This is a genomic window from Pseudoalteromonas sp. OF5H-5 (assembly GCF_021530695.1).
Lineage (GTDB): Bacteria > Pseudomonadota > Gammaproteobacteria > Enterobacterales > Alteromonadaceae > Pseudoalteromonas.
Genome location: NZ_JAKGBF010000003.1, coordinates 57,672 through 115,342, shown reverse-complemented (window position 1 = coordinate 115,342; position 57,671 = coordinate 57,672). Strand labels below are relative to the sequence as shown.

Genomic DNA, 57,671 nt, shown 5'->3' with positions numbered 1-57,671 from the left:
TACTTTTTCTGATATTTTTCTCGTTACGATTGTTTTTTTGGGCGCTTCTTCTAATGGTAATTTTTTATGTCCAGAACGAACAAAGCGTCCCCATAAATCGTAATGATTAAAGGTGTTAGAATAAGCTCTTAACCCATGGGCTGCATTTTCTAAAGATACTCGAACATCTTTATTGTCCGTAAACAACGCCAAACTTTCGTTATCGATTGCACTTTCTACACCATGGATCTGTCCACGAAGTGAATCGGGCAAATTGTCAACAGAGATGTTCACCTTCCGGCTCATTGTTTTACTTCCAAATTTTCATGACGTCTAATAACAACATATTCGACAGAAAAAGTTAATGATTAAAGTTAGTAAAAAAGTGATCCGAAGTAACTTTTTTTGTTGGGATCATTGTTTTACTAAGTATGGCTCATTTTCAGATCAAGTTTTTACTAACAAAGGTAAAATGAACGCTGAAAAACCTTTGTTTAAGGCATATTTAGCGGATTTACAACGGCAAATCCGACGCCCTTGTGGAAAACTAGGTCCTTAATTAGTAAAGATCTGATCTATGCTAGGTAGAGATCAGATCTATACATACCTTAAAGCACTTGATCTTATATCACCTGTGCATAACTGTTTGATCTTACTTGGTAAAAAATCGATCCCAACCACCACAACTGTGAGTAATTCTGTGTATAAGCTGTTTATATATAACTTTTTGAAATAGTAGTTAGTAAAATTTCGATCTGGGAGTTATAAGAGATCAGATCTTAACCTAGTAAAAAGTAGATCTATGAAAATTAAAAAAAGTCATGTAAAACAGTTGGATAGAATATAATTTCTTTGCCTTAGCCTTTAATACCTATATATCTAACCATATCTAAACTTTCTTATTTATACTTAGATGTAAATCAAAATTACAAATGTCTTTGTTTTTTTGTGTTTACAGCAAAATATATGGACATTATAATAATCGTTATCAAATAAAGGATAATGTGTATGTCTATAAATAACAATGCGCTATCAACGTACCGGCTGTTGAAAGCTACAGCAGAAGTAGCAGAACAATCACTTGCTGGTCGTATTCAACATTATAGAGCTCATCTTAAAACTGAAGAAAAAGAGCTTAGAACTTACACTCAAAAAGCTGCTGCAGATCTACTTGGTGTGAATAATAGAACACTCAAAAGACGTCATGACCAAGGTGACTTTGATACCATCAATATAAAGAAAGGCGCAAACGGTCATTATGCATACACATTAGCAAATATCTTTGCGATGGCAGATGTTCTGGGTGTAAATGCTGATCAACGAAAGCCTAGCGATAAATTACAAGTCATTGTGATTAATAGTTTGAAAGGCGGTTGTGGTAAAACAACAAGTTTGGTGAATATCGCAGCAGCTCTAGCTACAACTAATATTAAGCGCTATCGCATCGGGATCATTGATCTTGATCCGCAAGGATCATCATCAAGCTTTTTTCCATCTAATGATCATGAACCGATCACAGTTGGTGATCTGATGAGAGATTGCATCGAATTAGATGAAGGTGAAACATGGAAAGATCTTGTCTCTAATTCATTCCAAGAAACCCACATTCCAAATATTCGCGTATTACCTTCTGGTATGGATGACTTTTACTTTGAACACGAAACAGCAACAGAGTTAAAAGAAAGTTCCAGCTACGAAAAGACACGTCATTACCATAAGCTTAAAGAGAAGGTTATAGAGCCCGTACAAGACGAGTTTGATATTATCCTAGTAGATACCGCGCCTTCACTTAATTTTATGTTCTATAACGCATTGATGGCGTCTACGGCTATGTTAATACCTGTACATCCAGAGGCCGTAGACTTCGACGCTAATAATAAATATCTGAAACGTCTTGGTGAGATATACCATACCGTTGCTGCTCTTGGTCACGAAGGCTGGGACTTTATGCAATTTTTAGTCACTAACTATGTTAAAGGCAATCATTCTCAGCGCGATATCGTTAAAGATGTACGTAGTGCTTTTGGCCGTCAAGTAATGAGTTATCCAATCAATCACAGCTCTGCAATTACGGCGAGCTCTTCATCGTTTAACACTATTTTTGATCAAAAGACTTCTGATAGTTTAGCAAGTCGCGAAGCATTGCTAAAAGCGCAAGAAAATATCAAAGACGTGGTTGATGAATTAGAAATGCTGATCCGTTCAAATTGGCCTTCAACACAGTCTTCGCTAGCAGAATAAAAGGGTATTAATAATGGCTAGAAAACGTAAAAATGACACTCGAATAGATCCTTTTGCTACTGCGGTTGAAGGCAGTAGCCTCGACGATCTTTTAGATCAGGCGAAAGTAGGTGATGTGGTTACTATGCCTGCGCCAAGCGATCCGACAAAAACCATAGTACTGACCTGTGAAGTGGTACCGTTTAGCGAAATTGAGAGTAAAACCACAGTTTATGGGCAGAATCGCCGTGAGCAATCCCTATTAAGCGAAAAAGCGGTCGCAGATATATTACCTGCCATTAAAAAAGATAAACGTAATCTCCACCCTGCCCTATGTTGGCAGCACAATGGCAAACTTCACGTTTTATCGGGTTCTAGACGCCGTAAAGCCTGTATGCTGGCCGAAGCGGATTATGTGGTGTTGAGCTCGAAAGACTTTAGTGATGAAGATGCAAAAACATTAGCGGTATCTTCCGATCAATACATCGCCCCGAGCCTTTGGGAATTGGGTAAAGCCTATTTTGATACTAAGCATAACTTGATCAAACAAGGCCAAAAAGGATCGTATCGAGAAATCGCTGCCGTGGAAGGTGTTTCTCACACAGCTATCGCAGACGCGTTGAAAGCTTATGAAAGTATTCCGGTCGAAGTATTGCAGTTGTATCCAACGGCAAATCATTTAGGCCGTGAAGCAGCTAAAAAGCTCATCACAGCAAAACAAGAACAGCCTGAGCAGTTTTCAGAGCAAATTGCCGCACTAAAAGCGCAAGACTTTATGACAGAAGAGATGTCGGACGAGAAACGTGCTGTTCAGATCACTAAATTCTTGACCACATTCGGAAGTAGCGATTCACGTGTCGAATCCATGCTAGAGAACGACTACATTCGAGTACAGAGAAATCTAAAGAGTGGTGATGTTACCGTGAAAATAGATAATCGAGTATTGACTGATAAGCGTCTGGAACAATTGCAAAAGCTGCTAAGTAGTTATAATTAAGGTTCGTTCAAAAATTGCCGCGTTGGTTGAATTATCAAGCAACTCGGCGCTTTTTCTAGTCAGTTGACCTCCAACCAGTCCTTTTTTAGCGAATTTCTTACATTTCTCTCTTTAGCTCAAATCACTAATTTCATATACTGGCTTTTTATTTTAATTTTGACGTGCACTTAATGTCTTCGCAGTTATCTAAAGAGCAACTTTTCGCCTTATTTGAAGAAATCAAACAGGAGCAGGCTAATCAATTTCCTTTGTCTGAACGTTTTCTTCGTCAATACTTCAATTCAGCTTTACTTGCGAAAGCTAAGGAGTATTTGAAAGACGAGCAAGTCTGTTACCTTCAACACAGCGAAAACTTCGCGCAAATTGATGCACAGGTATTGGGAAATTACGGCAATACCTTCACCCAGCACATCAAAATAAACCAAACGCAAAGTAGCGTTTCGGTCGAAGCAAACTGCTCGTGTTCAAATAATCCTAAATGTCGGCACATTGCTGCGGTATTACTCAAACTTAAAATTGAACATTCTGGCGGCTTTGGTGAGGCTTATTTAGTTAATGACTGGTTTAACGAACTAGGGCAGTTGCAGCAAGTTGATAAAGCAGACGCAGAAAACGTCTTACTCTTCGTGTTAGAGCCTCGAGCAAACGAAATCCTTGTAAGTCCAAAGGTCTCGCCAAATAGGCCCGACGGTGTTTACCCCTTAGGCCGAGTGTTAACTGAGCAACAGCTCAATAGTCAAGTCGCTCCAGCTGGTCTATTAGAAAACGATTTTCGCTTATTTAGCTGGATCCGCTCGCAAAATACACCGGGTCATTTTGAGTTATTTGGCGTCTGGGGCTTTAATGCACTCACACAACTTGTGCATACCCATCGCTGTTTTTATCGTAACCAGCGCCAACCTTTGGAGCTAGGGCATAAGCAAACGCTTGATTTTTACTGGCATCAAGAAGGCAATGAATACCAACTTAAAAGCCGTCTAGCGAATGTTGAACACTGGCGCTTGATTAAAACCGAACCTCCGGTGTATCTAGATACTGAAAACTTGGTCGTTGGCAGAATTGAGTCAGAGCTTACCGCGCAGGAAATCGCCCATCTTCATACTATGCCTACCATCACGGCTGAAAAGCTAGAGCAGGTGATGGCGCGTTTCCAAGATATCTTTACGGATGATATCATTGCGCCTCCTGCTGGGTTTTCGCAGTTAGCGAGTAAGCAATCTAATGTTGCTAAGCTTATAAAACTAGATAGGCCAAATAAAATTCGCTTTGCAATTGAGCCGCTTGGAAAAGGCGCGACGAAAAAGCAATTAGCAAGGCTGGAGCAGGTACTCACTGGTCTCGGCTTTATCCATGAGGGCGACGAATTTTTATTACCAACTGAGGATGGCGTTGAAGTCCATTGGTTTAACAGGGAGATCAGGCCGCTTTTGCAGGGTAAACGTTGGATTGTTGACGAGCTGCCAAGCAATGGCCTCGTTGTTACACCAAAAGTGCTGTTAAGCCTTAAGAGAGATAAGCAACATCATGTGCTTGGAAAGGTGATGTTAGATGACAAGCCCGTTACGCTCAACTGGGATAAGCATCCGGTTCATGAGCTTAACAACCTCGCCCATGAATATCGCTACGTCGAAATTGGCGAGCAGTTCTATGCCATTAGCAAATCCATATTTGATGAATTGCTGGAGCTGAAATCTCGTTTTAGTTATTACCTTTCGAGCTCACAATTTAAATTTCCGTTGTCGTATGCCAAAAAGCTGTTTGAACTGACGCATATTCATGCTGACTCAGACGATCAAAAGCTACTTGAGTATCTCGCTGAGCTAGATAAACCGATAGAAAATCTTGACGTGATCCCTGCCAGCGAGGGACAGAGCTTCACCCTACGAGATTATCAAGCGCAAGGTGTTAACTGGCTTAAGTTCCTTAATCGTCACCAGTTAGGTGGCATTCTTGCCGATGATATGGGCCTTGGAAAAACGCTTCAGGTTATTGCTTACTTTATTTCTCAGCACAATACGCTAGTGACACAACCAAGTTTAATTGTCTGTCCGACGAGTTTAGTGGGGAACTGGCGTGACGAATTTAAACGTTTCGCACCGCATCTACCTCTCACTATTATTCATGGTTCCAATAGAGATGAAGCACTCACTAACTTGTCAGGTGCACGATTTATTCTAACGACGTATCCGCTACTTAAGCGCGATGTGGCGTATTATAAAGGACTAGATTTTGATTCCATCGTGTTGGATGAGGCGCAATATATTAAAAACGAAAGCGCACAAATCTCTAAATGCGTAAAGAGTCTATCCGCGCGTTTCAAACTTTGTTTAAGTGGCACACCAGTAGAGAATAATTTACTCGAACTTAAATCGCTGCTCGATTTTGTCATGCCTGATGTGTTGGGCACTAAGCAGCAGTTTAAGCAACACTTCCAGATCCCAATTGAAAAAGAACAAGATCGCCCTAGAGCTCGAGAACTCAGATCGCTGATCGCACCTTTTATTCTTCGTCGTACCAAAGCTGAGGTAGTGAAAGAGCTACCCAATAAGACAGAACTCATCAAAGAATTAGAGTTCTCTGATGAACAACATAAGCTATATCAAGGTGTTCAGCACCAAGTAGAAAGCAAATTGCTCAATCTATTTCAGGAGCAAGGCGTTGAAAGAAGCAAGCTGGCATTTCTCGATGCCTTGTTAAAGTTACGTCAGATCTGCTGTCACCCACAATTGGTTGATAAATCACTGACCGACCAACATGGCGCTAAATTTGAGTGGCTTGCACAACACCTGCCTGTGCTACTCAGTGAGGGCCGTAAGATAATTATCTTCAGCCAGTTTACCAGCGTGTTAGATCTCATTGCTGAGCAGTGTCAACAGCAACAGTTGAAATACACTATGCTGACAGGGCAGACCAGACAACGGGATAAAGCCATTGAGGCGTTTACTCAAGGCAAGTGCAATGTCTTTTTGATAAGCCTAAAAGCAGGGGGAACTGGTTTGAATTTGACTCAAGCAGATACGGTTATCCATTTCGACCCTTGGTGGAATCCTGCGGTAGAAAATCAAGCAACAGATCGCGCCTATCGTATCGGACAAGATAAGCCGGTGTTCGTGTACAAGTTGATTATGGCGAATTCTATCGAAGAGAAAGTGTTTAAGATGCAGCGCGATAAGCAAGCCCTTGTTGACGCCCTATTTGCAGACTCTGGAGTCAATCTTGGTCAGTTTGATGAGTCGCAAATGCTAGCGCTGATAAAAAATTAAAAATAATTTGGAACTAATCAACAAAGGTGAAGGTCTATGATAGTGCTTGTTGTGACATTGTTGAAACAGTAGGCATATGTTGATTTTCCCCCTTTGTTACTGATTGTAATAAGCCAGCTTAATTAAGTTGGCTTTTCTTTTTTCTGGCTCTAGGGCCTGTTTATCTTTCAAGTTTGTTTTTGCAGCAGTTTGACTGGTATTTATACAAGGCAGAGCCTGCGTAGCATAGTCATTCTATGTAAGTCTGGCGATAACATAGTAGAAATGCCAATCAAGCGCTGCCCTTTGGGTTCACCTGAGTGCGCTTTGTTCATTGTTGCTCAACTTTTGCCTAGATTACTAGGCGGCAAGTCGAGCGTCGCGATCAAAACACACTCAGAAGAACAAAAATCAAACAGCAAAGGTCAACAGGCCCTAAAACATCTTTCACTCCATTTTTATTCCATAATCTCGCGCTTTAATAACTACAACGGAGAAACGCCATAGACCAATTAGGATAACGTTATGCTTTGCTACGACGCGACAATTTCACACTTAAACTTTATTGAGACGCAATCAGAATCTGACTATGATCTACTTAATGAAGTTGCGAGTTCAGAAGACTTGTCTAGTATACTTACCATGTTACTGTTCGATGACACGCTTTCAGATAAGTTAAAGCGCCAAGTTAGACAACAATTGAAGAAGTTAAAAGCAAAGAGTAAATAAATCCTATGTCTACCTCATCAAGAATTTTGCTTGTCGAAGACGACCAAGATATTGCAGAGCAGGTGCTGTTGTTTTTTAGAGCATCCGGTTTTGAAATGTTTCATATTGCAGACGGTGCCGAAGTTGTACCTTGGGTAAAGTTAAATCAACCAGATGCAATCTTGATGGATATAATGTTGCCGAACCAAGATGGCGTAGAGTGTATGCGTCAAATTCGAGCATTTTCTGAAGTACCAATTGTGATGCTGACTGCCAAAGTGGCAGAAGCGGATCGTTTACAGGGCTTAGAAGTCGGCGCAGATGATTATGTATGTAAACCTTTTAGCGCCGCTGAGTTAGTGATGCGCATGAAAGCGATCTTACGTCGTTGTGTGAACACCAATGCGTATCAAAAGCCTATCGAAGTAAATCGGGAAGAATTAACGGTTAAACTGAATGGCAGTACATTAGGCTTAACCAAAGTTGAGTTTGACGTCTTTGCGCTTTTATATGACGCACCAAACCGTGTCTTTTCAAGACAGCAAATTCTTGATTATATTCAGCCTGATAACTTTGATATTTCGGATCGCGTAATCGACAGCCACATTAAAAATATCAGAAAGAAAATCAAAGGATTAGATTTATCTCCGAAAATTGTAGAGTCGGTATATGGCGCCGGATATCGCTACAATGGTCAACAGATCACTGAATGACTAAGTGATTGAAATTTATATCTAAGGTATTATCAAAGCAGAAGAACCGATGAGATCTCAATATGCTTTGGTCAATGCTCTCCAATACGCCTGCATGGTATAGTCTTGCGCTATTTGCAGGCGGTGCGGCTACCCTACTCCCCGTCGTTTGGGTTATGCGCAGCACTTTCAAGAATCAACTCAATAATCAACTCGCCTCCGAGCAAGCACTTAGGTCGCAACTAAGCCAAGCTGAGCAACTCGCTGAGCAATTAAGAGCGCAGCAACTACAAAGTCATGGCCAACAGCAGCAACTGCAAGCGAGATTAGCTGAGCGTCAACGGCAAGCCGCTGAATATCAGCAGCTGTGGCAGCGAGAGCTCGATGCCAAGGAAGAAATTCAAGTGCATGCTCATGGGCTAGAAGTTGAAATGGCCAATCTGCAAACCTTGCTGGAGCAAAAGCAACTGAGCTTTGAGCAGCAGCTCGCGCAGCTTGAGCAAGCGAAGGGCCAGCTGAAAGAAGAGTTTCACAATCTCGCGAATCAAATATTTGATGAGAAAAGCGAGCGCTTTAGTCATCAAAGCAAAGAAAAAATCCAGCAGTTGCTGCAGCCAGTACAGGGTGAATTAAAGGGCTTTAGAGATAAAATGGAAGCCATTCATAGTGAAGAGCTGAAGCAACGGGCGTCATTAAAAACCGAATTGCTGCACTTACAAGCCAACAATAAAGCCATGACCGAGCAAGCAGATCGTTTGACCACGGCGTTACAAGGGCAAAAGAAAGCACAAGGCAACTGGGGCGAACTCATGCTCGAAAATGTGCTAGATAGCGCTGGGCTACGTCCGGGTTACGACTATCAGCGAGAAGTCAACTTTAATACCGACGAAGGCAAGTTTCGCCCTGACGTCGTGGTTTACTTACCGCAATCTCGTCACCTGGTAATTGACGCTAAAACCTCATTGAATGCCTATACAAGGTATATTAATGCCACAACCGATAGTGAAGCGAATCAAGCCATTGTGGCACACACCGAAGCCATCACTGCACGGATCAAAGAGTTGGGTAGTAAATCTTATGAGCGCTTACCAGGTCTTAACTCCCCAGAGGTGGTCATCATGTTTATCCCTGTGGAATCTGCATTTGTTGAGGCGGTTAAGCATAAGCCAACGCTTTATCAGGACGCTTTACAAAACAATGTATTGGTGGCAACGCCAACAACGCTTTTAACCAGTCTTAATATCGTTAAACAGTTATGGCGTTTTGAAGAGCAAAGCAAGCATACCAGAGAGCTGGCGCTTCGAGCTGAGAAGTTTTATAACAAGCTCAATAGCTTCTTACATAGTATGGAAGGGGTGGGTAAGCAGCTTGATAAAGCAAAAGAGAGCTACGAGCGAGCATTTTCTCAGTTATATATGGGTAAAGGCAACTTAATTAAGCAAGCTTCTGAATTTAAAGAACTAGGCGTTGCCGTAGTCAAGGAGCTACCCGAAGAACTCGAAGAAAAAGCTAAACTTGAGCTCGAGCCGGTAAGTCAGCTTGGCAACCACGATAGCTCGAAATAACGCTTGAAATCCAAAAAAACAAAAAAGGCCCATTGGGCCTTTGAACGAAAGATAAAAGAATTTAACCTGAAATGATTAAGGTGTCTTGCACTTGGCATAGTCACTGTGGCGTGGCGTATCCGAATACAAGTGCATATAAAGCGCAAACTGGCTGACATCACGCCAAACATTGCTATTGGCCGGTGGGCATAGTGACTGCTCGATATAACCCTTCAGTGCCTGTCCCGTTAATGCTAATTTAGTCGGGATACGGATAAACACATTGATGTCATCTTTACTGGTTTTTAAATGTGAGAACTGCCAGCTTCCAACCATATACTGTTTGGTAAAGTAGCGGTTGATACGCATTTGGGATTCTTTACTAAGCTGCTGAGTGGGTGCCTCAGGCGTTTCGGTAACAAATGCCCATGCACTTATCAGTGAAATAATAGTGGCTAGTACAAAAGTCCAAATCACAGCTGGTGATAGTTTATTTTTTGGCTTTATTTGAAGTTGCTGCTGGTTCGCTCTAGATTCAACAATTTTCAACCATTCAGCATGTTTTAGCGTCCGTTGTGTCATTGGTACTCTCCGTTTCTGCATATTGGTATTTAAGCGCTTCAATGTGGAGTAAAGATGGAGTGAGTAAACATCAGACCAGTGCCCTTATGAGGTATAAGTTAGATCTAAAAATTCTTTATTGTCGATGAAAGAATAATTCTAAAATTCGCATCTTTTCTGATGAGAGTTGCTTAATCTTAGGGTGGTATTGAATTAGTAAGTACCAACATTTTAGTCTTAAGTCTAATGGGGGTCGTACCGAATTTGTGTTATTTACTTGGGTACCTATTCAGTCTTGATTTATCTTCATATCGACTAAATTAAGTAATAATCGGTCTTTTACAGACTCTGCGTTCAACATATTCACGGGACAAACTATGCAATTTATTAATAACAAGCTGGAAAACGCTGTTCGCAAGCCAATCTCGTTGGCTGTCGGTGCTGCGCTTCTTTCAACTATTTCAATTCATGCGCAAGCAGAAAGTAACAACACTGAAGCCAAAGAAAGTGTTGAAGTCATCGAAATCACTGGTACGCGAAGAAGTCTTCGTAGTATTGCCGAGAGCACGGTGCCGGTAGATGTGATTTCTTTAGAAGATATGCAAAGTACCGGTCAGCTGGAGCTGAGCCAAGTACTCACTACGCTCGTGCCAAGTTTTAACTTCCCAAATTCAACGCTGGCGGATGGTACGGATCACGCCCGTCCGGCAGTGCTTAGAGGTTTAGCACCGGATCACACCTTAGTGCTGGTTAATGGTAAGCGTCGTCATGCTGGCGCATTATTGAATTTAAATGGTACCGTTGGTCGTGGTTCAACGGCGGTTGATTTAAATACTATCCCAGCTGCCGCGATTAAGCGTATAGAAGTACTGCGTGATGGCGCTGCTGCTCAATACGGCTCAGATGCCATTGCTGGCGTTATTAATATTGTGCTTAAAGATGCCGAAGAAGGCGGCAGTATTAGTGTGACCTATGGTGAGCACGATACGCAGATGGCAGGTGTCCCTGACTTATTACAAACCCGTGCAAACGCTGCGGGCGATTTAGACTTTGTGCTTGGAGATGACCGCAAGCGTAATGATGGCAGTACTACAACAATTGGTGCCAACGTTGGTTTTGCTTTAGGTAATGAAGGTTTTATTAATCTGTCTGCCGAATATAGAGATAAAAAACCGACTAATCGTTCAGGCTTTGATCCAAGAGAGCAATATGCTCGTGATGAAAATGGTCAACTTGACTCAAGAGAGTTTTCATTTGATCGCTACAACCACCGTTTTGGTAAAGCTGAAGTGGAAGACTTTGCACTATTTTATAATGCGGGTTACAACCTAGATGCGGAAACCGAACTTTATTCATTTGGTAGCTACTCAACACGTGAAGGTAACTCCGGTGGTTTCTATCGTCGCGCAAATGACAGCCGCAACTTAACTGCGGTATACCCAGATGGTTTCTTGCCTCAAATCGTCAGCGATGTAGATGATTACTCTTTTGCGGTTGGTGTAAAAGGCACTCAAGGTGAGTGGGATTACGATATCAGTACAAACTATGGTGTGAATGACTTCGCTTTGGGTGTCGTAAATAGTTTGAATACTTCGATGGGGGTAACAAGTCCGACTGAGTTTAATAACGGCGCTTTAGTTTATTCGCAGTGGCTTGTGAATGCTGATGCTAAAACGGCATTGGATTTGGGCTTACCGGATGACGTATTTTTCACGATTGGTGCAGAATATCGCCGCGAAACCTATGAAATTGAAGTCGGTGAAGAAGCGTCTTACCTCACCGTGCTTGATGCAGAAGGCAATCCCGTTGCAGCTGGTGGTGCGCAGGTGCTCGCTGGTTTCTCACCAGCAAGTGCTGTCGATGAATCTCGTCATAACATCGCTTTATTCGCAGAGTTTGATACCTACTTAACGCAGGACTGGAATGTCGTCTTGGCGGGTCGTTTTGAAGATTACAGTGATTTTGGCAGCACTTTCACCAGTAAACTGGCATCGCGCTATGTGGTGTCGAATAACTTTTCACTACGTGGTGCAGTAAGCACAGGTTTTAGAGCGCCTTCATTGGCTCAAACGTCCTATAAATCAATTGCTACGGTATTTGAAAATGGCGTACCGAGTGAAGTTGGCCACTTCCCTGTTGATACGCCAGCTGCAAAAGCGCTGGGTGCTCGAGAGCTTGAACCTGAAGAGTCGGTCAATATGACGGCGGGCTTTGTCTACACACTAGACGCGTTCTCATTTACTGTGGATGCCTATCGAATTGACATCGACGATCGCATCGTCCTTTCTGAGAACTTGGGCGGTCCTGAGGTCATTAATATTTTGCAGCAAGCGGGTGAGCTTAATACGCAAAGTGTAAGGTACTTCACTAATGCTATCGACTCGCGCACTCAAGGTGTGGATATCGTAGCAACGTACAGTTTTGATCTTGCCGACTACGGTAATCTGCGTTTAAGTGCCGCGGTAAACATCAATGACACTGAAGTGACGCATGTAAAAGCAAACCCTGCTGAGCTTGAAGCCCTTGGTGACAGCTATGAGTACTTTGCTCGTCGTGAAATTGCACGATTTGAAGATGGAACACCAAAAGATAAGTGGAACTTAGCTGCAATTTGGCAATTTGGCGATTGGCAGACGACATTACGTGCCACACGCTATGGTGAAACGGTGGACTCTTCTAGCGCAGTAGAAGGCGATGAAGTATTAGACGCTAAATGGATCACTGATTTAGAAGTGGCTTATAACCTAGGTGACAACTGGAAGTTTGCTGTAGGCGCTAACAATTTATTTGATCAATATCCTCAAGATACTGTTAGTAATATTGGTTATACAACGTTTAACCAGATCTTCCCTTACTCTGCGTTCTCGGCATATAACACCGATGGTCGTTTTGTGTATGGCAATATCAGCTACCGTTTCTAAGCAAGCTCAGAAAGACAAAAGGCCAAGCATCTGCTTAGCCTTTTGTACTTTATGCTGGTACATCTACCGCGTGAGGTAAGTTTATCTGAATACACAAACCGCCATACTTCCCTGACTTCACTGTGATTTTTCCATTCATCGCTTCAATTAAGCTCTTACAAATAGATAAGCCAAGACCTGAGCCTCCTGTTGCACGACTTCTCGATGCCTCGACACGGTACAAGCGTTCAAACAGTTTGTTCTGCTCGGCCTCAGATACGCCTGGTGAGCTATCATCTACTTGTAGGAATAGTTCTTGTTTATTGACCACAGCTTTAAACCTTACCTTGCCGGGTTTATCTGTGTATAAACATGCATTCTTAGCAAGATTATCGATAACCCTATCTAGCTTTGGTTTATCAATGTAAATACTCATATCATCGACGTGAATGTCGGCGATAAATTGCAGCTGATTACTTGTTACTAATCTTTCAATATCGTACACATAGCTTTGGATAACCGTTTTCGCGCCATGCTGCTGGGGATGGATCACTAGCGCGTCATGATCTGCTTGAGACAATTGATATACGTTCGAGATCAATTCATTTAGCTGATTTATCTTGTTGTTGATCTTGGCATACGCAAGTGTGCTGTCATCAATAAGATTGTGTTCCATCGCTTCTATATGGAGTTTTAAGACACTGAGTGGCGTGCGTAACTCGTGGGAAATATCGGCCAGCATTTTATCTTTATGCTCAATATTCAATTGATACATTTTTGCTTTTAGCGCCGCATTTCTATGTTTGACAACAAAAAATCCGACTAGAAATAATCCAGCTAAAAAGGTCGAGATTGCAGTGATCACCCACATTTGTGTGGATAGCTTGGCGTTTTGTAAGTTAACCTCGGTTATGGCTTGTGCAGAGCGTGCTTGCTCCAGTTGTTGAGATTGAATAAGCGCGTCAATACTGGCTTTATAGGTACTTACTTGTTTTTCTAGTAATGTTTCATGAAGTTGAGTCTGTAGCTTTGAAGTCGACTTCATAAATTGAAAAGCTTGGGCGTATTCATGATGTGCAGCAAGCGTTATCGCTTTAAGGCGATGATATTTTTCGAGCAGCACCTCTGCCGTTTCTATTTCGGTTAGGGCGTCCAGCTTGGTGAGTAGTGTTTTTGCTTTGGCTAATTCTTTACGTTTTAGCCTAACTTCTAACTCCGTCAGGTAGGCGTAAAATTGTTGCAGTGTTGAACTGGTTTGAGTGGCATATTCAATGCCTGCAAGTGCATCCGACAGGGCATTGTCTAAGTCTGCCTTGGCTATATGGATCAATGCGGAGTTTCGATATGCCCTAGCGAGTGAAACCCTAGCATTGAGTTCTTTTAGAAATTCAATGGCCTCTTTTGTTTGCGCTAATGCTTCGTCCGTTTTACCGTTCTTAAACTTCAGCTCTCCCAAGCGAAGGGCCGTGCCTGCGACGTTGCGTAATTCTTTTGAAGCTTTATCTGCAACGAGAGCTTGTTGAAAGAAATACTCTGCATTTTCCTCATCCCCCATACGCACAGAAATATCACCGAGATTATAAAAGTTAGCCCCTTGTTTTTCGTACTGATCAGTTCCTTTTAGTAATTCATAGGCTTTTAAGTGATATTGCATAGATTGCGCAAGCAGATTTCTATGGTCGGCAACAACACCTAGATTATTATAGGTTTGCGCCACTAAATTTGATTTATCCATTGCCTCGGCTGAAGCGAGCGCTTTTAAGTAAAAAGACTCGGCCTGCTCAAGCTGGCTTAAGTTACGATAGTTAATGCCTATCTCTCTGTATAAATCATACTTGCGCGCTTCGGTAAGGAAAAACTGCTTTTCGATATAGCTAAGGGTAGATATTGATTTCTCATATAAGTCTTGCTTTCGATAAATCATGGCCTGCAAATAAATCGCTTGATATCGCGTTTCTTCTTCTTCACTGACGCTGGCCGTTTCAATTTTAACTAAGGCTTCGGTGTATTTGCCCGCCTTTTCTAAATCTTCTATTTCCTTGATAACTGTATTCCCGGCCTGGCAATGCATCGCTGTAAGCAGTGCTACTGCTTTTATTAAGTTCTTAATGGGGGTCATGTATCAACTTTAATGTACTGTAATCAGTTTTATAGTTTTACATGGAAAAGTGGGGTAAATATGGAAAGTGTAAAGGGGGTTTACAGCAGAATGAAGTGCTTATAAATCTGAGGTTAGTCATATTTTGATTTTTAGTCAAAATAAACTCAGAACAAAATTTTACTAAGTAAGTTAGTAAAAATGTGACCTGTCGCTGGTTTAGTTAGTAAAATTTTGGTTTGTGAAAGTGAAAAAAGTCACAAATGCGCTCTTTTTTGTCCGGATCTTAGATCTTTACTGTAAAGATCGGGATCGTTAGGTGTTGAGTTAATAAAATTCTGATCTCAAATAGGTCTAGGTTAGTAAAAATATGATCTGAATAACTGACGTTGGTAAACACGTGATCTCAGTGACCAGTAGCTAGTAAAAATCTGATCCACATAGATAAAAGGGCCTGACGGCCCTTGCTGATTAAGGAACTATATAAGTCGTTATCTAAATCCAATGTTTAGAACTGGTTCATGGTGTTGGCTTCACCGCCTGCTTTGAGTGCGTTCTCACCAGAGAAATACTCTTTGTGCGTGTCACCGATATTAGAGCCCGCCAAGTCTTGGTGTTTAACTGATGCTTGCTCGCGACGGATTTCTTGTCGTTGCACATCGCGTACATAGGCAAGCATACCCGCGTCACCAAAATAGCCTTCAGCCAGAATATCAGTGCTGAGCGCTGCTGTATGGTAAGTTGGCAGTGTAATAAGGTGATGGAAAATTCCCGCTTCTCTTGCCGAGTCACGCTGGAAGTTTTGCACCAGTAAATCGGCTTCGGTTGCCAACTCGGTTGCGTCTAACTCTGGCGCCATCAATACTTTTGCATCCGTGCTTGGATTTGGGTATGCCGATAAGTCTTTACCTTGCTCTTGCCATTGTTGGTATACCTGTTCACGGAATTTTAATGTCCAGTTGAACGATGGCGAGTTGTTGTACACAAGCTTAGCGTTAGGCACTTGTTCGCGAACTCGGTTAACTAGCTCGGCAATTTGCTCGATATTTGGCTTTTCGGTTTCAATCCACAATAGATCTGCGCCTGATTGAAGACTGGTTACACAGTCTAGTACCACACGATCTTTTTCTGTGCCTGCTCTGAACTGGTATAAACCGTTGTCTAAGCGAACTGGCTTTTGCAGTTCGCCACTCAATTTAATTGCCATCTCACCTTCTTGTAAGTCAGCGGCCGAGGTAACTGGCGTAGTGTCTAAATAGCTAGTGTATTGACTCGCAAGGTCGCCCTGCGCTTTTGATACTGGCACTTTTTGCGTCAAACTTGCACCCAATGAGTCAGTGCGTGCGACGATAACGCCATCTTCAACACCAAGCTCAAGGAAAGCATATCGTACAGCGTTAATCTTGGCTAAAAAGTCTTCATGAGGAACCGTTACTTTACCTGCTTGGTGGCCACACTGTTTTGCGTCCGATACTTGGTTTTCGATTTGAATTGCACAAGCACCCGCTTCAATCATTTGTTTAGCTAATAGGTAGGTTGCTTCTTCGTTACCAAAACCGGCATCAATATCAGCAATGATAGGCACGACATGGGTTTCGAAGTTATCGATTTTGCTAAGGATCTCTGTTGTATCTTGGCCTTTTGCTCTCGTTGCATCAAGATCTTTGTAGAGATGATCTAGCTCTCGCGCATCGGCTTGCTTGAGGAAAGTGTAGATCTCTTCAATCAAAGCTGGAACCGCTGTTTTTTCATGCATACTTTGGTCTGGTAGTGGGCCAAACTCTGAGCGCAGCGCAGCAACCATCCAGCCACTTAGGTAGACGTAAGAGCGTTTTGTGGTTTTATTGTGACGCTTTACTGCCATCATCATTTGTTGCGCGGTAAAACCGTGCCAACAACCAAGCGATTGCGTGTATTGGCTGCTATCTGCGTCGTACGCTGCCATGTCTTCACGCATCACTTTTGCCGTGTATTTTGCAATGTCCAAACCGGTTTTAAAACGGTTTTGTAGGTGCATACGGCTGGCATACTCAGGACTGATAGACTGCCAAGTTTTTCCTTGGCTTTGGCATAGACTAGAGAAATGATCTAACTGAGTTTGATACTGAGACATAATTAGCTTCCTTTGAACGGGTACTATAAATCAAATTAAATTCTGGTTGTTTGTTACACGAAACCAACTGGTGTGAGAGTGGTTGGCTGCGGGCTTAATTAAACACTAGGCCGATAAATTAGATTTTTTAAATTTATAGTTATTATTACGAGTATATTTTTTGTGAATGGGAAAAGGGGTTCGTTTTTCCAAAAATTGTTTTATGTTTGACCTATCCCGTTCAAAAAATGTTAATCAAGGACTCTCCATGAGCAAGTATGTCACTCATTCAGGCTTCCAAATTGCGATTCCACTGGCGCACTTTGTTGAGCAATCTCTACTTCCCGGTACGGGGATCGCGGTCAATCAATTTTGGCAAGGCGTAGCGGATATTTTTTCGGAACTTGGGAAGCAAAACCAAGCGTTACTCAACAAACGCGATACCCTGCAACAGCAAATTGACGATTACCATCTCTCTCATCCTGATTGGCAGTCGGCAGAATATCGGACATTTCTTGAATCTATCGGTTATTTGCAGCCTGAGCCTGAAGATTTTGCCATCGAAACCGAGCATGTGGAGCCTGAAATTGCGAGCGCAGCCGGTCCTCAGTTAGTGGTGCCTGTCAGTAACGCAAGGTTTGCGCTCAATGCGGCGAATGCGCGCTGGGGCTCTTTGTATGATGCGCTCTATGGAACGGATGTTCTTGGCGAAGAGGATGGTGCTGAGCGTACTCAAGCCTATAATCCGAACCGTGGGTTTAAAGTAATGGCTTATGCTAGGCAGTTTCTCGATAAAGCACTGCCGTTGGCTGAAGGTTCTCACATAGAAAGTACGAACTACGCGATTCTAGACGGCAATTTGGTGATTACACTCAACGACAGCACCCAAGTTGCACTGCAAAAGCCTGATCAGCTAGTGGGTTATCAGGGGGAGGCACAAAATCCAAGCGCGGTATTGTTGCGCCACCATGATCTGCATATTGAGATCCAAATTGATCCACACCACCCGATCGGACAGGCAGACAAAGCCGGGATCAAAGATGTCGTCCTTGAGGCTGCACTTACGACAATCATGGATTGTGAAGACTCAGTTGCGGCGGTGGATGCACACGACAAAGTATTGGTATACCAAAATTGGTTAGGCTTGATGAAAGGGAGCTTGAGTGAGACCTTCGAAAAGTCAGGTCAATCGCTGACTCGGACGCTAAATGCCGACCGAAGTTACGTAGATACACAAGGCCAGCGTATGACACTAAAAGGTCGCTCTATGATGTTTGTGCGCAATGTTGGCCACCTAATGACAACGCCAGCGATACTGGATGCAGAAGGAAACGAGCAGTTCGAAGGGATCTTAGATGCCATCATGACAAGCACGGCTGCGCTGCATGATTTACAAGGCAATAGTCCGTTTAAAAACTCGACGGCAGCAAGTATCAATATCGTGAAGCCAAAGATGCACGGGCCTGAAGAAGTCGCTTTCACTGATACCCTATTTAGCCGAGTTGAAGCGCTGCTCTCGCTACCCAAAAATACCATTAAAATGGGGATTATGGATGAAGAGCGCCGTACTTCGGTAAACTTAAAAGCGTGTATTGCTGCTGCTAAGCAGCGTGTAGTATTTATCAATACTGGCTTTTTGGATAGAACAGGCGATGAAATTCATACCTCAATGCTGGCGGGCCCTGTATTGCCCAAAGTGGCAATTAAAGGACAGTCTTGGATAGCGGCCTATGAAGATCAAAACGTGGATATTGGCCTTAAAACCGGTTTTAGGAAAAAGGCACAAATAGGCAAAGGAATGTGGCCAATGCCAGATAAAATGGCGCTGATGATGGAGCAAAAGCAAGGCCATCCTGAGTCCGGTGCTAATACTGCATGGGTGCCCTCTCCTACCGCAGCAACGCTCCATGCGATGCACTATCACTATGTAGATGTGTTTGCACGCCAACTTGAGATAAAAACACGTCAGCAAGCATCGCTCGATAACTTACTCACGCCCCCGCTGATGTTAGAAAACGATTTGTCTGCGGAGGATATTCAAGCCGAATTAGACAATAATGCGCAGGGCATTTTGGGCTACGTGGTGCGCTGGATAGAACAAGGCGTAGGTTGCTCAAAAGTGCCTGATATCAATCACGTTGGATTAATGGAAGACAGAGCAACGCTTAGGATCTCAAGCCAGCATATCGCTAACTGGTTATATCATGGCATTTGTAGCGAAGAGCAAGTGGAAAAAACTTTTAGGCGCATGGCGGCTGTAGTAGATGGTCAAAACGAAGGTGACAGCCTCTACCAACCAATGCTCAATGACCATAAACCGCTTAGTGAAAACCTTGCCTATAAAGCGGCGTTATCTTTGGTATTTGAAGGCCGAGTTCAACCCAATGGTTACACCGAGCCGCTACTTCACGCCTATCGACAAGCCTACAAATCGCAGGCTAATTAGCACCTTTTCATTTCGATGTCATTCAAATCAAGGCTGGTTAATCCAGCCTTTTTGGTTTTTCTGCTTGTGTCGAGGTAAACCTCGACCTACGTTGGATTTGTAGGTCGTGATTTATCACGACGAGCTTTTTCATCTGGATTGTTAAGGTGCTTGTCGAGATATGTGTTGAGATATGTGTCGAGGCAAGCCTCGACCTACGTTGGGTTTGTAGGTCGTGATTTATCACGACGAGCTGCTATTTATATCTCGCAGTTATAGGCTATATTTGCGACACGGTAATCAAAGGTACTCGTGTTGAAACACCGTTGAGTGCAATTTTGTGGATCATTTCATCTATGGTAGTGCAACAATCACTGAGAATGTAGACATTGTACTGCTCCGCCGATTTCGATAGCGCGGTATGGGTTACACAGTTTTGTGTCATCATGCCGCAGATATATAAAGTGTCGATACCTTTAGATTGGAGCAAATCATTTAAGGAGGTTTGCTCAAAGCTGTCGGCATAGGACTTTACGATATGGTGGCCGTTTTCTTGCGCTTGGCGTAGGCCATTATGAAGCTCGACACCGCTTGTGTCGGCATTGAAAAATGGTGCTTTTCCTTGCTCTGGATTAGCTATGTGCTGGACATAAATGACTTCCATGTTTTGCTCTGCTGCTTTTTTGATAGCAGTATTGATGTTTGCTAGTGTATTTTCGCTATTCCATAACGGGAAAAACCCTCCAAGAAAGTAGTCATTTTGAATGTCGATCACCAATAGTCCGCTGTTGTTCATTTCTTTTACCTCGTTGGTTAATTTGCAGAGGTATTGTGCTGGAGTTGTAACTTTGACTGGAGTGTCTAAAATGACATTTTTGAGTTCAAATTCGACAATGTAGATGAAACCAATCAAAGTGGCGATTTGTCACTATCCTCACGCGATGAAGTCGGCTGTGTATGGTCTAGAAGAGCTGTTTTTTCTAGCTGATAGAATTTGTATCGAAGAGTCACAGGATACCCGCTTTACAACACATGTTGTCACCTTTAGTAGTGCTGTAAAGGGGGATTACAATATTGTGTTATTGCCGCCGAGTGTTAGTTCTGATTATTACCTCAAACCTGAACCTCAATTACTTGCTTGGTTAACCGAGCAGCACCAACAAGGTGCAGTTATCGCCTCTGCCTGTGCGGGGGCTTTTATACTTGCGGCCTCGGGGCTAAGTCATCAGCGCTTACTTACCACGCATTGGGGGTTAACTGAGGCATTTAAACGGCACTTTCCTAACCAGCCTATTGATACACGAAAAATTTTAATCGATCACAATGATATTATGTCGGCTGGCGGTATGATGTCATGGCTTGATCTTGGATTAGAGCTAGTCAAAAAATATAGTGGTCACTTGGTCATGCGCAAGTTAGGCAAAACGCTTGTCGTAGATACGGCTCAGCGGGAGCAGAGCTACTATCATCAATTTCAGCCAAACTTTCAACATGGTGACGATGCTGTGCTGCGCGCTCAGCAATATATTAACACCCGTTATGGTCACAATATTTCAATTACAGAACTAGCTGATATCGCTCTACTTACGCAAAGAACCTTACAGCGACGTTTTGCTAAGGTGCTCGGACTCAATCCAAATCAATATCTGCAACGGTTTCGGGTGCAGAAAATGTGTGATTTATTAGAAAGCACGAGCAAGCCATTTGATTGGATTGCGCACCAGGTAGGATACGAGGATACGACAGCCTGCCGTAAGGTGTTTAATAAATGTATGGGCTTAACACCAAGCGAATTTCGAAAGCGTTTCTAGTTAACCTGAACCCGGGATAACAACTTGTTCTCTAGCAGCTGTTACCCCTTACTACTGCGTTAAATTTGCTTGCAATAGGCCAGCTATTGACGCACAAATTTGCCTTGTATTAAGAAATAACTTCTGGCTAGAGTGATATTACACTTTTGAGCTTAGGGATTTTAGTTTAATAACTAACTTCTTATCCCGAGTTCAGGTTGGTTATTTAAACTTTACTTAAAGTAAAAAATATTTGACTTGTTGTTGAGCAAAGTTTACGCTTTCAATGTAAAAAATACTTAACCTTGAGTAAAGTGAGGGTAACATGGAAAGCAACAATAAGATTAAAGCGTTTTTAGACTCGTTGAGTTTCCGTGACTTAACGATTGCGATAGAGTTTTTGGTAACAGGTTATATCTTGTATTTTTATTTAGGCGAAATAACAGCGGCTACAGAGCAGTTACGTCAAGATCCGAGTTGGGTATCAGGATTGTTGCTTAAGGTGATTGTTATTTCTATCGTGACATCTATTGCAGGTCAGCTGCTACTGAGCTTTGTTAGCGATAAAGATATGGATAAGCCGTTAGATGAGCGTGAAAAATTGATTGCGCTATCTGGATGCAAACCTGCCTACTGGGTGCTTCAGGTTGGTGTGTGTATCTCTATTTTCCAGTATTCTGCTGAAGCGCAAAATTGGTCGCAAGCGCTTCCTTTTGAACTACCATTTTCACCACTTCATATTTTAGTGATTGCATTTTTGCTGGCTGAATTGGTCGGTTATGGAACTCAGCTCGTCAAAGCTCGTTTGGGAGCTGTGTATGGCTGATTTACCAATAAAAAACAAAATCAGAATGCTACGTTTTATGAGCGGTGAAATGACACAAAAAGAGCTTGCTGAGCGAGTGGGTGTTACGAGACAAACGATTATGGCGATCGAGGCTGCAAAATACTCCCCTTCGCTTGAGGTAGCATTTAAGATAGCGCATGTATTTAATGTCTCTATTGAAGAGGTATTCGAATATCAGCCATGAAGTGCCAAAACAAGCGTGATGTAAAGGGGGTTTACGTCACGCTTTTTTGTTTCTGTGAGCACAGATACGCTTTTTGACTTAAATAGTTTAATAATTAGGCATTGTAATCTAGGCTTTAGGTAAATATATTGTTACTACTAAAGATAGTGCCTATGCAATGAACAGAGCCGTCATGTTATAAGGCCGATTGTCATAGACTTGCTCACGAGGTGTCATGGTTAAGCAGTACATATCAGTGAATAACTTGATTGGCATGGCTATATTGGTGTGGGGCTTGGTAATCCCCCCTGCCAGTGCAAGCGAATGCAGTAAAACGGTGAATATCGGCGTTGTTGCCGATTGGCCGCCATTAACTGTATTTGATGAGCTTGGACCTTGGGGCCTAGACGTAGACATTGCCGAAATGGTGTTCCAGCATGTTGCCGTGTGTACCACCTATATTCGCCTCCCTTCCAGCGCTCGCACTTTTGAAGAAATGTCAAAAGGAGTGATAGATGTCGCAGTAATGGTTAGCTACACTAAAGATAGAGAAGCATACGGAGATTTCTCTCTGCCCTACCGTTTTGAACGTATGCGATTATTTTCGTTATCACCTCCCACAGCGCTTGCCGATTTAGCTTCATTACTAAAGCAATCGAAAACCATAGGGTTGAGCATCGGATCTTACTATGGAGAGGAACTTGATAAGCTTAAACAAGATCCCCGCTATAAAGATCAATTTGTGAGTATTGCCAGTGCGCAACGGCGGGTTGAAATGCTAATGAAAGCGCGCGTTGATTTTATTGTGGATGATGTGATCACGGGGAACTATTTTATCAAAGAGCGAGGGCTTGACGCTGCGCAGGCTTGGCCTTACGTGGTACATGATAACCAAGTACACTTTTTGCTGCGTAAAAATGTTTTTAGTGCGAGGCTGAAAAGTAAAATTGATGAGGCGATCTTAGCGCTTAAACCTAAGATTGAATTGTTAGTAGCGAGTTATCAGTCAAACGCGTCTTTTGGGGTTTCCACTGTCTCAAATAGGTTTCCTAGTTACCAACCGTTACTGCTTTCAAATCTTGACTAGCAAGGATGTTTAGTCGTACTCAGTTCCATCATTTGGTTCGGTTTTGGTTGTTTTATAGCCAAACCAAACTTAATCAAATTGTCACATCAAAACGGTAAATTATCGCAAATACCTGCAAAATCTCAGATTTTTTAAAATTTTTAAGATTTTTTGTAATCCTTTAAAACCCCTTAGCTATCATGGGATTAACCTAGGTACAAACGTCAAAAATTTGGCTTTTTACAAAAAGTCAACCTTGAAGTCTCATCTTTATCACCCTAAGCTTTATTTTAATTGAACGGTCAATTAATAAAAAGCTATGCCAAAAGTCGGAATGGAACCTGTTCGTCGTCAGCAGCTAATTGACGCCACTTTAGAGTCAGTTGCCGAGTTAGGATTACAAGCAACCACTATTAATAGTATCAGTAAAAGAGCGGGTCTCTCATCGGGGATCATCAGCCACTATTTTGGTGGTAAACAAGGCTTGATCGAAGCAACCGTGCGCTATCTATTAAACAACTTGAAATACAGTTTGTTGGACAAAACCTGCGGTGGTTGTAGTGCCGAGCAGCGACTCATGTATATCGTAGAAGCTAACTTTGCCATGGTACAGCAGCAGTCAAATACGACGCGTACCTGGTTGAGTTTTTGGGCGCAATCTATGCACGATGATGAACTTCACCGACTACAGCGCGTTAACAGTCGCCGTCTGCAGAGTAACCTAGCGACTTCGTTTGCTGCTTTTATGCCGCGAGCACAGGCAAAAGAAGCGGCTGAGCTTGCCGCCGGTATGATTGACGGACTTTGGTTAAGAGCGGTGCTAAGCAAAGCTGACCATCATGCGTTTCATCACAGTGAAACGCTCGCAAAACGCTACATTCAATCACTTATTAAGCAGTTTGGAGGATAATGTGACAGTCCCTGTATATCAAAATTTTATTCATGGCCAGTTCTTGGCAAACCACTCAGGCGAAAAGTTTGCAGTAAAAAATCCAGCAACGGATGAAGTGATCTACGAGGTAGAGGTTGCCGATAGTCATGTTCAGCAAGCTGCGATTGAAAGTGCCAAAGCGGGCTTTGCATTATGGTCAGCGATGGCGCCAATTGAGCGTAGTCGTGTTTTACATAAAGCGGTATCTCTGCTGCGCGAGCGCAACGATGAGCTTGCCAAGATTGAGGTGTTAGATACAGGTAAACCTTGGCAAGAGGCGGAATGTGTAGACATTCAAACTGGCGCTGATGTGATTGAATATTTTGCAGGGTTGGCTCCCGCTCAAGTTGGCACTCAGCAGCCTGTGGGAGGGGACTTTTTCTATACTCGTAAAGAGCCCTTGGGGATTTGTGCAGGCATTGGCGCGTGGAATTATCCACTGCAAATTGCGTGTTGGAAATCAGGCCCTGCACTTGCCGCTGGTAACGCCCTCATTTTCAAGCCATCGGAAGAAACACCACTAGGCGCGATTAAGCTGGCCGAAATATTTATTGAAGCCGGTGTCCCTGCGGGCGTATTCAATGTGGTACAAGGTGCCGCTGAGGTGGGCCAATGGCTAACTACCAGCCCTGATATTGAAAAAGTATCGTTCACCGGTGAAGTGGGTACTGGCAAAAAAGTAATGCAAAGTGCGGCAAGCAATTTAAAAGAAGTGACGATGGAGCTAGGCGGCAAATCACCGCTTATCGTTTTTGAAGATGCTGATATCTCTCAAGCGATAAGTGCCGCGATGTTGGGCAACTTTTACACCCAAGGTGAAGTGTGTACCAACTGCACACGCGTATTTGTACAGCGTAAGGTTTACGACGCCTTTTTAGCTGAGTTAAAGCAGCGTACCGAACAAAATATCATCGCGGGCGATCCGCTCGATCCAAACGTAAATCTTGGCGCCCTAATCTCAAAGCAGCATCACACACTGGTGATGGATTACATTGAAAAAGGCAAAGCTGAAGGTGCAACCGTACTGACCGGTGGTGAGGCACTTAGTCCTGAAACCGCGCCAAACGGCTACTTTGTCGCACCGACCGTATTTATCGACTGTCATGATGACATGACCATAGTGAAAGAAGAGATCTTTGGCCCAGTGATGTCGGTATTGGTATTCGATGACGAGGAAGAAGTCATTCAACGTGCAAACAACACCCACTTAGGTTTGGCCGCGGGTGTATTTAGTAGAGATATTCAACGTGTACACCGTGTCATCCACCAGCTAGAAGCTGGCATTTGTTGGATCAATAGTTATGGCAACTCACCCGCTGAAATGCCCGTTGGAGGCTATAAGCAGTCGGGCATTGGCCGCGAAAATGGCATCGAGACGCTAGATCAATATACCCAGACTAAGTCTGTGTATATTGGTATGAGCGATATTGAAAGTCCATTTTAATCGAGGAGTATGATGACTGATTTTGATTATATTATCGTAGGTGCAGGCTCTGCAGGCTGTGTGCTTGCAAACCGCCTATCGGAAAATCCAGCGCACAAAGTGCTACTACTCGAAACTGGCGGTAGTGATAAGAGTATTTTTATTCAGATGCCAACTGCGCTATCTATTCCAATGAATACCGATAAATATGCTTGGCAGTTCCATACTGAGCCAGAGCCGCACTTAGACAATCGCGTTATGCATTGTCCTCGCGGCAAGGTACTTGGTGGTTCATCGTCAATCAATGGCATGGTGTACGTTCGAGGTCATGCTAAAGACTTTGACGAGTGGCAAGACAGTGGTGCTCAAGGTTGGGATTATCAGTCTTGTTTACCTTACTTCAAGCGCGCTGAATCTTGGTATTTAGGTGGCGACGAGTACCGTGGTGAGCAAGGTCCGCTTGGCACCAATAATGGTAATGAAATGGCAAACCCGCTCTATCGCGCCTTTATTAGCGCCGGTGAGCAAGCGGGTTATGCGTTTACTAAAGACTATAACGGTGAGCAGCAAGAAGGCTTTGGGCCAATGCATATGACCGTAAAAGGTGGTAAGCGTTGTTCATCAAGTCGCGCCTATTTAGATCCAATTAAACATCGCAGTAACCTCACCATAGTCACGGGTGCCTTGGTACAAAAAGTACTGTTAGATGGCAAAACCGCTACAGGCGTTGAATACAGTGTGAAAGGAAACCTGAAAAAAGCGAATGCAGCGAAGGAAGTGATCCTAAGTGCAGGTTCAATCGGTTCACCGCACTTATTACAATTATCTGGAATTGGCGATAAAGAAGCGTTGACTACCGCAGGCGTTGAAGTAAAACACCATTTACCCGGAGTGGGCAAAAACCTTCAAGATCACTTGGAGTTTTATTTCCAATACAAGTGTAAGCAGCCCATCACCTTGAATGGCAAGTTGGGGTTAATTTCTAAAGGCTTGATCGGTGCAAGATGGTTACTTGATAAGTCAGGTCTTGGCGCGACCAACCACTTTGAGTCTTGTGCTTTTATTCGTTCGAAAGCGGGCGTTGAGTGGCCAGATCTTCAGTACCACTTTTTACCTGCGGCGATTCGCTACGATGGAAAGAGTGCCTTTGATGGTCATGGGTTCCAAGTTCATGTCGGCCACAATAAACCAAAGAGCCGTGGTGAAGTAACGATTAAGTCAGCAGATCCAACGGTGGCGCCTAAAATACAGTTTAATTACCTAGCTGAACAAGAAGACATCGAAGGGTTTAGAGCTTGTGTGCGACGCACGCGTGAAATCATTGAGCAGAGTGCGTTTGATGATTTTCGGGAGAGCGAGATCCAACCTGGTGAGCAAGTGCAAACCGATGAAGAAATCGATGCCTTTGTGCGTCAAGCGGTAGAAAGTGCTTATCATCCTTCTTGTTCATGCAAAATGGGTGAGGATGAAATGGCGGTTGTAGACTCGCAAACCCGTGTGCACGGTGTAAAGGGGCTACGCGTTGTGGATTCATCTATCTTCCCGACCATTCCAAACGGCAACCTCAATGCGCCGACTATTATGGTCGCGGAAAAAGCAGCGGATATGATTTTAGGCAATTCGCCACTTGTCGCTGAGGGAGCAAACGTTGCTATGACACAAAACTGGCAACAGGTTCAACGTAGTTCGGAGATCTAGTTTCGCCACTCGTATGGGAAAGTTCGTGCCCCATATGAGGCCTGCAGTGGCATGCAGTGCAAATCGTTTGCACTGCATTAATGCGGGAATAATGTAAATAAAAACAACGGAGAAAAAAATGAGTTACTTCTATCAATTTTGGGAGGGTGACAATGACAGTATGGCTTAGTGCAGGCATCATTTTCACCCTATTGGCAATTGCCTTTATTTTATTGAAGTGGGGGAATTTACAGTGCGTTGGTGTTACACCGGTTAAAACGTTCACTTTTATTGCAATCTTATTTACTTCTGGCCTAGATGTTGGCCTGATCATGTTTCCGCTTACGGAGTTTGCGGGTTACGCAGACATAAAAGCAAGCCCAGAGTATGCATTTACTAATCCGCTGGCCATAGAGTTTGGCTTTTGGGGATTTTTAATCTGGGGGTTCTACTTTCTTACGTGCTTTTATTTCTGCGTAATAGAGCCCAAAGTGAAATTCTTTGAAATTCCTTGGGTTAAATTCATTAATAACCTAGTTATTATCGGTACTTGTGCGTTTACCGCATTCTTATTGTTGTCTAATCTACCTTGGTATTTGCCAAGCTTAGGTGACGGTGAGTCGGTTATTCCTAGTTTCTATTTGATAGTGTTTGCGGCGATTGCTTTTGCGGTTTATTCAAGCACCAGCCTGAAGTACGTGCGCTTTTTAAGCATTACGACTACTTGGGTCTTTATCGGTTTAATCGCCTTTATGTGGGCGTCAGCGTTTGTCTTTGGTGACAGTGCAATGTCGAGTTATACCAACAACTTGGCGCTGATCGGTGGCTATTTTACTAATTTAGATCAGTTTGTGCTGCCACTGAATGACTATCACGAGTTCTATCTATTCTGGTGGTTTGCGTGGAGTATCATGATTGGGCAATTCACATCGCGTTTTGTCGGTGGTTTGAAAACCTATCAAGTGCTAGCGGCGATGTTGATTTTCCCGTCTATTCCAATCGCAGCATGGTTTAGTGTGCTTTATCACTACCATGAGGCTGGGATCCCAACTGCGGGTATTAAAAACTTTGCAATGGTCTTCGTTGGCGTGGTGTTTGTAATTAACTCACTCGACTCTTTGATCCGCCTATATACAGACAACCTAAACCTTACAGTTAGCCGTTTAGGAAAAAGAAACTATATTTTATTTAATATCGTGGCGTTATCACTGCTTACGCTGTTATTTAAACTAAACTTTTTACAGATCCAATGGGTTGGTGCGTTAGTTATAGGCTTGTTCTTCTCATGTTTTGGTTACATTGCTTATAGCAAATACAAAACTGTGAGCAAGATTGATAGCTCGCCAAAAGACAACCTTATCGACTTTAGAAAAATTGAATCAGTAAACTAGGGATACAACTACATGACAACCTTAAAGAAAACACTTTGTGCACTACCACTTTTACTCGCGTCTAACTATGCGGCGGCAGACTGGTCTGCAACCCTAACGGGTGTATCTGATTATACCTTTAACGGTGTGAGTCAAACGCAAAATGACCCAGCCCTACAAGGCAGTATAGATAAAGCCTTTTCAAACGGTGTATATGCTGGAAGCTGGGCGTCTAACGTCGATTTTGGTGGTGACACAGATCTAGAGTGGGACTTTTACGTTGGTCGCTTCGTCGAGCTGAACCAAAGCTGGAGCGTTGACTATGGTATTGCTTACTATTCTTATCATGGTGGTGACAACTCAAGCGACGGTAACTATCCAGAGATCTATACTAAGTTTGGTTACGCCAGTGAATTTGGCCAAACCGAATTTAATTTCTGGTACAGCTGGGATTATTTTGGTACCGAAGCGGGTCACACTATTGCGATGGTAGCACATACTTTTGAAATTGCAGAAGGTCATGCACTAAGAGCAAGCTTTGATATCTCCAATTCATTGGATGGCGATAAATATACGTGGGATGGTAACGATAAATCTTACAATCACTATCGCCTTGCTTATCAAACTGCATTTAAAGGGTTTGATATTGAAGTGGCGGCTGAAAATACGAGCCTAGATTGGGATACGGCAGATGAACGTATTGTACTTTCTGTGTCGAGAACATTTGCTTTGTAACTTGCATTAAGATGTGATGATTGTAATACCAGCCTAATCTAGGCTGGTATTTTTTTACGTTTAAGGCAAAATGTTTAAAAAGTGCACTGTAGTAAGAAAAACAATCATGAACCTCAATCAAGTTACGCTGCCTGTCGATGATATGACTGCAGCTTGTCAATTCTATCGAACGCTCGGCTTTACTCAAATTGTTGATACGCCGCATTATGCTCGATTTGAATGTCCTGAAGGTAATGCAACCTTCTCGTTGTCGCTAGAAGTGCCCCCTATCAGCAATGGTGCAGTTATTTACTTTGAACATGAACAGTTAGATGAGTGGGTCTCAGAGCTAGAGACTCGAGGTATTTTATTTGAGCAGCTCCCGACTGAACAGCGCTACCTGTGGCGAGAAGCCATATTGTTTGATCCCGCAGGGAACAAGATAAAATTGTACTGGGCAGGAGAAAATCGACTGGATCCTCCATGGCGTGTGGAACTCAAGGGATTTTAGAAAACTCCAAACTTATTCATTTAATGTTAAATTATATTTTACAAATTTTGTTAAATTATGTAACTTTAATGGCGACTGTACAGCTAGGCAAGAGGTCCGAGTGGAGTCGCTAAAGTTGGGTGGTTTTCATACCAGTTGTATTAAGTAAATGATCTATCTTGAAGCGGGGAAATAGCTTTAGTAGCAAGGCAAAAATTTTGCTATTTAGTTGTTCTAAATGAGAAATTTTTAACGAAGCTAATATGCTATTTCACCCTTCAAATTGATTAGAGAATTAATTCAATTGGTATCACTAATCGCCTGATGGATTGTTTTGAAAGATTGAGAGCGATGTATTGAACATTTCTATCGATCAAGTTGTACCATTCTCCCAATTTGCCGCTACTAGATAAATGGATGTGCTTGTTGCGGCAAATTATTTCTCTATCCTTGACTAATTGCTAGGCCCTAGTTTCAAGCTTATGAACTTTCTAAAAGATATTCCAGCTGATTTAACTGAAGAAGTTTTTGAGACGGTACTTTCTCATTCAAATATTCGTATTGAACGGATAGTATCAAACGGCCATACCTCTCCTAGCTCTGGATATTATGACCAAGATGAAAACGAGTGGGTGCTGGTGTTGCAGGGCTGCGCTGAACTAATCTTTGGTGACGGTAAAACGATAACCTTAAAAGCGGGTGATAGCCTTAACATTCCCGCACACCAAAAGCACAAAGTAAGCTACACAGACACTTTAGAGCCAACTATTTGGCTTGCTATTTTTTACTAATCAAAACTTAGGTTAAATAAAACTAAAGTCGCCAACAAAGACTTGGCTGTCGTTGGAAACTTGGGTAAACCACTCTTTTAGGCTTTCAATTGCAGCGGTTGTTTTTGCTGCAACAGTATTGCGGTGTGGCGTCACGGCATAAACACTATATTCTCTTAATGACCACTCAGTACACAATCTTTTTAGTCTACCTGATGAAAGGTGGTGCCTAATTTCTGGTTCAGGTAAAACACCATAGCCGATGCCATCTAGCGTGAGCTGAATGCAAGCCTGCATATTATTCACCATAAAACGTGCTGTTGGCAGCGCCACTTGCTGATGAGTTTGTTGATGGCTCAAATGATAGGGGTTTTGTTTGCTACTCGAATGACCAATCAAAGCGTGAGGCGCTAAGCTTTCTGGGTGCGATATATTGAGTTGTGCCAATGGATGGTGGCAACTAACGCAGGGGATAAGTTGCCAGTCAGCAAGATGACGAGCAATGAGGTTTGAGTCCTGTAAAGGGCCTATACAGATAGCCAAGTCGACACCTTCAGTAATGATGTCAATGGGCTCGTCAGTCAGGATCAAATCGACTTTTATTTGTGGAAACTGTTCACTCAAATAGCGCAGTGGCATACTGAGTAGCCCTCCTCCAAACCCGATGGGGGCAGAAATCTTCAATATGCCAGATGGCGTATGTTGTAATAACTCAAGTTCATGCTCTGCCTGTTCTGCGGTTTGCAGTATTTGTATCGCGGACTTGTAATAGATAGTACCAGCTTCAGTGAGTGTTAGGCTGCGAGTATTACGATTAAATAAACTTAGGCCTATGTCTTGCTCTAATTTACTGATCTGCTGGCTAACGGCTGAGGTGGTCATGTGCAATAAGTCAGCGGCTTTGCTCATACTGCCTGCTTCTACTGTTTTGGCGAACACTTTAAGTCCGCGAGTCAATTTTTGATTCATTGTTAAGCCCTGCTTAAAATACCTTTAAGAAAAATCGCATTGCTCCAAAATACGCAATCATCATAACATTACAAATGAAAATAATTGTTATTTATCTTGTATTCTATCATGGAGGTTTCTCGATGTTGATGGCCTGTCGTAGTTTGGCGCCACTCTCTTTAGCTGTTGCAGCTGCCCTGCCTTTTTCCTCACTTGCACAAAGTGATGCAAAATCAGAAATAAAAGAAGAGATGGAAGTGATCGTCGTATCCGCTTCTGGATTTGAGCAACTGCTAAAAAATGCGCCGGCGTCTGTTAGCGTTATCAACCAAGAGGAGCTACAGCAGCGCTTTTATCGAGACCTTACCGATGCCATGACAGATGTTCCCGGAGTTGTAGTAACTGGAGGCGGAGACAGGGAAGATATTAGCCTTCGCGGCATGGGCAGTCAGTACACGCTTATCTTAGTCGACGGGCAAAGACAAAGTTCGCGTGAGACTCGGCCAAATAGTGACGGTCCAGGTGTTGAAGGTGCATGGACGCCTCCTGTTGCTGCCATCGAACGTATCGAAGTTGTACGCGGGCCTATGTCTTCGCTGTATGGCTCTGATGCAATTGGCGGCGTAATTAACATTATCACTAAAAAAACGCCTGACGAGTGGCATGGAGAAGTCAGAGTTGACGCAACCAGCCAAGAAAACAGTCGCTCAGGTGATATTTATCAGGCTAATTTCTTTGCAGCAGGCTCGCTAATCAAAGATACCTTAGGGGTACAAATTTACGGCCAAACTACGCACAGAGATGAAGACGAAATCGTGTCTGGCTTTAGAGGTCGCGATGCAGATACGCTGAAGGTAAAACTGGCCTATACACCATCAGATGAACACGAATGGTTATTGGATTATGGTATTGCTTCACAAACGCTTGATGCCACGCTAGGTAAAACGGTAGCACCGCTTGCGCCAGGTGAGCCGTGTGGCCGCCGTGGTTGTCCTGAGTCCACTACAACCGAATACGATAGTGAGTCAATCTCTTTGACGCATAACGGTTATTGGTCATTTGGTAGCTCTCGTAGTTACCTAAAACATGAAGAGTTTGATAATAAATCCCGCGAGATGACGGTCAAAAACGTAGACTTCCAGTCTCTTTGGACGTTACCGCTTGGCGAGTCTCATACTAGCTCAATCGGTGTTGCCTATCTTAATGAAGATTTGACCGACAAAACCAGTAACCGCATTAGTGATTTGCAGCAAGTTGACAACGATCAGTGGTCGGTATTTGCTGAGGATGAGTGGCGCATCGTTGAGCCATTTGCCCTGACTATGGGCCTACGCTACGACAAAGACGGTAACTTTGGCGGCCACGTTAGCCCGCGCTTATACGGTGTTTATACTGCATCAGAGGCGGTGACGGTTAAAGGTGGGATCTCAACCGGCTTTAGAGCGCCGAACTTGCGTCAAAGTACTGCGGCGTGGGGCCAAGTGAGTCGTGGTGGCAATATTTATGGAAATCCAGGCTTAAGCCCTGAAACCTCAATTAATTACGAGGTAGGTGTATACGTTGAGCTTGCTAAAGGGATCAGCACCTCAGCAACGGTATTCTATAACGAGTTTGACGATAAAATTTCACGGGTTTCGTGCCCACTAACTCAATGCACGGACGGCCCTAACGAGTTTGGCTCGTTACCGACAACCTATGTCAACGTTGATGAAGCCGTAACCCAAGGTGGTGAAATTAGCTTCTCGGGTCAATTGACGGAAAAACTAAAGCTTAACGCAAACTATACCTACACAGATTCGGAGCAAAAAACCGGAGTGTATGCTGGTAGCCCGTTAAACCAGTTACCTAAACATCTGTTCCAAACTTCGCTTAATTATCAGTATTCTGATGAGCTGAGCACGTGGTTACGCTTCCATTATCGTGGTGAAGAAAGCCAGCCTGTAACAGGGCCTTCGCAAAGTAGCTTGGTCGCACCTTCGTATAACCTAACTGATTTAGGTGCAAATTATCAACTGAACGAAGCAACTAAGCTTGGATTTGGGATTTACAACCTCTTCGATGAAGAAATTACTGAAGCAGAATACGGCTACTTTGAAGATGGTCGTCGCTATTGGGCTTCATTGGCGTGGAGCTTTTAATGACACGAGCTCGCTCAGCGGCTAAGTCGTCGAATCGGCGACTTAAAAAGCTGTTTGATTGGCGCACTTGGCATTGGATGAGCTCTGCCGTGTGTTTGGTGGGAATGCTGCTGTTTGCCGTGACTGGGATCACCTTAAATCACGCAAGCCAGATAGAAGCTGCACCTACTACATATGCTAAAGAAGCGGTGCTGCCAAGCGCTCTGTTGACCCAGCTTAACGCGGCGGCAGAGCAAACAGCGCTGCCACACAGCTTTCAATCTTGGTATCAGTCACACACAGGCTCGGCGTTACCTGCACTACAGCAAGTGCAGTGGAGTGAGTACGAATTGTATGTTGCGCTGCCAAGAGCTGGTGGCGATGGCTGGTTTAGCATCGCCCTTGATAGCGGTGAGTTTTATCAAGAGATCACGGATCGTGGTTGGGTATCATACCTTAACGATCTTCACAAAGGACGTAATACAGGATTTGCATGGCGTATGTTTATTGATGTGTTTTCAGTAGCTTGTGTAGTGTTTTCACTCACAGGGTTATGGCTTTTATACAAGCATTCTCGAGGAAGAAAGTCGACTTGGCCGCTCGTAGCAGCAGGCTTTGTATTACCTGTTTTAGTGCTGATGGTACCCGCGCACGCTAAAGCTGATGAAGTTGAAATCACTATCCCGCGCTTAAACGTTGCGGAATATCACCCACCTTATGTAGCAGTATGGCTGGCAGACAGCAAACAACAGCGAGTTGCCGATATTGCTGTTTGGTATGACGTTAACATGGCCGATAAAGAGGGTGAAAAGTGGTTAAAAGACTTACGCCTTTGGTGGCGTAGAAGCGGTCGTAGCCTATCCATGCCTGTAGATGGCGTGACTGGTGCTACAAGGCGTCCTGGTACGGCAAAGATTGATTTAACCCCTTGGCGCGATGAGTTTAAAGCCTTACCTGCGGGTGAGTACACGCTGTTTGTAGAGGCTGCTCGTGAGCTTGGAGGTCGTGAAGTATTGAAACTGCCAGTGACCTTACCTATCACTGCACCTGTCACTGTGATTGCAGAAGGTAAATCTGAACTCGCTACAACAATTTTAACAATGGAGCCTTAATCGTGAAAATTTCAACGTTAGTTTCTGGTGTCTTAGTTGCCTTAGCCGCATATAGCCCGTTAAGTGAAGCACACCGAGTATGGATAAAGCCAAGTACCACCGTGGTATCTGGTGACAGCGAATGGATCACGTTTGATGCTGCCATCGCCAATGGGATCTTTAACCCAGATCATTATGCTTATCCACTAGAGCGCCTATCTGCACTGTCTCCTTCTGGAAGCAAGGTTGAGCTTAAGAACGCCGCAAAACTTAAGTATCGCAGTGTGTTTGACATTGAGCTCAATCAGCAAGGCACTTACAAAGTGTTTAATCAAAGTCGCTCGCTGGTGGCGCGCTGGACTGATGAAAACGGTGAAAAGCATTACTGGCCAGGACGCGGCAAAGTTGGTTCAGTAGAAGCCTTTAACAAAGAAGTACCAAAAACGGCAAAAGATTTAAGTGTGACCGACGTTGCAAGACGATTAGAAGTATTTGTAACTTTGGGCGCACCAAATAACACCGCGCTTAAGCCAACCGGCAAAGGGCTAGAACTAAGCCCAGTTACTCACCCTAATGATTTGTACACCGGTGAACCAATTACCTTGCAGTATACGATGGATGGTGAACCTGCAAAGGGTGCAGAAGTGATAGTGGTACGTCAGGATGAAAAGTACCGTGATAACAGTCAACCAAGCAAATATACAACGAATGCCAAAGGTGAAGTGACGCTAACACTATCTGAGCCAGGCATGTATTGGTTTGAAGTGGAATATGAAGACGACAAAGCACAAGCACCCGCCACAAAGCGTGCCGGCAGCTATGTCACTACCCTTGAGGTATTACCGCTTTAACCCATCGTCCCCATGTGGTTTGAGATGTGCAGTCGTCTCAGCCCATTTAATTTAGTGGTCATAACAGAGACGCCACTAAGTGCCCAAAGGGGGAGGCGTTCCTTCCTCCCCCTTTTCTTCCTTCTATGACTATTAATCACGCAGCGGTAGAACTTTTATGTTGGCAAGCTGAGTGCAAAAATACTCATTATGAGAGACAAGTATAAATCCACAAGGAAGCTGATTGAGCATGGCAGCAAGTTCTTCTTGTGCTTCAAGGTCGAGGTGGTTATCTGGTTCGTCAAGCAGTAAAAAGCCTTGCGTTTGCACGGCCAGCACGATGGCCGCTTTCATTCTCTCGCCACCACTGAGACTCGTGATAGGTCCTGAAATCTTATCTAGACTCAGACCAACGCTTGCAAAACTGGTGATTATATTTTGATGTGGCGTGTCAAGTAAGCGCTCGGCAATGTCTAAAACGCAAGGGCCCTGTTCAAGCCAAGCGCAGTGCTGGTCTAAGTAAACAGATGTTGTAGGGCGCTGGATTTCTCCGCGCTTTAACTCTAGCTTACCTGCAAGGGTTTTAAGCAAGGTCGATTTTCCGATGCCATTTTCTCCAATTATCCTGAGCTTTTGTGTTGTATCCGCAAAAAGGTTCACTGTCTTTTCTGGTCCAAAGCACAATTCGGCTTCGCATAAGCGGATCTTTTCTTTCGCTCGCAGAGCTGAATTAAAATGAAACTGCTGTTTGTCTTCTCGATAGTAAACTGCATTTTTCTTAACCCTATCTTGAGCTTGCTGAATTTTATGGGTTTGTCCGGCATGACGCTTACTTCCTCTGTCTGACTTAAAGTCAGTAACCAGTTTACTTTGGCTACCAGCGCGCACTTGTGCTTTTCCTTTACTGGCCTGCCGCTGATGTTGCAGATCCGCTGCAATCATGGCTTGTTTAAGTGCTTTTTGTGCTGCGCGATTTGCCAAATGTTGTTGTTTTTGTCGAGCTTGAGTTTGAAGGAGTGTCTCTCTGAAGGCGTCAAATCCAAGCGAGTGATGAGTTAGCTCCCCCTGTTTTATGTGCAGTATATGGTCGGCTGCATCCAATAAAATAGGATCGTGTGTGACGGCAACCACACCATGTTTGTGGTGCTTTAGCTGCTCAGCTAGCCAGTGCTTATTGACGCTGTCCATGTGGTTACTCGGCTCATCCAGTAATAGGATTGCAGGCTGAGATTGTAGTATCTCAATATAAACACGCATTCGCTCTCCTGGACTAAGCCTTGTAAAGGGGGTTTCCAAAGTGAGTTCTAGCGGTGCAAGTGTTGCTTGCCAACTTGATTCTAACTGCCAATCATCTGAGATTAAGTCAAAATCGTGCTCAGAGGCTAACCCCTGATGGGCTCGATGCAGTGCTACTAGCTTCTCTTTAAGCCCGAGTAGTTCAGAAACGGTGGTAAAGCGGTTAGTCGCATCTTGTGGGAGATAGAAGCATTTTCCATGGCTTTGTCGCTCGCCCGAGGTTAGAGGCTGTTCACCGGATAAGACTTTGAGTAAGTGTGATTTGCCCGCCCCATTTGGGCCCGTTATCGCAATAAATTGCCGCTCTATTGTTAAGTCGACATCGCAAAATAAACATTGACCATTTGCAAGCGTCAAGTTTGCTTGCTTTACCTGTATCCAAGGCATCATTAATGCTCCTAGTTGCAGCAGTGCAAAAGGCTAAAGGCACAAAGACTCGTAAAAGCCATAAACAGTAAAATAGAAAATGAGAGTCTATAGATTGGTCTGAGAAGCCTCAAAGATAACCATAAGCCTTGCACTGGAAATTAATAATAAGTTCGTCAGTTACAAAGGGCTTAGTTATTCATTGTGATGGCAGCTCCTAATGAGGAAATAAAACGAATAGAGGCAAATAATTAGCGATAGATCGTGCCTACGTTTATTTTGCAGGCACGAGGGCCTGTTGACCTTTGCTGTTTGACTTTTGTTCTCCTGAGTGTGTTTTGGTCGCGACGCTCGACTTGCCGCCTAGTAATCTAGGCAAAAGTTGAGCAACAATGAACAAAGCGCACTCAGGTGAACCCAAAGGGCAGCGCTTGATTGGCATTTCTACTGTGTTGCCCCACAAGGATGTGGGGTAAGGTGACTTTGCAGGAGCACAAAGTCTTTATCGCCTGACTCACATAGAATAACTACGCTACGCAGGCTCTGCCTTGTATAAATACCAATCAAACTGCTGCAAAAACAAACTTGAAAGATAAACAGGCCCTAGGTTAAATGTCAAGGCGTGGAATTGATTAAATTACAATTGAATGGGCATAAATGGTTTGATTAAGACGCCGACCACGAGGGCCAGCAACACACTGACAAGCGTGCCCAACATCACGTATTCGGTGAGCTTTCTGTCTTGGCTTTGGGTTAGATCGCCAAAGCGAAATACCGATTTAGCGGCGAGAATAAAGCCGATAGCAGCCCAGCTATCCAGTAACATGCAGCTCAGTAGTAATACACGTTCAAGTTGACCAATTAAACTTCCTGCTTGCGGCAGGCTATCAAGAGCTGAATTATTGAGTTGCCAACGCTCAAGCAGCATGCTGGTGAATATCGATGCAGGATGCAATACCATTAAATAGCCCACAACCAATATTAGCAGCTGGACATTAGCAAAAGGCTTTGCAAAGGCACTGAGCGCAATTTCAGGCTCAGCAATGTGCCAAGTGACGGCCACTAATATGGCAATATGTGCACATTGGTCTAGCACAAAAGGAATAACACCTTTGCTAGAATAGGATTTAGCTAAGTCGATACAATAGTGGCTAATACCTACCGCTAGCGCAAAGAGCAGCGCATTCCACTGTGCTCCCCAAAACAAAGTCGACTGCCAAAGTAGGATGATTGCAAGTGCAGCCCCGCCATGCGCGACACTATGCCACAACAACTTGATGGACTTATAGTGACGGGTATTTCTGTCATGCACCCAGATCATAGGTTGGAGGTAAAAGTCAGTGATTGTGTGGCCTATTACTAACCACAATAACAATACTTGCCATTCGTTCATTAAGTCCACCTCGTGATATTTAAGTGTTGAGCATTCGACTATTGGTGTGAGCGTGCAATTGCTAAAAATTGATCTAATAAAGCGTAGTGTGCGCTATTGAGTAATTTAGTTACGTTCACCCGACTGGTGTTGAGTTGTTTTGCAATATCGGCATGGCTCAACTTAGGGTGTGAAATATGAATAAAAGCGGCCTCTGCTTGTTTTTGGGTTAAGTTCGAAAGTAATAAATCCACAAATGCCAGATTTAGTGCAAAGTGGGCATTACTGTCATTGTTATACCTGAGTCTTGCTTGTCCAATTGCGTCCAATCCTCGGCCCGCAAGTACCAGCGCAGCACCTGTCGCGGTTGATAAATCTGCTGCTGTGATATTAACTTCACCGACCGCAAGGCTGAGTCTGGCATCGCTATGTCGGCTAATTAAAAACAACCGTAGCTGTAATGCCACATTGAACAGTTTCGTAGCATCTGGCAACACAAGCTGAAAGCCGTCGCCGCGGTAAAAACTATAATAGCCCTGCTCCGCAGTCGCTATTTCAGCTAAGTAATCCTTTAACTCGCTTTGCAGCCTTGTAAGTTGTAGTTGTGACAGCGACTGTGAGCCGACAATGTCTGCTGTGATCACCGCACCTTGAGGTATTGATATCATAAAGGTAACTTAATTTGGTTACATTTAAGTAAGTAACTAATATTGGTTACATTGATTTTGGTATGAAGCTGGATAAAAAGCAAGCAGCCGCTAAGGTTTGTTCGCTTTGGTAGTATTTTACCAAAGCGAACGCAGGTATGGAGGTAGACAAAGCTCCCGCATATGTGAGAAATAGACGTTTATTAACTGTCCTTAAGCTTACAGGTCGCTAAATCTTAAGTTTTTGATTTTGTTTATTTTTACCCTGTTTGTCCTTATACTGATAATTATAATAATTGGCATTGTTAGCGCGTGCGCTAGGCATACTGGGGATTTATGGTAGAACAATATTGGGTTGGTGATTTTTTTGTCGATTTATCACGTAACCAGATTTCACACCAAGGTGAATGTCAAACGCTTGCACCAAAGGCTCTGGCGGTGCTCACTTGCTTGGCTCAGAATCAAGGCAAAGTGATGAGTCTTGATACTTTGCTTGATACAGTATGGCCAGATACCGTGGTCTCTCCTAATACTTTGCAGCGTAGTATTGCGCAATTGAGAAAGGCGCTTGGGGATGATGGTAAGGTGCAAGCTTACATCCAAACGCATGCTAAAAAAGGGTATAGCTTAGAATGTGAAGTACGTTGGGGAGGGCAAACGAGCGAGCTGACGAATGCTGAGCCGCAACTCGAGGTGACGCCAGTTCTTGAACCTGAAGTGCAACAAGATAAACACCTCACTCAAAGTCGGAATAAACACCTTTATGTGTTTGTTTTACTCGCCTTCACTATTTTGCTTGGGGCTATTGGCTATCAATATTTTTCCACCAAAAAACCTTCACCACTGTTCTTTGATACTTTGCGCTCATTGACCGCAACTGACGACAAAGAATTTGATGCAAGCTATTCCCCAGATGGCCAGTACATTGTTTTTCATCGCTATTTAGATAAGTTTTGCGATAATAAGATATGGGCTAAAAAGGCGGATACCCAGCAAGAGATCCTACTCACAGAGCGCTTTGGAGCATACGGCAGGCATAGTTTCTCAAAAGATGGTGAGCAGTTGCTGTTTTTGGCCACCGACGCTTGTAGTGGCGAACCAGTTACACAAAAGCGCTGCTACGACCTTGTAACTCTCGATTTTACTAAGGCATTGGAAAGCCCTCAGCAGCCAAAAGTTATTCTCCAGTGTAAAAACTCGGTGGTTGATAAGCCTATCTGGCTGAATGATGGCAATGTGGTATTGAAGCAAAAACAAGGCGAGCGCTGGAAGCTGATTAATTACTCCATTGACGACGACAGCGGTGTCGATCTTTATATCGTAGAAGAGGGGACGTTGATTGATTACGCCTATTCTCCTCAAGATGATTTAATCGCGGTCAGTAGTATTCATGCCGATGGCCTACATTATATCGATATGCTAAAACCTGACGGTGAGTTGCTCTCTAGTCATCAGATCCAGCGGCCGCCGGAAATTACTAAATTTCACGATATCTACCCAAGTTTTGACCCACTCAATCAGCAATTGATTTTTAGTACCGGACGTCAGCTATTTAGTCTGACTTATGACGGGCTTGTGAGTAAAATTCAATTGCCGTTTTCGGATCGAATGAGGCAGCCTGAATTTCGCCCTGATGGCAAAAGTATACTGATGATCAAAGGACCTTACGACGGTGATATCGTAAAATTACCACTGACACAGTTAGCACAAGGCGCTCAAACATACACCAGCTTTGCACGAACCAACCTTGGTGAAGATCAGGCTGTTTTTCAGCCTGATGGAGACTTAGTGGCATTTTGGTCGGAACGCTCAGGTACTGAACAGGTGTGGCTAAGCGATGGCAATAACACGCGACAACTGACTAACTTCCCGTTAGATACTTTTATTCGCGGGATCCACTGGGCTGAGGATGGCCAAAGCATATTGGTCAGTGCCAGTGGTGTACTGACACAAATTGCTTTAGATGGTAGCTTGACATCTTACCCGCACGCCTACCCTGTTTTACGCTTATATCAATGGAAAAGTGCAACACAACGTGCACTAACACAGATTCGGGTAAAGGGAGAAATGAAGTTAGCTGCTTATGATTTTGCTCAACAATCGTTTCAAATATTGACGCAGCAACCTGTGCTGTGGGCACTTGAAAGTGAACACGGTAAAGTTGTGTATAAGGATAGACTTGATCAGTTTTGGCAAATAGGCGCTGTTGAACCTCAGCGGATCAGTGCACTAAACAATCAAGGCGGCAGAGGAAAATCTTTTGTAATGCGCGGCAATGGGATATATGGCGTCAATGAAGACAATCAACTTTGGTCCTATGATTTAGACAAAACGTCGTTTACCATACTCGGCGAAGTGCCTACCAGTGTCGACTATCTCACCGACATTAACGACAACGATGTGCTTTTGATAAATCGAATATCGGCCAAGAAAGAAGTGGTAGAGCTTACGGTTGCGAATCAATAACTGGAGTATCAAAATGAGCAAATTAGCTCAATATCAGCGTTTTAGGCAAGAGCTAGGGCTATTGATCGCACAATACAAAGGCTATGGGTTTGTACTTGGTTTTCTGCTAAACCTCAGTATTTGGCATATTGCATCTCAGTTTGTAGCTGATCCCTTTGTCTCTAACTTTTGGAATCAAGTATTTGTTTCCTTGCTCTTTTCTGCGGTTTTTTGCCTGCGTGCAGAGCGAAAACCAACTTAATTTACTTACTGAAAAGAAAGGCACAACACGCATGTGCCTTTTTACAGCAAGCGCGGCTATAAACAATATTGTGAAATGATCTGATATACTTGGTTGATATTGTCGCCCGCTTTAAATTCTTTACTAATTGGCGTTGGGTCTGAGCCAATCCAGATTTTTAATTCCGCATCAAGGTCGAAGTGACCCGCAGATTCTTTGCTGTATTTTGTGATTTTGCTATACGGAATGCTGAGCATTTCTACTTTGCTGCCCGTCATGCCTTGCTTGTCGATTAAAATTAGACGCTTGTTGGTAAAAATAAACAAGTCGCGGATCACCTTGTAAGCTTGTGCAACTTCTTCTCCAGCAATTAATGTATCTGCTAATAACTTATCTACTTCGCTACTGTCTACTTCGCTTGCATTACCGAGCAGACCACTTAATAGTCCCATTGTTGTTCTCCGTTTTATTTCAATTCGTCCTAGGCTGATCTCAAGATAGTGCTTAGGTCGAAATGAATTAATGATGAAAGTGCAAAACCAGCATAGAAAAGCGCGCTGATTTTGCCAAATTAAAAACCTGAGTTTGGATAATTAATGCCTTTCTAGCAGCCAGTTTTAGTGCTAACTGTGTTGAATTCACTTCCAATAGCCTGCTATTAGTGCGTAAATTCGCCTAGTTATCCCTAAAACTCTCTGGCTAGATAAGAAAGTTATTTAAGGTGAGTTTAAAACAATGAATTAGCTCATTCCTTATCCAAACCTCAGGTTAAATAACCTGAGTTTGGAGTAAGGAGTTAGCTTATATCTCTTATTAAACAAATTTTGCCATCGCGGAACGCAAACTCTGAGCGGCCTTGCAAGGAGATGCTTTGTCCTGCTTTCATGCCATTGGCTAAGTCTTGGGCTAATTTAGCTTTGTAGGTCACATGAACAATAAACAGATCATTGTCTTGCGTGGCGGCGGTTAAAGATTGATTGCGTTCTGAAAATAACTTAGCAGACTGATTTGCTAATTCTGCAAATTCCATTTTACTGGTTGTACGCGTTGTAATTTCACCATTGGCAAGATTCTCAAACACGACATCATCCGTGAGCTGAGCTAGCATTCCCGGAATATCAAAATGATTGTAGGCAGAGATATAGTTTTTCACTAAGGTTTCCATTTTTTCCTCCTTGGTGTAATGGATGCTAATAAAAATTTAGATCGGTTTGTTCAATTTCGCACACTCTTTTTACCACTTTTTGCTGTGCCATCATTCGCATAAATCGGCCCAAATGTGCATAGTCTTTTGGCGCAGTATTAAACCCACTTGCCCAATGGGCCAGCATAAATAAATAATAATCACAAAGCGTGAGATGTTCACCAACTAAGTAGGTGTTTGTTGCTAACTGCTTGTCGATAAGTGCAAACATGTCGCTGACTCGTTGCTCAGCGGCTTGAGACATGGTCTTGCTGCTCTCTGGTGACAGCTGATATTTTTCAGGATAGAAATACAACATGAGTTCTGGCTGAACCGTCGTGGTTAAATAAAAAAGCCACTGATAAAACGTGGCTCTCTGTGGGGTTTCTGGCGCTGGGATAAGTTTTCCTTCAGGGTGCTTTTCGCATAAATGCAAACAAATTGCTGCACTCTCGAAGATGATTTGGTCACCGTCGACCAATGTCGGGATCCGTCCTGTAGGATTGAGTTCTAAATAGGTCGCAGACTTTTGTTGTTGCGTTTTTCTATCGACCAAGAGCAGTTCTTTTTCTAGTTGTAGGTGCTCAAGTACGAGATGTGGTGCCCAACTGGCATTACGAGGGTAGTAAAGCAACTGATACATCTTTTGCTATTCCTTGACGATACTTTTTGTTAGCGTGCAATTGGTATTAGATGGTTGCAACTTTTATGGAGGCTGTAAACCGTTATTTTGCTTTTAGCTGGGAGAATCAAAAATGTATATTGGCAAGCTGTCGAAGCAAACTGGGCTGTCAGTCAAGGCCATTCGCTTTTATGAAGAGAAAGGGCTTATTCCTACCCCGGAGCGTGTTGGTAAATATCGCGTCTATTCGCAGGTGGATGTCGATCTGCTGTTATTAATAAAAGAAGCAAAATCGCTCGGTGTGTCGATTAAGCAATTACAGCAAGTGATTGAAATTAAAGGGCGGCAAGTCAACTGGGTCGAAATCAACACATTTTTAGTCGAACTCAAAGCATCCTGCATAGAGCAAGTTGCGCAGCTTCAGCAAAAAATACAACGTATTGAACATTGCATCGCATCACTTGATGAATGTCCACAGATAAAACTATCCTAACCTGAGGTTTGGATAAGGAATGTTCCAACTCATTGTTGCTAAAGCACAACTTAGTTTTTTCCTTGTCTAGCCAGCAAGATTTAGGGAAAACAAGGCGAATTTACGCACCAATAGCTGGCTATTGGAAGTGAATTTAACGCAGTTAGCGCTAAAACTGGCTGCTAGAAAGGCATTAATTATCCGCAGCTCAGGTTATCCTAGTCTCAGGTAGAGTAACTTGACTCTCCCGTTAAGGGGAGACAGTACACTCGTTTCTCAGTCATGTGATAAGGAAACGACGATGAAAAAAATACTGCTACTAAACGGTAACCCCAAAACCAAAGGCCTGTGCCACGCTATCACCACAAGTTATGAGCAAGCTGCAAGCACCCAACATCAAGTACGCAGAATGGATCTTAGTGAGATGCACTTTGAAATCAATTTGATGTATGGTTATGAAGCGAGCCAACCATTAGAGCCATGCCTTAAGCAATTCCAAGAGAACTTACTGTGGGCGCAGCACATTGTGATAGTAAGCCCAATTTGGTGGTTGGCGTTACCAGCCAAGCTCAAAGGGCTGATAGATAGAGCATTACTTCCAGGCTTTGCTTTTAAATACAGTGAGGCCGGCACTGAAATTGAAAAGCTTCTACCGCATAAAACCGCAAGAGTCATTCTCACCTCAGACACGCCGCAAACTTATTTGCAAGAAGTTGCCGCTGGGCTTATGGCTCAGCTAGAACATGGGACACTAGGATTTTGTGGTATAGAGCCAACTCAACATACGCTATTTGGCCCTGTGCACTTAGCAACGCCTGAGGTAATTGATAACTGGCTGAGTGAAGTGACAAGTCTAGCCGTGCGGGGTGAGTGAATAAAAACACATAACTTCTATTGCTAAGCTTATTTTAAATCAAAATTTGCAATGCCGAATGTTGCTATCTTTTACACCAAGATGGCAACTTGGGCGGAGTGTATGCGAATTTGGAGTTTATTACTTTTTGCGTTTCCATTATTGGGAGCTGCAAATGAGCCAATTCTGCCACTTGAGCCTGCAATAGGGCTTGATGCCGATAAAGTCAGCTTGGGCAGATCACTTTTTTTTGATAAGCGGCTTTCCCGAGGAAACCAAGTCAGCTGTGCGTCATGTCACCAATTACCCAGTCATGGCGCGGATGTAAAGCCCCTTTCCAGTGGCGTTAATGGCGCACTCGGTGAGCTAAAAACTCCAACTGTTTACAATGCGGCTTTAAATATTCGTCAAGCGTGGGATGGCCGTGCGCAATCGCTTTATGATCAAATCGACTCACCCATCTTAAACCCAAAAGAGCATGATATGACTTGGCCAGAAGTCGTTGCCAAGTTAAATCAAGATAAAACGCTGGTCGCGCAATTTACTAAAGTGTACTCGCAGGGCGTAACGAAACACACGGTAAAAGACGCAATAGCGACTTTTGAAGGGTCGTTAATCACGCTTAATGCACCGTTTGATTTATGGCTTAAGGATAACAGCATAGGATTACCTAAGTCGGCTATTGCCGGTTATGAGTTATTTAAACGGTATGGTTGCATTAGCTGTCATCAAGGGCGCAATGTTGGTAGCAATATGTTTGCCAAAATGGGCACCTTTGGTGATTATTTTGGCGATAGAAATACACCAATTCAAAAAGCGGATTATGGCCGTTTGAACGTCACTGGCAATGAGCAAGATCGCTTTGTGTTCAAAGTACCGAGCTTGCGACTTGCTAGCAAACAAGCATACTTTTTTCACGATGCTAGTCATAGCAGCCTAGAATCCGCCGTTGCGACCATGGCCAAATACCAACTTGGTCGCAATATCTCAGACTCCGATATAAACAAGCTAGTTGCCTTTATTGACAGCCTAGCAGGACATCACCACGAAATGGATTTGGAAAACCACGAATGAAGAATAAGGCCTTCATTGGTGTGCAAGCGTTACTGCTGTGCGCGCCAATTGCGCTGTTTGCGTATTTTTACTCGCAACAAAAGCTCAGCAGTCAAACACACCAAGCACGAGTTACCCTGCTCTTTGAAGCCAAGAGTATTGATGCCAAACTGGATGCCGCGGTGTTACAAATGCTTAGTGCACAGCTCAATCAATATGATGAGTTAGCGCGATTAGCACATGCAATCGACGCTTTGAATACACCACAGCGAGATGCATTATTTGCAGAAGCCACGCCCGACATTCGACAGCAATTTGATGCCTATCGTCAGCTACTCAGCAATAAAGTATTGCAAGTCGAATCCATTAAAACAGCGGCAGCAAATATTAAAAACAGCCTGCTTTATCTCCCCGAGTTGCTAATCGAGCTGGAGCAGAGTGAGCCCGAACTGGCAACCCACGCCAATAGAATGCTTGCTAATTTAATGTTGGGTCAGCTCTATGAATTTGTCGCAGAGCCTTTAATGACCATCAACTCTGAAAGTGGCTTAGAGCAGCTTATCTATCAGCATTTTAACGTCGCGCTTGCTAACAGTGCAGAATTAAAAAAGGCAAAACAACGCTTTTTGTCTTTGCCGAGTGATCAAGCTTTTTCAGCCCTTTACGCGGCATATAGCCAGTATCACAGTGAAACCATAGAAAAAACCAAGCATCAAAGTGAATTGCTTTTACTGCTGACCATTGTGCTATTTTTGCTCTTGATTGTGTTTGCAAATCGGCTTTATGTGGCCAAAAATAAAATTCTGAGCACCAGCCAAACTTTGTCTGATGCTGTTGCGCGTTTAACCGAAGGCTTTGCTCTTTTTAGTCGCAGTGGCAATTTGCTGCTCTGTAACAGTGCTTGGCGTAATCATTTTGCAATTGCCGATAGCGAAAAAATGCCACGCAAGTTAGAAGAGTGGCAGCAGCAGTTTGGAGAAATTTTTAACTCCGACGCCAATTTGCATCAAACCGAATCTGGCGCTTGGTTACAGGTAAAACAAACGAATACACACAACAATGGCCAAGTGTTTGTGAGTGTTAATGTTTCCCTTTTTAAACAAGCGGAAGAAGAGCTTCGCAAGTGGGGCCATGCCATTGAGCAAAGCCCCTCTTCTATTGTGATCACCGATCCTCGTGCTCGCATTGAATACGTTAACCCTAAGTTTGAACAAGTTACTGGGTATTCACTTGAGGATGTGAAAGGACAAACACCCAAAGTACTAGGCTCCAAACAAGGATTTACCGACTACAAAACGCTGTGGCAAACCATCAAACAAGGCAAAGTCTGGCGTGGTGAGTTTTACAATCGCCGTAAGTCTGGAGATTACTATTGGGAGTACGCGTCTATTTCCCCGATTAAAAACCAGCAAGGGGAAATCATTAACTTTATTGCGATCAAAGAAGATATCACTGCACAAAAAAGCGCAAGTGCACAGCTTAAAACCGCAGCGGCGGTATTTAATGCAACGCAAGAAGGGATCATGACCACCAACGCAAAACTTGAGATCACCGCGGTCAATCCAGCTTTCACCAAAATTACTGGATACGAAGAACATGAAGTGCTCGGTCAACGACCTAATATTTTAAGTTCAGGTAAGCATGACAAACATTTTTATGAGCAGATGTGGAGCACCCTCAACTCGCACGGACAGTGGGCAAGTGAGATCTGGAACAAGCGTAAAGACGGTACTTTATATCCAGAGTGGCTAGCAATCAGTGTCGTGCATGATGACAAAGGGCTGGTGCAGCAATACGTTGCTATATTGTCTGATATGACCGAGCGCAAAGCGCAAGAAGAGCAGATTGAATATCAAGCCTATTACGATGTGTTGACCGGACTGCCGAATAGAACGCTATTACTTGAGCGCATTGAGCAAGATATTAAACGCATGAGCCGTACTCATCATCAAAGTGCAGTGTTATTTATTGATTTAGATAGGTTTAAGCGTGTCAATGACACCATGGGTCACGAGGCCGGAGATGCCTTACTTATCTCCGTAGCTAAGCGCTTAAACGGCCTGCTGCGTAAAAGCGATACCTTGAGCCGCTTTGGGGGAGATGAATTTGTATTGTTATTGAGCCAAATTGCGCATCCGGATCATGCTGCTCAAGTAGCCGATAAAATTGTCAAAGCACTGAGTGAACCATTTGTGATCAACGGCTTTGAGGTATTTACCGGGGCAAGCATCGGGATCGCGATTTTACCAAGTGATGCAAAAGATCAAAAAGAGTTATTACGACTTGCCGATTTAGCCATGTATAAAGCAAAAGAAGCGGGACGCAATCAGTATCACTTTTTTGCGCAAGAAATGCAGCAACAGGTGAATCGGCGAGTTGAGCTGGAGCAGCTGCTCCGAGCTGCGCTTGAACATCAGCGCTTAACCGTACATTACCAACCTATTGTCGATACGGTGTCGGGTAAATTATATGGTGTCGAGGCGCTCATGCGCTGGCCAACAGATTTCGGCCAGTATATTTCTCCTGCTGAATTTATTCCTGTCGCTGAAGAAAGCGGTCTTATTGCTCCTCTTGGTGAGTGGTTACTTGCTAAGGCATGTAATGATATTCGCAGATTAAATAAAGCACTTGGCATGAATTGTTATTTGACGGTAAATGTCTCGAGTCAGCAATATCGACTTGGCTTTAACGCCACTACCATTAAGCAAATCATGCAGCAATCAGGCTTTCTTCCAGAGAACCTAACGCTTGAAATCACAGAAAGCATCTTACTTGAAGATGATAAAGCCGTAACTGCTTGGCTTCAAAGCCTACGGGCAACGGGAGTCAACTTAGCAATCGACGATTTTGGCACTGGCTACTCTTCTCTTAGCTATCTTAAACGCTTCCCCATCAATATATTAAAGATCGACCGAGGTTTTATTCAAGATATAGATCAAAACCAAGATGCGGCCGTTTTGGTCAACGCGATTTTGTCGATGGCGGAGAGTTTATCGCTCAAAGTGATAGCTGAAGGCGTAGAACAACAAGGACAACTAGATTGCTTAAAAGACCTTGGTTGTCAGTATGTACAAGGGTACTTTTATGCCAAACCAATGGCGATTGAAGGATTAATCGACTGGGTTGAGCAATTTGCCATTGCATCGGAGCGAATACCTCCCAAACTGTGGTTGGATTGAAGTGTGTGGCTTGGGTTGTATTTGGTGAGGGTTCGTGGTGTCTGATCTTACATGCTAGCTTTTGCTCAGTTATTACAGACATATCATTCAGGACTTTTCTTCTTATATCGGAAGTCTAGCAATAAATAGTCTACCTCTGTTTTATTTATCCACTTCTCGTCCATTCTTTTGAACCTACATAGAGAATGAACCAAACAACGTCGCCTATGCCTATTTTTAACTCATAGCAATTATGCTCTTTGCTCGCACCATATAAGCTATCAGTACGATATTTCATACATCACTTTGGATTACTTAATACAGTTCGGTGTAATTTATCGTTTGCATATGCAGCTCATTTGAGCCAATATTATTAGGTCATATGAGCCGAAAAAATGAGAGAGGTAGGATGGCTACAGCCCAATTAAAAAGCTTCAAGCCCAAGCGTAGTAGCAAAACAAACTTTTGGATTAGTCTTGGAATTGAAGACGCAAATATAGCGCGGACAGAAGCGGTACATCAGGGGTTCAAGCCAAAGGTGTATCGCAATATTATAGAAATGACAAAGCTTTCTCAAAATGAATTTCACACCGTAACTCATATACCTGTTAGCACAATCAAGCGCCGACTTAAAAATGAAGAACGCTTTAGCACCCAAGAAAGCGACGCGATTTATAGGTTGGCTATGTTAATCAAGTTAGCTACCGAGTTATTCAATGATGAGAAAAGAGCATTAGAATGGATTCGTGAAAATGTCTATGGATTGAGTGGCAAGAGACCGCTCGATATGGTGTCAACTACGGTGGACTTTGAGATTGTAAAGGACCTTATAGGAAGAATTAAACACGGGGTTTTCTCATAATGAAGCTTTACCGTTTAACTCAAAAAAAGTTTGCGGACACGCCTTTTAGTCCCGAAGGTGCGAAGCTATATGGCGGTAGATGGAACTCTAAGGGAACAGAAGCTTTGTATTTCGCTGAATCAGAGTCGCTGTGCTCTCTAGAAGTATTTGTGCATGTAAATAATGATCCAAAGATAGTAGATCAATACGATCTATACTGTATAGAGGTGCCTGATGAATTTATTGTAAAGCTTGACGAAGAGGATTTACCTAAAACTTGGAGAAGCATTCCTGCAGGTGAAGAAACACAGGAAATTGGTGATGAGTTTCTAAATGCAGTAAAGCCTCAATACGCTGCCCTACAGGTTCCATCAACCATTTCACCAAGAGATAAAAACTATGTTGTTAACCCGAATCACCCTGCAATGAAAGCAAGTTTTAAAAACCATGAGAAACTTGAGTTTGGGTTTGATCCTCGAATTTTTAAATAGTCACGTAAAACTTGCCAAAAGAATAGTTTAGTCAATACAAGTATTAATAAGCTAGCTTTGTGAGGTAATAAGGTAATCTAGCCCTCCGTCGCTGATATCAAAATGTATCCTATATTTCTTATTCACCATTTTTAAACATTTTATCGGTGATTTCTTGGGTAGGCACTCACCCACCCCCTCTTTTTATTGAAAGGTTCTCTCCTTTGCCAACTACTCAACGCAAAATTGCAGTTAGTAAAATTAAGATCTGTAAAAGTAGGCAAAGTACATTGGTAACAATGATTGCCATTCGCTGAAATCTCAGCCCATACATCAGCCAAAAACTAAACACCAACACATACCCGATTAAAAACGTAAAGGACAAGTTGGTTGGGCCTTGGCGCTCAAGTTCGCTGAGTAGCTGGCCGAATAATGCGATAAAACCGATACCGCCGAAGAATACACCGGCGAAATCCCAGTAGGTATCTTTCGTTTGATAAAAGCCTGTCAGCCATGTTTTCATTCGCTTACTTCCTCTGATAAGTAGATATCCTGATAGTGATTGATACGGGCAACAATATGGTCGTGGTGAATTGTGCAAAAACGGTTAACCACGACTACGTCACAGCCTGCGCTAAGTGCGGATCTTACCCCTTGATCTGAGTCTTCAAATGCAAGACATTTAGAGGCTGCCACTCCCAATCGTTTGGCCGCCAATAAAAATGGCTCAGGGTGAGGCTTACCTTGCCCAACATCATCTGCGGTAATTAATATTTTAGGAATAGGTAAACCTGCCGTGGTGAGTCGTGCAATTGCATTGTGGCGATTTGCAGAAGTCGCAATGGCCCATTTGCGTTGCTGTGCTTTTATTTCGCTTAAAAACGATTTAGCTCCAGGAATGGCTGCTACGGTATGGGCAAGGTTGGCTTCAGCTTGTTCCAACGGCTCGACTTCATGCAGGCTATCTAAATGCGGAGTAAATTGTTCTATAAAGTCTTTGAAACGTGCACCTCGGCCCGTTGTTAATACCATTTCCAAATTGACATGATGTTTCTCACACCAAGGCGCGACAGCCTGTCGTACTGCAACTTCAGAATCAACAAGTGTGCCATCCATATCGAATATCAATCCCTGATAATGGTTCAGGTTGAGTGAATTAAGTGCCATTTTTACTCCTTATGATAATGTTTCATGCATAAACAGGCGTTTGTTGATATTAAATCGGCTTTATCGTGCATGTGTGTGCAAATAATACGCTTGTATCTCGATCTTTTTCAAGTAAAATTACGCAAAAACATGCAGGAACATGCAATGCTATTGGCAGAACGTCATCAATTCATTCTCGATCAGCTTAATTTACAAGGGCGGATCACCTCAGTGTCCTTGGCGCAAACACTTGATGTGAGCGAAGACACAATCCGTCGGGATTTAAACAAACTGGCTGAGCTTAAGCTCCTGCGGCGTGTTCATGGTGGCGCTTTAGCGCTGCAGGATAATACTCCTGACTATATCGAGCGTTTAGATAAACCCGATACCAGTAAAATTCGTTATATTGAACCTGCCTTAGCGATGCTCGTGCCTGGACAAACGATAGTGATTGATTCTGGCGAGACGTGCCGTTATTTAGCACAACACTTACCTAAAAATATGCCGTTGACTGTGGTTACGGGTTGTCCACTGATCGCCAAAGAGTTGGCCTATCATTCGCTGGTGGATGTGATTGTATTAGGCGGTCCTATGTTTAAACCAGCAATGCGGGTGGTAGGCATGACGGCGATCGAAATGGTGAAACGGATCCGTTTTGATATTGTTTTTATGGGGATTTGCTCGTTCCATATTCACCACGGTTTTAGCGCGAGCTATATAGAAGAAGCGGAGATCCTTTCTGCTACTATTCGTCAGAGCGACCACACTGTGATTATGGGACCGAGTCATAAACTAGATAAAGTCGCTACTTATCAGATTGTTACAGCTAACGAAATTGACACAATTATTACCGATGAAGAAATCAATCCAAGCTTAAAAAAGCAGATTGAGTCGCTAGAGATAGCGCTTACTTTGGTCTAGGTTAGTTGCATTAGGTTAACAAGTTTATATCGGCTACTTAGCAGCTAGGGTAGCCGACTTACGGTCGAGCTAAACAGCTACATATCTAAGGTTTTAATAAGGTAAAAATATGATTGTTATAGAAACGTTCATTTTTGAATATGGCGCGTTTTAACACCGCTTCTTGCTCAAAACCTGACTTCTCTAGTAGCTTCATTGATGCATGATTGTCGTCAAATACTGCGGCAAAGATCCGTTCAATATTGGTCTCGTTAAATACCTCTGACGTAATGTGTAAAATGGCTTTATGAGTAATTCCTTTACGCCAATGGCTTTTTGCGAGCCAATAGCCTATTTCACCAGAACGCTCATATTCAAACCCGCCAGGGTTAACACCTATACAGCCGATAAGCTGCTGACCATCGCAAATCGCCCGAACATAGCCTTGTTTACTGCCTTCATTTACCCACCACATGGCATCTTGCTCGGTGTAAGGTTGCGGAATTTTTGTTGATAAATACCGAACGACATCGGGATCGTTCAAAATCACGACCATATTGTCAACATCATTGGCTTGGAACGGTCTTAGTTTGAACATTGAGCTCTCTTTCAATAAATTTAAACGTAAATTCATCAATAAGTTACCATTCCCTTTCGAGGTATACAATGCGTGCTTTGTGTAGAGAAAAGTAAGCTGGGGCTGGTTGTCGCCATTTGATGTTATTTTGCGTATTTTGATTGCATTAAATAACGTTAATTATTTTATAGACGAGGAATGCACAATACTAACTTCAAGCCTTGCACCGCAAATTCTTCAACTGAGATTACCTAACCTGAACTCGGGATAAGAAGTTAGTTAACCTGAGCTGCGGATAATTAATGCCTTTCTAGCAGCCAGTTTTAGCGCTAACTGCGTTGAATTCACTTCCAATAGCCAGCTATTGGTGCGTAAATTCGCCTTGTTTTCCCTAAAACTCTCTGGCTAGATAAGGAGAAAACTAAGTTGTGCTTTAGCAACAATGAGTTGGAACATTCCTTATCCAAACCTCAGGTTAGTTAAGTTACTAAAATATCTAAGTTCAGGTTACCTATATTGTTTTTATTTTGTTTGCCCTAATAAAGAGAGTGAGATTACAAATTAATTGCAAAGGATTAGGAAGAAAAAACGATGGATAAAAATACCTTAATTGAATTGGTGACTGAGTACTTTAAAAAGATTGATGTTGGAGATTCAAGCTATTTAGACCTATTTCATGATGAAGTGACTTTCTTTTTTCCAAAGTTTGGTGACGCTGTTGGTAAGCAAGCATTACTTGAGTTTGGCGATAAAATTGGCAGCTCACTCAACAGCATTTGGCACGATATTGCGCATTTTAATTTCATTGTGTCTGGAAAAACAGTTGTTGTTGAAGGGCGCGAAGGCGGTGTGATGCGTGATGGGACGCACTGGCCTGATAATCAAATTTCATCTGGCCGTTTTTGTAGTGTGTTCGAATTCTCTGATAACTTGATCACAAGAATGCATATTTACGTTGATCCAGACTTCTCAAGCCAAGATAGTGATAGGATTTCAATATTATCGCGCTAATGTTGACTGTTTTGATAAAGAAAAGGATAGCTGATCTATGGTTTTCTCTGAAAGTGAAAAGAACACCTTACTCGCCCTCAAAGGAGTCGGCCCTACGGTAATAAAGCGTTTTGAAGAAATCGGTATTTGCAGTTTGAGTGAACTTGCGACTTATGAAGTTGAAGAAATAGCTGAGCGGGTCGCTTCTATGTTGCAAACAACTTGTTGGAAAAACAGCCCGCAGGCAAAAGCTGCCATTCAAGCTGCAATCACGAAAGCACGTAAGATGAACTAGCGTGTAAAGCCCCTTTACGGGGCTTATTCAAAGTAGTCTGGAAAACATATTATCTAGGCTTACTAAGCAACAGCTTCTACAAAGTTGAGGTCGAAACGTCCGTCCGGATCTTCTACTTTGATAAGCTCGTTAAGCGGTTTGTTTTTTAATGCCTTATTTTCAGCAAAGATGTCTAACAATAGTGGTTTTACTGCGTTTCCGCATAGCGCCTTGGCGAGTGCTTCATGAGAAAGCTTGAACAACAGGTCCATATTCTCGTCCTCGTCTTCAACGAGTTCTATATCTTCCCAGCTCTCGAAAATGTCTCTCAGTTTACTGACTTCTGCGCAGTCATCTTCAAAGTCAGATAAGATGATAAACTCGTCTGAGGCAACGTTTTTATGTTGTTCAAAACGGCTTTCTGGCAGGCTATAGATATTCCAATTTACATCGTAATGCCAAAACTCAACAGATAACGACATATGAGAATAAGCGCTTTGATTTACATAAAATTTTAGTTCGTTGATGCGCCTTTTAATAAGTGTAATTAAAACGTTTTCGTAAGCTTCAATAAGCGTATTTTTATCAAACATAATGTATCCTAACTGCGGTCTTAAATGCTAAGACTACGTGCTCCTATATTTGTTCTCAGTATTAATTCCACTCTACTATGTAAATGTGAACTTTTGTTACTGGCGTTTGCTAAAAGGTAATTTATCCAAAACAGGTTAATTTAACCACCAGTGTAGAAAAAATGCCAGTCTCTGCCGAGCCAATATGGCTTTAAATTGACAGTGTACGTTTAGTCAAAATAAGCTTGCTGTTTCGTTGTATAGCCATCGCACGATAGGCCCTTTGCTTTGATCTCTGCGTTGCACGATACCCATTTCGACGACCAGCGGGTTAGGAATATGTTCGGTTGATAGCTCGACCAGTTCGTTCATGTACCATGGCGTGTTGACAACATGTTCAGGTACTAATGCCCAACCAACCCCTCTAATGGCTAAACCCATGATGTAATAGTAACTGTCAATGTGCCAGTGGCTTGTAGATATGGCTTGTGACTGAGTATTACCAATGCGGTCACGTATAACGAGCTGCCGATGTTGGTTTAGCTCCTCAATGCTTGGAGCAGAATGTTGTGCAAGCGGGTGGTGAGGGGAGCAGATCAAGATTTGTTTAAAGCTGCTAATTGAGGTGAAATCCAGCGATTCTGGCAATGGTTTTTGGTGAAATAAAATGCCTATTTCTGCCCTTTTTGCGCTCACCCATTGTGCAATGTCGTCTTGGGAACCATTAATAATGGCTAATTTTAATAGCGGAAATTGCTGAGCTAATCGTTCAAACAATGATTCAAATGCGATGATGGGCACTGCTTCATCCATGGCAACGGTGAGAGGCACCTCTTCGCCACTATTAAGAGAATTGGCTCTTGATTGCAGGCGCTGACACTGCATGAGCACCGCTTCAGCTTCTTTAAACAGATCGAGACCAGCTTGATTTAACACTGGCAGTCTGGCGGAGCGGTCAAAAAGTGCAAAACCTAGATCGGCTTCCAAATTGGCAATTGCGGTGCTGACCCGAGATTGTGCCTTCCCCAAGTGTCTTGCTGCAGCTGAAAATGACCCCAACCTGACGGCGGTAACAAAGGCTTCAAGTTGATCGAGTGTCCAATGCATAATGATTAACCTATCCGAATTTCGGATGGATACTAACTTTGACCAATCTCAATTACAAGGATAATAACGGTTTTTCTTGCTTAAGGATTTCATCATGCTGTTAGATTCAGCGAGCAAAACCCCCACAAAAGACACCAACGTTACCCGCACTTTTTGGCGTTATACCATCCCTGCCGTTGTCGCAATGATGGTCAATGGATTGTACCAAATCGTCGATGGTATTTTTATTGGTCACTACCTTGGTGCTCAGGGGTTGGCTGCTGTAAACCTTGCTTGGCCCATTATAGGGATCATTATTGGTTTTGGCGTTTTAATCGGGATGGGATCTGGCAGTTTGCTGTCGATATATCGTGGCGCTGGCGACAATACCGATGTGCAGCAGCTGATGGGCACTAGCTTTTGGCTCATCGCTATCTTGACTGTGGTTGCAATGACTGTCCTTGTATTATTCGGACCTACTTTGCTTGAGCTTCAAGGTGCATCGGGTGAACTTTTACATTCCAGTTTGGCCTACTTACAGGTATTGAATTGGGGAGCTGGGGTTACCATTGCGGCAGGTGCGTTGCCGTTACTACTAAGAAACAATGGTAAACCAGAATTGGCAACGGCTTTGCTGATTGTAGGGGCGCTCGGCAACATAGTGCTCGATTATTTTATGATTGTGGAAATGCAATGGCAACTTCCCGGTGCTGCACTTGCTACGCTGATTTCACAAGGGATAGTCGCACTTGCAGCGCTCTACTTTTTACTCACTTCTGGTGAAGAAAATAAACCCAAAGGTGCGTTTAATCAGCCCCTAGCCCTAGAAATACTAAAGCAAGGCGCAGCAGGATTGGTGATGTTTTTGTATTTTGGCTTTATCGTTGCGTTACATAACAAGCAGTTGCTGATATTTGCCAGTGAAGTTGAGGTGGCGGCCTTCGCTGTGGTTGGTTACCTTGGCGTTATTTACTATTTTATCGCAGAAGGCGTAGCGAATGGTGTCCAGCCGCCTATCAGTTATTATTATGGAGCAGGCCTTTACCAGCGCATTCACACTATGTTTAAGCTGGCGCTCAAAGTGAGCTTGGGTTTTGGTGTGATGATGGTAACTATGTTTTATCTGTTTCCGAAGGATGTACTTGGGCTCTTCAGTGAGGATTTGGCTTTGCTCAGCGCGGCCGAGCGTGGTTTGCAGCTGCATCTATCCACGTTATTCTTGGATGGCTTTATATTTCTTACCTCGATGTACTTTGTTGCGGTAGGTAAAGGCGGTAAAGCGTTGGCTATTTCGCTTGGAAATATGTTGGTGCAATTGCCGTTTTTATATTTATTGCCCTTCTGGTTTGGTGTTGATGGGGTGTGGCTTGCGGTACCTATCTCAAACATCACGTTAACCGTTATTATCATCCCTCTACTTTG

Annotated in this window: 51 protein-coding genes (2 of these 51 cut by a window edge); 34 read left to right on the top strand and 17 right to left on the bottom strand. The window is 43.2% G+C overall.

The features are described from left to right. A protein-coding gene (locus L1271_RS05455; protein ID WP_010605529.1) for a hypothetical protein crosses the window boundary here: on the bottom strand, positions 1-285 show its start. It extends 930 nt beyond the left edge of the window; the window shows 285 of its 1,215 coding nt (coding positions 1-285); it begins with the start codon at positions 283-285; its stop codon lies beyond the left edge, outside the window. A gap of 702 nt (positions 286-987) precedes the next feature. Here L1271_RS05455 and L1271_RS05450 point away from each other — a divergent pair. The 6 genes from L1271_RS05450 to rmuC all read left to right on the top strand — a co-directional run bounded on the left by L1271_RS05450 (position 988) and on the right by rmuC (position 9,403). Beyond that, on the top strand, positions 988-2,220 hold the full coding sequence (locus L1271_RS05450; RefSeq protein ID WP_102058137.1) for an AAA family ATPase: 1,233 nt from the start codon (positions 988-990) through the stop codon (positions 2,218-2,220). 13 nt (positions 2,221-2,233) lie between these two features. Next, a complete protein-coding gene (locus tag L1271_RS05445) occupies positions 2,234-3,196 on the top strand; it encodes a ParB N-terminal domain-containing protein (protein ID WP_102058138.1) in 963 nt (320 codons plus the stop codon). A gap of 170 nt (positions 3,197-3,366) precedes the next feature. Further along, entirely contained in the window at positions 3,367-6,459 is a 3,093-nt protein-coding gene (locus L1271_RS05440) for a DEAD/DEAH box helicase (RefSeq protein WP_235367174.1), read from the top strand. Between the two features lie 504 nt (positions 6,460-6,963). Beyond that, complete coding sequence (locus L1271_RS05435) at positions 6,964-7,167, top strand: hypothetical protein (protein ID WP_010376203.1); 204 nt, start codon at positions 6,964-6,966, stop codon at positions 7,165-7,167. 5 nt (positions 7,168-7,172) lie between these two features. Beyond that, positions 7,173-7,859 carry a response regulator gene (locus tag L1271_RS05430; protein WP_010605535.1) on the top strand — a complete coding sequence of 229 codons (687 nt, stop codon included), beginning with the start codon at positions 7,173-7,175 and terminating at the stop codon, positions 7,857-7,859. A 62-nt stretch (positions 7,860-7,921) separates the two neighbouring features. After that, positions 7,922-9,403: a DNA recombination protein RmuC gene (gene rmuC, locus L1271_RS05425; RefSeq protein WP_102058141.1), complete on the top strand. Its 1,482-nt coding sequence runs from the start codon at positions 7,922-7,924 to the stop codon at positions 9,401-9,403. A 75-nt stretch (positions 9,404-9,478) separates the two neighbouring features. Here rmuC and L1271_RS05420 read toward each other — a convergent pair whose 3' ends face one another. Continuing rightward, positions 9,479-9,964 (bottom strand): hypothetical protein, encoded by a 486-nt coding sequence (locus L1271_RS05420; protein WP_102058142.1) that lies wholly within the window; start codon positions 9,962-9,964, stop codon positions 9,479-9,481. Positions 9,965-10,320: 356 nt separating this feature from the next. Here L1271_RS05420 and L1271_RS05415 point away from each other — a divergent pair, with 356 nt between their 5' ends. Continuing rightward, on the top strand, positions 10,321-12,864 hold the full coding sequence (locus L1271_RS05415; RefSeq protein ID WP_235367167.1) for a TonB-dependent receptor plug domain-containing protein: 2,544 nt from the start codon (positions 10,321-10,323) through the stop codon (positions 12,862-12,864). A gap of 49 nt (positions 12,865-12,913) precedes the next feature. On the opposite strand, the gene L1271_RS05410 is transcribed toward L1271_RS05415, so the two are convergent. Further along, positions 12,914-14,962, bottom strand: coding sequence for an ATP-binding protein (locus L1271_RS05410; RefSeq protein ID WP_174169148.1), 2,049 nt, complete (start codon positions 14,960-14,962; stop codon positions 12,914-12,916). Between the two features lie 487 nt (positions 14,963-15,449). Beyond that, positions 15,450-17,054: an isocitrate lyase gene (locus tag L1271_RS05405; RefSeq protein WP_235367165.1), complete on the bottom strand. Its 1,605-nt coding sequence runs from the start codon at positions 17,052-17,054 to the stop codon at positions 15,450-15,452. 247 nt (positions 17,055-17,301) lie between these two features. On the opposite strand from L1271_RS05405, the gene L1271_RS05400 reads away from it, so the two are divergent. Next, positions 17,302-19,479 (top strand): malate synthase G, encoded by a 2,178-nt coding sequence (locus tag L1271_RS05400; protein WP_235367163.1) that lies wholly within the window; start codon positions 17,302-17,304, stop codon positions 19,477-19,479. Positions 19,480-19,738: 259 nt separating this feature from the next. Here L1271_RS05400 and L1271_RS05395 read toward each other — a convergent pair whose 3' ends face one another. Then, on the bottom strand, positions 19,739-20,254 hold the full coding sequence (locus L1271_RS05395) for a cysteine hydrolase family protein (RefSeq protein ID WP_235367162.1): 516 nt from the start codon (positions 20,252-20,254) through the stop codon (positions 19,739-19,741). 103 nt (positions 20,255-20,357) lie between these two features. Here L1271_RS05395 and L1271_RS05390 point away from each other — a divergent pair, with 103 nt between their 5' ends. From L1271_RS05390 to L1271_RS05340, 11 genes are all read left to right on the top strand, one after another. Next, positions 20,358-21,269, top strand: a complete 912-nt coding sequence (locus L1271_RS05390; RefSeq protein WP_102058148.1) for a GlxA family transcriptional regulator — start codon at positions 20,358-20,360, stop codon at positions 21,267-21,269. 304 nt (positions 21,270-21,573) lie between these two features. Continuing rightward, a complete protein-coding gene (locus L1271_RS05385; protein WP_102058149.1) occupies positions 21,574-22,074 on the top strand; it encodes a hypothetical protein in 501 nt (166 codons plus the stop codon). After that, on the top strand, positions 22,067-22,279 hold the full coding sequence (locus L1271_RS05380; RefSeq protein ID WP_045988593.1) for a helix-turn-helix transcriptional regulator: 213 nt from the start codon (positions 22,067-22,069) through the stop codon (positions 22,277-22,279). The genes L1271_RS05385 and L1271_RS05380 overlap by 8 nt, the downstream gene beginning before the upstream one ends. Positions 22,280-22,493: 214 nt before the next feature. Further along, a complete protein-coding gene (locus L1271_RS05375; RefSeq protein WP_235367160.1) occupies positions 22,494-23,345 on the top strand; it encodes a substrate-binding periplasmic protein in 852 nt (283 codons plus the stop codon). A 298-nt stretch (positions 23,346-23,643) separates the two neighbouring features. Continuing rightward, positions 23,644-24,234: a transcriptional regulator BetI gene (gene betI / locus L1271_RS05370; RefSeq protein WP_102058151.1), complete on the top strand. Its 591-nt coding sequence runs from the start codon at positions 23,644-23,646 to the stop codon at positions 24,232-24,234. Between the two features lies 1 nt (position 24,235). Further along, positions 24,236-25,699 (top strand): betaine-aldehyde dehydrogenase, encoded by a 1,464-nt coding sequence (gene betB / locus L1271_RS05365; RefSeq protein WP_235367155.1) that lies wholly within the window; start codon positions 24,236-24,238, stop codon positions 25,697-25,699. Positions 25,700-25,708: 9 nt separating this feature from the next. Further along, positions 25,709-27,376, top strand: coding sequence for a choline dehydrogenase (betA, locus tag L1271_RS05360; RefSeq protein WP_235367153.1), 1,668 nt, complete (start codon positions 25,709-25,711; stop codon positions 27,374-27,376). 152 nt (positions 27,377-27,528) lie between these two features. Beyond that, positions 27,529-28,746, top strand: coding sequence for a choline transporter (locus L1271_RS05355; protein ID WP_010376175.1), 1,218 nt, complete (start codon positions 27,529-27,531; stop codon positions 28,744-28,746). Between the two features lie 12 nt (positions 28,747-28,758). Next, on the top strand, positions 28,759-29,460 hold the full coding sequence (locus L1271_RS05350) for a TorF family putative porin (RefSeq protein ID WP_010605551.1): 702 nt from the start codon (positions 28,759-28,761) through the stop codon (positions 29,458-29,460). 106 nt (positions 29,461-29,566) lie between these two features. Beyond that, on the top strand, positions 29,567-29,950 hold the full coding sequence (locus L1271_RS05345; RefSeq protein WP_102058155.1) for a VOC family protein: 384 nt from the start codon (positions 29,567-29,569) through the stop codon (positions 29,948-29,950). Positions 29,951-30,411: 461 nt separating this feature from the next. Further along, positions 30,412-30,720 carry a cupin domain-containing protein gene (locus L1271_RS05340; RefSeq protein ID WP_102058156.1) on the top strand — a complete coding sequence of 103 codons (309 nt, stop codon included), beginning with the start codon at positions 30,412-30,414 and terminating at the stop codon, positions 30,718-30,720. Positions 30,721-30,732: 12 nt separating this feature from the next. Here L1271_RS05340 and L1271_RS05335 read toward each other — a convergent pair whose 3' ends face one another. Further along, positions 30,733-31,668, bottom strand: coding sequence for a LysR family transcriptional regulator (locus tag L1271_RS05335; RefSeq protein WP_102058157.1), 936 nt, complete (start codon positions 31,666-31,668; stop codon positions 30,733-30,735). Positions 31,669-31,790: 122 nt separating this feature from the next. On the opposite strand from L1271_RS05335, the gene L1271_RS05330 reads away from it, so the two are divergent. Genes L1271_RS05330 through L1271_RS05320 form a run of 3 tightly spaced genes read left to right on the top strand, consistent with a single transcriptional unit; the run spans position 31,791 to position 35,706 of the window. Then, positions 31,791-33,785 carry a ligand-gated channel protein gene (locus L1271_RS05330; protein WP_235367419.1) on the top strand — a complete coding sequence of 665 codons (1,995 nt, stop codon included), beginning with the start codon at positions 31,791-31,793 and terminating at the stop codon, positions 33,783-33,785. Beyond that, positions 33,785-34,876: a PepSY-associated TM helix domain-containing protein gene (locus L1271_RS05325; protein ID WP_010605556.1), complete on the top strand. Its 1,092-nt coding sequence runs from the start codon at positions 33,785-33,787 to the stop codon at positions 34,874-34,876. The genes L1271_RS05330 and L1271_RS05325 overlap by 1 nt, the downstream gene beginning before the upstream one ends. A gap of 2 nt (positions 34,877-34,878) precedes the next feature. Further along, positions 34,879-35,706, top strand: coding sequence for a DUF4198 domain-containing protein (locus tag L1271_RS05320; RefSeq protein ID WP_235367147.1), 828 nt, complete (start codon positions 34,879-34,881; stop codon positions 35,704-35,706). 132 nt (positions 35,707-35,838) lie between these two features. Here the strand turns inward: L1271_RS05320 and L1271_RS05315 are convergent, their stop codons facing one another. The 3 genes from L1271_RS05315 to L1271_RS05305 all read right to left on the bottom strand — a co-directional run bounded on the left by L1271_RS05315 (position 35,839) and on the right by L1271_RS05305 (position 39,387). Further along, entirely contained in the window at positions 35,839-37,371 is a 1,533-nt protein-coding gene (locus L1271_RS05315) for an ATP-binding cassette domain-containing protein (RefSeq protein ID WP_235367145.1), read from the bottom strand. A gap of 613 nt (positions 37,372-37,984) precedes the next feature. After that, the gene (locus L1271_RS05310) at positions 37,985-38,740 is read right to left on the bottom strand and encodes a DUF3307 domain-containing protein (RefSeq protein WP_235367141.1); all 756 of its coding nucleotides are present in this window, start codon (positions 38,738-38,740) and stop codon (positions 37,985-37,987) included. Between the two features lie 38 nt (positions 38,741-38,778). Continuing rightward, the gene (locus tag L1271_RS05305) at positions 38,779-39,387 is read right to left on the bottom strand and encodes a hypothetical protein (protein WP_235367134.1); all 609 of its coding nucleotides are present in this window, start codon (positions 39,385-39,387) and stop codon (positions 38,779-38,781) included. Between the two features lie 315 nt (positions 39,388-39,702). On the opposite strand from L1271_RS05305, the gene L1271_RS05300 reads away from it, so the two are divergent. Together L1271_RS05300 and L1271_RS05295 are read left to right on the top strand one after the other, a co-directional pair. Continuing rightward, positions 39,703-41,832 carry a winged helix-turn-helix domain-containing protein gene (locus L1271_RS05300; RefSeq protein WP_235367132.1) on the top strand — a complete coding sequence of 710 codons (2,130 nt, stop codon included), beginning with the start codon at positions 39,703-39,705 and terminating at the stop codon, positions 41,830-41,832. 13 nt (positions 41,833-41,845) lie between these two features. Next, the gene (locus L1271_RS05295) at positions 41,846-42,073 is read left to right on the top strand and encodes a hypothetical protein (protein WP_235367130.1); all 228 of its coding nucleotides are present in this window, start codon (positions 41,846-41,848) and stop codon (positions 42,071-42,073) included. Between the two features lie 56 nt (positions 42,074-42,129). Here L1271_RS05295 and L1271_RS05290 read toward each other — a convergent pair whose 3' ends face one another. The 3 genes from L1271_RS05290 to L1271_RS05280 form a co-directional block, all read right to left on the bottom strand. After that, the gene (locus L1271_RS05290) at positions 42,130-42,504 is read right to left on the bottom strand and encodes a PH domain-containing protein (protein WP_010605565.1); all 375 of its coding nucleotides are present in this window, start codon (positions 42,502-42,504) and stop codon (positions 42,130-42,132) included. Between the two features lie 344 nt (positions 42,505-42,848). Then, entirely contained in the window at positions 42,849-43,217 is a 369-nt protein-coding gene (locus L1271_RS05285; protein ID WP_010605566.1) for a nuclear transport factor 2 family protein, read from the bottom strand. Positions 43,218-43,242: 25 nt separating this feature from the next. Further along, positions 43,243-43,878: a glutathione S-transferase family protein gene (locus L1271_RS05280; RefSeq protein ID WP_235367128.1), complete on the bottom strand. Its 636-nt coding sequence runs from the start codon at positions 43,876-43,878 to the stop codon at positions 43,243-43,245. Between the two features lie 112 nt (positions 43,879-43,990). Here L1271_RS05280 and L1271_RS05275 point away from each other — a divergent pair, with 112 nt between their 5' ends. The 6 genes from L1271_RS05275 (at position 43,991) to L1271_RS05250 (ending at position 50,725) form a co-directional block, all read left to right on the top strand. Continuing rightward, positions 43,991-44,350, top strand: coding sequence for a MerR family transcriptional regulator (locus L1271_RS05275; RefSeq protein WP_102058166.1), 360 nt, complete (start codon positions 43,991-43,993; stop codon positions 44,348-44,350). A 280-nt stretch (positions 44,351-44,630) separates the two neighbouring features. Then, complete coding sequence (locus L1271_RS05270) at positions 44,631-45,203, top strand: NAD(P)H-dependent oxidoreductase (protein ID WP_102058167.1); 573 nt, start codon at positions 44,631-44,633, stop codon at positions 45,201-45,203. A 102-nt stretch (positions 45,204-45,305) separates the two neighbouring features. Further along, positions 45,306-46,256, top strand: a complete 951-nt coding sequence (locus L1271_RS05265) for a cytochrome-c peroxidase (RefSeq protein WP_235367121.1) — start codon at positions 45,306-45,308, stop codon at positions 46,254-46,256. Further along, a complete protein-coding gene (locus L1271_RS05260; protein ID WP_235367118.1) occupies positions 46,253-49,414 on the top strand; it encodes an EAL domain-containing protein in 3,162 nt (1,053 codons plus the stop codon). The genes L1271_RS05265 and L1271_RS05260 overlap by 4 nt, the downstream gene beginning before the upstream one ends. A gap of 388 nt (positions 49,415-49,802) precedes the next feature. Beyond that, positions 49,803-50,255 carry a type II RES/Xre toxin-antitoxin system antitoxin gene (gene parS, locus L1271_RS05255; RefSeq protein WP_010376128.1) on the top strand — a complete coding sequence of 151 codons (453 nt, stop codon included), beginning with the start codon at positions 49,803-49,805 and terminating at the stop codon, positions 50,253-50,255. Beyond that, positions 50,255-50,725 carry an RES family NAD+ phosphorylase gene (locus L1271_RS05250; protein WP_235367116.1) on the top strand — a complete coding sequence of 157 codons (471 nt, stop codon included), beginning with the start codon at positions 50,255-50,257 and terminating at the stop codon, positions 50,723-50,725. Before parS ends, L1271_RS05250 begins: the two co-directional genes overlap by 1 nt. Before the next feature lie 214 nt (positions 50,726-50,939). Here L1271_RS05250 and L1271_RS05245 read toward each other — a convergent pair whose 3' ends face one another. Further along, entirely contained in the window at positions 50,940-51,227 is a 288-nt protein-coding gene (locus L1271_RS05245) for a hypothetical protein (protein WP_019647463.1), read from the bottom strand. After that, positions 51,224-51,871, bottom strand: coding sequence for an HAD-IA family hydrolase (locus L1271_RS05240; RefSeq protein WP_235367107.1), 648 nt, complete (start codon positions 51,869-51,871; stop codon positions 51,224-51,226). Before L1271_RS05240 ends, L1271_RS05245 begins: the two co-directional genes overlap by 4 nt. A gap of 144 nt (positions 51,872-52,015) precedes the next feature. Here L1271_RS05240 and L1271_RS05235 point away from each other — a divergent pair, with 144 nt between their 5' ends. Next, a complete protein-coding gene (locus L1271_RS05235) occupies positions 52,016-52,771 on the top strand; it encodes a DeoR/GlpR family DNA-binding transcription regulator (RefSeq protein ID WP_010605574.1) in 756 nt (251 codons plus the stop codon). Between the two features lie 85 nt (positions 52,772-52,856). Here L1271_RS05235 and L1271_RS05230 read toward each other — a convergent pair whose 3' ends face one another. Next, complete coding sequence (locus L1271_RS05230; RefSeq protein ID WP_029215811.1) at positions 52,857-53,348, bottom strand: GNAT family N-acetyltransferase; 492 nt, start codon at positions 53,346-53,348, stop codon at positions 52,857-52,859. Positions 53,349-53,918: 570 nt separating this feature from the next. Between L1271_RS05230 and L1271_RS05225 the strand changes: the two genes are divergently transcribed. Then, the gene (locus L1271_RS05225; RefSeq protein ID WP_010605576.1) at positions 53,919-54,338 is read left to right on the top strand and encodes a nuclear transport factor 2 family protein; all 420 of its coding nucleotides are present in this window, start codon (positions 53,919-53,921) and stop codon (positions 54,336-54,338) included. A gap of 37 nt (positions 54,339-54,375) precedes the next feature. Further along, positions 54,376-54,612, top strand: a complete 237-nt coding sequence (locus L1271_RS05220) for a helix-hairpin-helix domain-containing protein (RefSeq protein ID WP_010605577.1) — start codon at positions 54,376-54,378, stop codon at positions 54,610-54,612. A 62-nt stretch (positions 54,613-54,674) separates the two neighbouring features. Here L1271_RS05220 and L1271_RS05215 read toward each other — a convergent pair whose 3' ends face one another. Then, entirely contained in the window at positions 54,675-55,184 is a 510-nt protein-coding gene (locus L1271_RS05215) for a hypothetical protein (RefSeq protein ID WP_102058171.1), read from the bottom strand. A gap of 213 nt (positions 55,185-55,397) precedes the next feature. After that, a complete protein-coding gene (locus L1271_RS05210; protein WP_235367106.1) occupies positions 55,398-56,270 on the bottom strand; it encodes a LysR family transcriptional regulator in 873 nt (290 codons plus the stop codon). 94 nt (positions 56,271-56,364) lie between these two features. On the opposite strand from L1271_RS05210, the gene L1271_RS05205 reads away from it, so the two are divergent. Beyond that, positions 56,365-57,671 carry the 5' portion of an MATE family efflux transporter gene (locus L1271_RS05205; RefSeq protein WP_235367105.1) on the top strand. Its footprint extends 67 nt past the window's final position, so the window shows 1,307 of its 1,374 coding nt (coding positions 1-1,307); it begins with the start codon at positions 56,365-56,367; the stop codon falls past the right edge of the window.

Bases quoted from the DNA above. Each gene is read 5' to 3' on its own strand.
- L1271_RS05415 (WP_235367167.1), top strand. From the start codon at position 10,321: ATGCAATTTATTAATAACAAGCTGGAAAACGCTGTTCGCAAGCCAATC.
- L1271_RS05330 (WP_235367419.1), top strand. From the start codon at position 31,791: ATGTTGATGGCCTGTCGTAGTTTGGCGCCACTCTCTTTAGCTGTTGCA.
- L1271_RS05220 (WP_010605577.1), top strand. From the start codon at position 54,376: ATGGTTTTCTCTGAAAGTGAAAAGAACACCTTACTCGCCCTCAAAGGA.
- L1271_RS05260 (WP_235367118.1), top strand. From the start codon at position 46,253: ATGAAGAATAAGGCCTTCATTGGTGTGCAAGCGTTACTGCTGTGCGCG.
- L1271_RS05290 (WP_010605565.1), bottom strand. From the start codon at position 42,504: ATGGGACTATTAAGTGGTCTGCTCGGTAATGCAAGCGAAGTAGACAGT.
- L1271_RS05435 (WP_010376203.1), top strand. From the start codon at position 6,964: ATGCTTTGCTACGACGCGACAATTTCACACTTAAACTTTATTGAGACG.
- L1271_RS05285 (WP_010605566.1), bottom strand. From the start codon at position 43,217: ATGGAAACCTTAGTGAAAAACTATATCTCTGCCTACAATCATTTTGAT.
- L1271_RS05305 (WP_235367134.1), bottom strand. From the start codon at position 39,387: ATGATATCAATACCTCAAGGTGCGGTGATCACAGCAGACATTGTCGGC.
- L1271_RS05325 (WP_010605556.1), top strand. From the start codon at position 33,785: ATGACACGAGCTCGCTCAGCGGCTAAGTCGTCGAATCGGCGACTTAAA.
- L1271_RS05265 (WP_235367121.1), top strand. From the start codon at position 45,306: ATGCGAATTTGGAGTTTATTACTTTTTGCGTTTCCATTATTGGGAGCT.
- L1271_RS05245 (WP_019647463.1), bottom strand. From the start codon at position 51,227: ATGAAAACATGGCTGACAGGCTTTTATCAAACGAAAGATACCTACTGG.
- betI (WP_102058151.1), top strand. From the start codon at position 23,644: ATGCCAAAAGTCGGAATGGAACCTGTTCGTCGTCAGCAGCTAATTGAC.
- L1271_RS05315 (WP_235367145.1), bottom strand. From the start codon at position 37,371: ATGATGCCTTGGATACAGGTAAAGCAAGCAAACTTGACGCTTGCAAAT.
- L1271_RS05395 (WP_235367162.1), bottom strand. From the start codon at position 20,254: ATGAACAACAGCGGACTATTGGTGATCGACATTCAAAATGACTACTTT.
- L1271_RS05420 (WP_102058142.1), bottom strand. From the start codon at position 9,964: ATGACACAACGGACGCTAAAACATGCTGAATGGTTGAAAATTGTTGAA.
- L1271_RS05355 (WP_010376175.1), top strand. From the start codon at position 27,529: ATGACAGTATGGCTTAGTGCAGGCATCATTTTCACCCTATTGGCAATT.
- L1271_RS05440 (WP_235367174.1), top strand. From the start codon at position 3,367: ATGTCTTCGCAGTTATCTAAAGAGCAACTTTTCGCCTTATTTGAAGAA.
- L1271_RS05235 (WP_010605574.1), top strand. From the start codon at position 52,016: ATGCTATTGGCAGAACGTCATCAATTCATTCTCGATCAGCTTAATTTA.
- L1271_RS05390 (WP_102058148.1), top strand. From the start codon at position 20,358: ATGAAACCAATCAAAGTGGCGATTTGTCACTATCCTCACGCGATGAAG.
- L1271_RS05310 (WP_235367141.1), bottom strand. From the start codon at position 38,740: ATGAACGAATGGCAAGTATTGTTATTGTGGTTAGTAATAGGCCACACA.
- L1271_RS05405 (WP_235367165.1), bottom strand. From the start codon at position 17,054: ATGTCTCAGTATCAAACTCAGTTAGATCATTTCTCTAGTCTATGCCAA.
- L1271_RS05430 (WP_010605535.1), top strand. From the start codon at position 7,173: ATGTCTACCTCATCAAGAATTTTGCTTGTCGAAGACGACCAAGATATT.
- L1271_RS05385 (WP_102058149.1), top strand. From the start codon at position 21,574: ATGGAAAGCAACAATAAGATTAAAGCGTTTTTAGACTCGTTGAGTTTC.
- L1271_RS05275 (WP_102058166.1), top strand. From the start codon at position 43,991: ATGTATATTGGCAAGCTGTCGAAGCAAACTGGGCTGTCAGTCAAGGCC.
- L1271_RS05215 (WP_102058171.1), bottom strand. From the start codon at position 55,184: ATGTTTGATAAAAATACGCTTATTGAAGCTTACGAAAACGTTTTAATT.
- L1271_RS05445 (WP_102058138.1), top strand. From the start codon at position 2,234: ATGGCTAGAAAACGTAAAAATGACACTCGAATAGATCCTTTTGCTACT.
- L1271_RS05345 (WP_102058155.1), top strand. From the start codon at position 29,567: ATGAACCTCAATCAAGTTACGCTGCCTGTCGATGATATGACTGCAGCT.
- L1271_RS05280 (WP_235367128.1), bottom strand. From the start codon at position 43,878: ATGTATCAGTTGCTTTACTACCCTCGTAATGCCAGTTGGGCACCACAT.
- L1271_RS05410 (WP_174169148.1), bottom strand. From the start codon at position 14,962: ATGACCCCCATTAAGAACTTAATAAAAGCAGTAGCACTGCTTACAGCG.
- L1271_RS05400 (WP_235367163.1), top strand. From the start codon at position 17,302: ATGAGCAAGTATGTCACTCATTCAGGCTTCCAAATTGCGATTCCACTG.
- L1271_RS05335 (WP_102058157.1), bottom strand. From the start codon at position 31,668: ATGAATCAAAAATTGACTCGCGGACTTAAAGTGTTCGCCAAAACAGTA.
- L1271_RS05380 (WP_045988593.1), top strand. From the start codon at position 22,067: ATGGCTGATTTACCAATAAAAAACAAAATCAGAATGCTACGTTTTATG.
- L1271_RS05230 (WP_029215811.1), bottom strand. From the start codon at position 53,348: ATGTTCAAACTAAGACCGTTCCAAGCCAATGATGTTGACAATATGGTC.
- L1271_RS05350 (WP_010605551.1), top strand. From the start codon at position 28,759: ATGACAACCTTAAAGAAAACACTTTGTGCACTACCACTTTTACTCGCG.
- rmuC (WP_102058141.1), top strand. From the start codon at position 7,922: ATGCTTTGGTCAATGCTCTCCAATACGCCTGCATGGTATAGTCTTGCG.
- L1271_RS05210 (WP_235367106.1), bottom strand. From the start codon at position 56,270: ATGCATTGGACACTCGATCAACTTGAAGCCTTTGTTACCGCCGTCAGG.
- L1271_RS05250 (WP_235367116.1), top strand. From the start codon at position 50,255: ATGAAGCTTTACCGTTTAACTCAAAAAAAGTTTGCGGACACGCCTTTT.
- L1271_RS05300 (WP_235367132.1), top strand. From the start codon at position 39,703: ATGGTAGAACAATATTGGGTTGGTGATTTTTTTGTCGATTTATCACGT.
- L1271_RS05375 (WP_235367160.1), top strand. From the start codon at position 22,494: ATGGTTAAGCAGTACATATCAGTGAATAACTTGATTGGCATGGCTATA.
- L1271_RS05450 (WP_102058137.1), top strand. From the start codon at position 988: ATGTCTATAAATAACAATGCGCTATCAACGTACCGGCTGTTGAAAGCT.
- L1271_RS05225 (WP_010605576.1), top strand. From the start codon at position 53,919: ATGGATAAAAATACCTTAATTGAATTGGTGACTGAGTACTTTAAAAAG.
- betA (WP_235367153.1), top strand. From the start codon at position 25,709: ATGATGACTGATTTTGATTATATTATCGTAGGTGCAGGCTCTGCAGGC.
- L1271_RS05295 (WP_235367130.1), top strand. From the start codon at position 41,846: ATGAGCAAATTAGCTCAATATCAGCGTTTTAGGCAAGAGCTAGGGCTA.
- parS (WP_010376128.1), top strand. From the start codon at position 49,803: ATGGCTACAGCCCAATTAAAAAGCTTCAAGCCCAAGCGTAGTAGCAAA.
- L1271_RS05270 (WP_102058167.1), top strand. From the start codon at position 44,631: ATGAAAAAAATACTGCTACTAAACGGTAACCCCAAAACCAAAGGCCTG.
- L1271_RS05340 (WP_102058156.1), top strand. From the start codon at position 30,412: ATGAACTTTCTAAAAGATATTCCAGCTGATTTAACTGAAGAAGTTTTT.
- L1271_RS05240 (WP_235367107.1), bottom strand. From the start codon at position 51,871: ATGGCACTTAATTCACTCAACCTGAACCATTATCAGGGATTGATATTC.